Source organism: Streptomyces sp. HUAS TT7 (assembly GCF_051550175.1).
GTDB lineage: Bacteria > Actinomycetota > Actinomycetes > Streptomycetales > Streptomycetaceae > Streptomyces.
Map to the genome: position 1 here is coordinate 6520535 of NZ_CP196175.1, position 56174 is coordinate 6576708.

The 56174-nt window shown below is 70.6% G+C and carries 53 protein-coding genes (2 of these 53 running past the window's edge); 34 read left to right on the forward strand and 19 right to left on the reverse strand.

The window, feature by feature from the left end; translation table 11 throughout:
• Window positions 1-134, reverse strand: partial view of a carbohydrate kinase family protein gene (locus ACSHXC_RS29310; protein WP_438294447.1) — the beginning only. 757 nt of this gene lie to the left of the window's left edge; only the first 134 of its 891 coding nucleotides appear in the window; the start codon lies at window positions 132-134; the stop codon falls past the left edge of the window.
• A gap of 187 nt (window positions 135-321) precedes the next feature.
• Between ACSHXC_RS29310 and ACSHXC_RS29315 the strand changes: the two genes are divergently transcribed.
• Window positions 322-750 (forward strand): Rieske (2Fe-2S) protein, encoded by a 429-nt coding sequence (locus ACSHXC_RS29315; RefSeq protein WP_189961243.1) that lies wholly within the window; start codon window positions 322-324, stop codon window positions 748-750.
• Between the two features lie 20 nt (window positions 751-770).
• Here ACSHXC_RS29315 and ACSHXC_RS29320 read toward each other — a convergent pair whose 3' ends face one another.
• Window positions 771-1694: a hypothetical protein gene (locus ACSHXC_RS29320; RefSeq protein ID WP_438294448.1), complete on the reverse strand. Its 924-nt coding sequence runs from the start codon at window positions 1692-1694 to the stop codon at window positions 771-773.
• A gap of 238 nt (window positions 1695-1932) precedes the next feature.
• Between ACSHXC_RS29320 and ACSHXC_RS29325 the strand changes: the two genes are divergently transcribed.
• From ACSHXC_RS29325 to pgi, 14 genes are all read left to right on the forward strand, one after another.
• A complete protein-coding gene (locus ACSHXC_RS29325; RefSeq protein ID WP_385998925.1) occupies window positions 1933-2541 on the forward strand; it encodes a papain-like cysteine protease family protein in 609 nt (202 codons plus the stop codon).
• A 5-nt stretch (window positions 2542-2546) separates the two neighbouring features.
• Window positions 2547-3371: a hypothetical protein gene (locus ACSHXC_RS29330; protein WP_438296889.1), complete on the forward strand. Its 825-nt coding sequence runs from the start codon at window positions 2547-2549 to the stop codon at window positions 3369-3371.
• Window positions 3372-3484: 113 nt separating this feature from the next.
• Window positions 3485-5545 (forward strand): excinuclease ABC subunit UvrC, encoded by a 2061-nt coding sequence (gene uvrC / locus ACSHXC_RS29335; RefSeq protein ID WP_438294449.1) that lies wholly within the window; start codon window positions 3485-3487, stop codon window positions 5543-5545.
• A complete protein-coding gene (rapZ, locus tag ACSHXC_RS29340) occupies window positions 5542-6486 on the forward strand; it encodes an RNase adapter RapZ (RefSeq protein WP_438294450.1) in 945 nt (314 codons plus the stop codon). Before uvrC ends, rapZ begins: the two co-directional genes overlap by 4 nt.
• Window positions 6483-7505, forward strand: a complete 1023-nt coding sequence (locus ACSHXC_RS29345) for a gluconeogenesis factor YvcK family protein (protein WP_438294451.1) — start codon at window positions 6483-6485, stop codon at window positions 7503-7505. Before rapZ ends, ACSHXC_RS29345 begins: the two co-directional genes overlap by 4 nt.
• Window positions 7496-8485, forward strand: a complete 990-nt coding sequence (whiA, locus tag ACSHXC_RS29350) for a DNA-binding protein WhiA (RefSeq protein ID WP_053729332.1) — start codon at window positions 7496-7498, stop codon at window positions 8483-8485. Before ACSHXC_RS29345 ends, whiA begins: the two co-directional genes overlap by 10 nt.
• Window positions 8486-8650: 165 nt before the next feature.
• Window positions 8651-11599 (forward strand): M14 family zinc carboxypeptidase, encoded by a 2949-nt coding sequence (locus ACSHXC_RS29355; protein ID WP_438294452.1) that lies wholly within the window; start codon window positions 8651-8653, stop codon window positions 11597-11599.
• 210 nt (window positions 11600-11809) lie between these two features.
• Window positions 11810-12820 (forward strand): type I glyceraldehyde-3-phosphate dehydrogenase, encoded by a 1011-nt coding sequence (gap, locus tag ACSHXC_RS29360; protein WP_053729334.1) that lies wholly within the window; start codon window positions 11810-11812, stop codon window positions 12818-12820.
• Window positions 12821-12939: 119 nt separating this feature from the next.
• Window positions 12940-14151, forward strand: a complete 1212-nt coding sequence (locus tag ACSHXC_RS29365) for a phosphoglycerate kinase (RefSeq protein WP_438294453.1) — start codon at window positions 12940-12942, stop codon at window positions 14149-14151.
• Between the two features lie 6 nt (window positions 14152-14157).
• Window positions 14158-14934 (forward strand): triose-phosphate isomerase, encoded by a 777-nt coding sequence (gene tpiA, locus ACSHXC_RS29370; RefSeq protein WP_438294454.1) that lies wholly within the window; start codon window positions 14158-14160, stop codon window positions 14932-14934.
• Window positions 14935-15043: 109 nt separating this feature from the next.
• Window positions 15044-15277, forward strand: coding sequence for a preprotein translocase subunit SecG (gene secG / locus ACSHXC_RS29375; protein ID WP_189961251.1), 234 nt, complete (start codon window positions 15044-15046; stop codon window positions 15275-15277).
• 113 nt (window positions 15278-15390) lie between these two features.
• A complete protein-coding gene (locus ACSHXC_RS29380; RefSeq protein ID WP_003976875.1) occupies window positions 15391-15726 on the forward strand; it encodes an RNA polymerase-binding protein RbpA in 336 nt (111 codons plus the stop codon).
• Window positions 15727-15883: 157 nt separating this feature from the next.
• Window positions 15884-17107 (forward strand): MFS transporter, encoded by a 1224-nt coding sequence (locus ACSHXC_RS29385; protein WP_438294455.1) that lies wholly within the window; start codon window positions 15884-15886, stop codon window positions 17105-17107.
• A gap of 65 nt (window positions 17108-17172) precedes the next feature.
• Window positions 17173-18825 carry a glucose-6-phosphate isomerase gene (pgi, locus tag ACSHXC_RS29390; RefSeq protein WP_438296891.1) on the forward strand — a complete coding sequence of 551 codons (1653 nt, stop codon included), beginning with the start codon at window positions 17173-17175 and terminating at the stop codon, window positions 18823-18825.
• A gap of 91 nt (window positions 18826-18916) precedes the next feature.
• Here pgi and pgl read toward each other — a convergent pair whose 3' ends face one another.
• The 5 genes from pgl to tkt are packed head-to-tail and all read right to left on the reverse strand — an operon-like array spanning window position 18917 to window position 25501.
• Window positions 18917-19699 (reverse strand): 6-phosphogluconolactonase, encoded by a 783-nt coding sequence (gene pgl / locus ACSHXC_RS29395; protein ID WP_438294456.1) that lies wholly within the window; start codon window positions 19697-19699, stop codon window positions 18917-18919.
• Complete coding sequence (gene opcA / locus ACSHXC_RS29400) at window positions 19696-20736, reverse strand: glucose-6-phosphate dehydrogenase assembly protein OpcA (RefSeq protein ID WP_438294457.1); 1041 nt, start codon at window positions 20734-20736, stop codon at window positions 19696-19698. Before opcA ends, pgl begins: the two co-directional genes overlap by 4 nt.
• Entirely contained in the window at window positions 20733-22256 is a 1524-nt protein-coding gene (zwf, locus tag ACSHXC_RS29405) for a glucose-6-phosphate dehydrogenase (protein WP_438294458.1), read from the reverse strand. The genes opcA and zwf overlap by 4 nt, the downstream gene beginning before the upstream one ends.
• Before the next feature lie 3 nt (window positions 22257-22259).
• A complete protein-coding gene (gene tal, locus ACSHXC_RS29410) occupies window positions 22260-23378 on the reverse strand; it encodes a transaldolase (protein ID WP_438294459.1) in 1119 nt (372 codons plus the stop codon).
• Window positions 23379-23413: 35 nt separating this feature from the next.
• Entirely contained in the window at window positions 23414-25501 is a 2088-nt protein-coding gene (gene tkt, locus ACSHXC_RS29415; RefSeq protein ID WP_438294460.1) for a transketolase, read from the reverse strand.
• A gap of 307 nt (window positions 25502-25808) precedes the next feature.
• Here tkt and ACSHXC_RS29420 point away from each other — a divergent pair, with 307 nt between their 5' ends.
• The 3 genes from ACSHXC_RS29420 (at window position 25809) to ACSHXC_RS29430 (ending at window position 28347) form a co-directional block, all read left to right on the forward strand.
• Complete coding sequence (locus ACSHXC_RS29420) at window positions 25809-26762, forward strand: heme o synthase (protein WP_438294461.1); 954 nt, start codon at window positions 25809-25811, stop codon at window positions 26760-26762.
• A gap of 89 nt (window positions 26763-26851) precedes the next feature.
• Window positions 26852-27193, forward strand: coding sequence for a hypothetical protein (locus tag ACSHXC_RS29425; RefSeq protein WP_438294462.1), 342 nt, complete (start codon window positions 26852-26854; stop codon window positions 27191-27193).
• A gap of 65 nt (window positions 27194-27258) precedes the next feature.
• Window positions 27259-28347 carry an amidohydrolase gene (locus tag ACSHXC_RS29430; protein ID WP_438294463.1) on the forward strand — a complete coding sequence of 363 codons (1089 nt, stop codon included), beginning with the start codon at window positions 27259-27261 and terminating at the stop codon, window positions 28345-28347.
• Here ACSHXC_RS29430 and ACSHXC_RS29435 read toward each other — a convergent pair.
• The 3 genes from ACSHXC_RS29435 to ACSHXC_RS29445 all read right to left on the reverse strand — a co-directional run bounded on the left by ACSHXC_RS29435 (window position 28327) and on the right by ACSHXC_RS29445 (window position 31237).
• Window positions 28327-29331 carry a COX15/CtaA family protein gene (locus ACSHXC_RS29435; protein WP_438296892.1) on the reverse strand — a complete coding sequence of 335 codons (1005 nt, stop codon included), beginning with the start codon at window positions 29329-29331 and terminating at the stop codon, window positions 28327-28329. The genes ACSHXC_RS29430 and ACSHXC_RS29435 overlap by 21 nt on opposite strands.
• A gap of 63 nt (window positions 29332-29394) precedes the next feature.
• The gene (locus ACSHXC_RS29440; protein WP_438294464.1) at window positions 29395-30162 is read right to left on the reverse strand and encodes an ABC transporter permease; all 768 of its coding nucleotides are present in this window, start codon (window positions 30160-30162) and stop codon (window positions 29395-29397) included.
• A 94-nt stretch (window positions 30163-30256) separates the two neighbouring features.
• Window positions 30257-31237: an ABC transporter ATP-binding protein gene (locus ACSHXC_RS29445; RefSeq protein WP_438294465.1), complete on the reverse strand. Its 981-nt coding sequence runs from the start codon at window positions 31235-31237 to the stop codon at window positions 30257-30259.
• 111 nt (window positions 31238-31348) lie between these two features.
• Here ACSHXC_RS29445 and ACSHXC_RS29450 point away from each other — a divergent pair, with 111 nt between their 5' ends.
• Window positions 31349-32119: a formate/nitrite transporter family protein gene (locus ACSHXC_RS29450; RefSeq protein ID WP_438294466.1), complete on the forward strand. Its 771-nt coding sequence runs from the start codon at window positions 31349-31351 to the stop codon at window positions 32117-32119.
• Window positions 32120-32126: 7 nt separating this feature from the next.
• Here ACSHXC_RS29450 and ACSHXC_RS29455 read toward each other — a convergent pair whose 3' ends face one another.
• Entirely contained in the window at window positions 32127-32930 is an 804-nt protein-coding gene (locus ACSHXC_RS29455) for an aminoglycoside N(3)-acetyltransferase (RefSeq protein WP_438294467.1), read from the reverse strand.
• A 172-nt stretch (window positions 32931-33102) separates the two neighbouring features.
• Here ACSHXC_RS29455 and ACSHXC_RS29460 point away from each other — a divergent pair, with 172 nt between their 5' ends.
• The 9 genes from ACSHXC_RS29460 to ACSHXC_RS29500 all read left to right on the forward strand — a co-directional run bounded on the left by ACSHXC_RS29460 (window position 33103) and on the right by ACSHXC_RS29500 (window position 41326).
• Entirely contained in the window at window positions 33103-33855 is a 753-nt protein-coding gene (locus ACSHXC_RS29460) for a helix-turn-helix transcriptional regulator (protein ID WP_189961263.1), read from the forward strand.
• Window positions 33852-35273 carry a Fe-S cluster assembly protein SufB gene (gene sufB / locus ACSHXC_RS29465; RefSeq protein WP_438294468.1) on the forward strand — a complete coding sequence of 474 codons (1422 nt, stop codon included), beginning with the start codon at window positions 33852-33854 and terminating at the stop codon, window positions 35271-35273. Before ACSHXC_RS29460 ends, sufB begins: the two co-directional genes overlap by 4 nt.
• A 62-nt stretch (window positions 35274-35335) precedes the next feature.
• On the forward strand, window positions 35336-36517 hold the full coding sequence (gene sufD, locus ACSHXC_RS29470; protein WP_438294469.1) for a Fe-S cluster assembly protein SufD: 1182 nt from the start codon (window positions 35336-35338) through the stop codon (window positions 36515-36517).
• Window positions 36517-36834: a bifunctional 3-phenylpropionate/cinnamic acid dioxygenase ferredoxin subunit gene (locus ACSHXC_RS29475; RefSeq protein ID WP_114035884.1), complete on the forward strand. Its 318-nt coding sequence runs from the start codon at window positions 36517-36519 to the stop codon at window positions 36832-36834. Before sufD ends, ACSHXC_RS29475 begins: the two co-directional genes overlap by 1 nt.
• Before the next feature lie 7 nt (window positions 36835-36841).
• Window positions 36842-37606, forward strand: coding sequence for a Fe-S cluster assembly ATPase SufC (sufC, locus tag ACSHXC_RS29480; RefSeq protein WP_393834486.1), 765 nt, complete (start codon window positions 36842-36844; stop codon window positions 37604-37606).
• A complete protein-coding gene (locus ACSHXC_RS29485; RefSeq protein WP_438294470.1) occupies window positions 37603-38859 on the forward strand; it encodes a cysteine desulfurase in 1257 nt (418 codons plus the stop codon). The genes sufC and ACSHXC_RS29485 overlap by 4 nt, the downstream gene beginning before the upstream one ends.
• 12 nt (window positions 38860-38871) lie before the next feature.
• Window positions 38872-39336, forward strand: a complete 465-nt coding sequence (gene sufU, locus ACSHXC_RS29490) for a Fe-S cluster assembly sulfur transfer protein SufU (protein WP_385998907.1) — start codon at window positions 38872-38874, stop codon at window positions 39334-39336.
• Window positions 39333-39671, forward strand: coding sequence for a metal-sulfur cluster assembly factor (locus tag ACSHXC_RS29495; RefSeq protein WP_267053850.1), 339 nt, complete (start codon window positions 39333-39335; stop codon window positions 39669-39671). The genes sufU and ACSHXC_RS29495 overlap by 4 nt, the downstream gene beginning before the upstream one ends.
• Window positions 39672-40003: 332 nt before the next feature.
• Entirely contained in the window at window positions 40004-41326 is a 1323-nt protein-coding gene (locus tag ACSHXC_RS29500; protein ID WP_438294471.1) for a DUF3616 domain-containing protein, read from the forward strand.
• Between the two features lie 7 nt (window positions 41327-41333).
• Here ACSHXC_RS29500 and ACSHXC_RS29505 read toward each other — a convergent pair whose 3' ends face one another.
• The gene (locus ACSHXC_RS29505; protein WP_438294472.1) at window positions 41334-42362 is read right to left on the reverse strand and encodes a DUF7847 domain-containing protein; all 1029 of its coding nucleotides are present in this window, start codon (window positions 42360-42362) and stop codon (window positions 41334-41336) included.
• Window positions 42363-42585: 223 nt separating this feature from the next.
• Here ACSHXC_RS29505 and ACSHXC_RS29510 point away from each other — a divergent pair, with 223 nt between their 5' ends.
• Together ACSHXC_RS29510 and ACSHXC_RS29515 are read left to right on the forward strand one after the other, a co-directional pair.
• Window positions 42586-43125: a TetR/AcrR family transcriptional regulator gene (locus ACSHXC_RS29510; RefSeq protein WP_438294473.1), complete on the forward strand. Its 540-nt coding sequence runs from the start codon at window positions 42586-42588 to the stop codon at window positions 43123-43125.
• A 64-nt stretch (window positions 43126-43189) separates the two neighbouring features.
• Window positions 43190-43513, forward strand: a complete 324-nt coding sequence (locus ACSHXC_RS29515) for a DMT family transporter (RefSeq protein WP_344373168.1) — start codon at window positions 43190-43192, stop codon at window positions 43511-43513.
• A gap of 37 nt (window positions 43514-43550) precedes the next feature.
• On the opposite strand, the gene ACSHXC_RS29520 is transcribed toward ACSHXC_RS29515, so the two are convergent.
• Together ACSHXC_RS29520 and ACSHXC_RS29525 are read right to left on the reverse strand one after the other, a co-directional pair.
• Window positions 43551-44432 carry a winged helix-turn-helix transcriptional regulator gene (locus ACSHXC_RS29520; RefSeq protein ID WP_438294474.1) on the reverse strand — a complete coding sequence of 294 codons (882 nt, stop codon included), beginning with the start codon at window positions 44430-44432 and terminating at the stop codon, window positions 43551-43553.
• Between the two features lie 102 nt (window positions 44433-44534).
• Window positions 44535-44759 carry a hypothetical protein gene (locus tag ACSHXC_RS29525; protein ID WP_438294475.1) on the reverse strand — a complete coding sequence of 75 codons (225 nt, stop codon included), beginning with the start codon at window positions 44757-44759 and terminating at the stop codon, window positions 44535-44537.
• 138 nt (window positions 44760-44897) lie between these two features.
• On the opposite strand from ACSHXC_RS29525, the gene ACSHXC_RS29530 reads away from it, so the two are divergent.
• Both ACSHXC_RS29530 and dapD read left to right on the forward strand, forming a co-directional pair.
• Window positions 44898-45620: a GntR family transcriptional regulator gene (locus ACSHXC_RS29530; RefSeq protein ID WP_438294476.1), complete on the forward strand. Its 723-nt coding sequence runs from the start codon at window positions 44898-44900 to the stop codon at window positions 45618-45620.
• Window positions 45621-45807: 187 nt separating this feature from the next.
• On the forward strand, window positions 45808-46800 hold the full coding sequence (dapD, locus tag ACSHXC_RS29535; protein WP_438294477.1) for a 2,3,4,5-tetrahydropyridine-2,6-dicarboxylate N-succinyltransferase: 993 nt from the start codon (window positions 45808-45810) through the stop codon (window positions 46798-46800).
• Window positions 46801-47046: 246 nt separating this feature from the next.
• On the opposite strand, the gene dapA is transcribed toward dapD, so the two are convergent.
• The 3 genes from dapA to ACSHXC_RS29550 form a co-directional block, all read right to left on the reverse strand.
• Window positions 47047-47949 carry a 4-hydroxy-tetrahydrodipicolinate synthase gene (gene dapA, locus ACSHXC_RS29540; RefSeq protein WP_438294478.1) on the reverse strand — a complete coding sequence of 301 codons (903 nt, stop codon included), beginning with the start codon at window positions 47947-47949 and terminating at the stop codon, window positions 47047-47049.
• 88 nt (window positions 47950-48037) lie between these two features.
• Complete coding sequence (locus ACSHXC_RS29545) at window positions 48038-48451, reverse strand: PPOX class F420-dependent oxidoreductase (protein ID WP_438294479.1); 414 nt, start codon at window positions 48449-48451, stop codon at window positions 48038-48040.
• 154 nt (window positions 48452-48605) lie between these two features.
• The gene (locus ACSHXC_RS29550; RefSeq protein WP_438294480.1) at window positions 48606-50441 is read right to left on the reverse strand and encodes an endonuclease/exonuclease/phosphatase family protein; all 1836 of its coding nucleotides are present in this window, start codon (window positions 50439-50441) and stop codon (window positions 48606-48608) included.
• A gap of 332 nt (window positions 50442-50773) precedes the next feature.
• On the opposite strand from ACSHXC_RS29550, the gene ACSHXC_RS29555 reads away from it, so the two are divergent.
• Together ACSHXC_RS29555 and ACSHXC_RS29560 are read left to right on the forward strand one after the other, a co-directional pair.
• A complete protein-coding gene (locus ACSHXC_RS29555; RefSeq protein WP_438294481.1) occupies window positions 50774-52240 on the forward strand; it encodes a hypothetical protein in 1467 nt (488 codons plus the stop codon).
• Between the two features lie 321 nt (window positions 52241-52561).
• Window positions 52562-54139, forward strand: a complete 1578-nt coding sequence (locus ACSHXC_RS29560) for a TROVE domain-containing protein (protein WP_438294482.1) — start codon at window positions 52562-52564, stop codon at window positions 54137-54139.
• Between the two features lie 64 nt (window positions 54140-54203).
• Here the strand turns inward: ACSHXC_RS29560 and ACSHXC_RS29565 are convergent, their stop codons facing one another.
• Window positions 54204-54971, reverse strand: a complete 768-nt coding sequence (locus ACSHXC_RS29565) for an SDR family NAD(P)-dependent oxidoreductase (RefSeq protein ID WP_438294483.1) — start codon at window positions 54969-54971, stop codon at window positions 54204-54206.
• A gap of 90 nt (window positions 54972-55061) precedes the next feature.
• A protein-coding gene (locus ACSHXC_RS29570; protein WP_438294484.1) for a beta-ketoacyl-[acyl-carrier-protein] synthase family protein crosses the window boundary here: on the reverse strand, window positions 55062-56174 show its 3' portion. It continues 108 nt past the right edge of the window; only the last 1113 of its 1221 coding nucleotides appear in the window; its start codon lies beyond the right edge, outside the window; the stop codon is at window positions 55062-55064.

The window sequence follows — 56174 nt, forward strand, 5'->3', positions numbered from 1 at the left end:
CCCGCGCCGAGCCGGCCCAGGGCGACCGCGGTGTTGTACGGGCCGCCACCCGGGCGTGGAGCCAGCGGCCCCAGCGGATCCTCTGGGTGCTGCGGCACCAGGTCGATGAGGGACTCTCCGGCGACGACGATCACGGCCCAGAACGTAACCCATCCCGCCACCGCTCCGGCAGCCCCGGCGCAGGGCGGGTGATCTGCGCCGGTATCGTCGAATGCGCAACCGACCATGAGCGGTGCGCACGACCAGGAACAACGACCAAGAACAGTGATTCCGTCACGACCAGTGACCCAGTCACGACCAGTGATCAGTGTGGAGATACCCATGACCGGCCAGCCCGCCGCCCGTCGCACCGTGCTGAAAGGCGCCGCCCTCGCCGGGGCCGCGGGGGTCGGCGTGGCCGCCTGCTCCACCGACTCCAAGCTCGGCCACGCCGAGACGCCGACCCCGACCGCTCCCGAACCGCTCGGCTCGCCCGACGCGGTCCCGGTCGGCGGCGCCAAGCTCTACCGCGAGCAGCGGGTCATGGTGTCCTGCCCGGCGAAGGGCGAGTACCAGGCGTTCAGCGCCCAGTGCACGCACGCCGGCTGCCTCCTGGAGAAGATCGAGGACGGCCACGCGAACTGTCCCTGCCACGGCAGCCGCTTCAACGTGATGACCGGCAAGCCCGTCCAGGGCCCAGCCACCGTGCCGCTGCCCAAGGTGCCGGTCAAGCTCAAGGACGGCCAGCTGGTGGCCGGCCCCGACGCCTGAGCCGCAACGCCCCCGAGCGCTCACTCCCAGTCCCAGTCGATCCCCAGGATCCCCGGCCGCACCCCCTGCTCCACCAGGTGCACCGAGCGGTGCCGCCCGCTGAGGGTGAGGTCGCTGCGGCCGGAGCGGGTGGCGCCCGTGGAGGTCTGGGCGAAGCGGCGGCAGCGGGCCGGCAGGGCCTGCTCGTCGAACCGCACCTGGAGGACGTACTGGCCGCCCGCGAAGGCGAAGCCGCGTACGTACTCCCGGCTCGGCCCGCCCGTACCGTCCTCGAAGCCGTATCCGAACAGATGCGTCTCGCCGGCCCGCAGCCGGGTGTCGAAGAGCAGCTCGGCGACCAGGACCCCGCTGGCGGCGTCCCAGCGGACGCGGCCGGTGCGGCAGTTCTCGCCCGCGCGCACCTCGACCCGGGCCGGATCGCAGCCGGCGTCCCCGCGGTGGATGGCCAGATAGCGGTCGATGCCGTCGCGGTGGGCCCGTACGACGTGCTGCGAGTCGCGGCCGCACAGTTCCCGGGCCGCGCCGATGCGGATGCGCTCGTGGTGGCCGACGGTGTGCAGGCCGCCGTCCACCGGGGACTCCAGCTCGCCGATGAGCTGCTCCACCACCCCCGACGCCTCGACGAGCGAGCGGTAGGAGCGCCCGGCGGGCCGCTCGACGTCGGCCGCCGAGGTGTCGTCGAGGAGGCGCAGCAGGGAGTTCGCGGGCAGTCCGAGCACCTCTTCCAGGCCGCGCACCGCGCGCAGCGACTCGGGCCGCTGCGGCCGGCGCGCCCCCTGCTGCCAGTAGCTCAGGCTGGTCACGCCGACCTTGATGCCGCGCCCGGCGAGATGGTGCTGGACCCGCTGGAGCGGCAGGCCCCGGACGGACAGGGCGGCGCGCAGTGCCAGGTGGAACGGGCCGGTGTGCAGCACCTGCGCCAGATCGGCCTCGGTGTGGAGCATGGGGGACTCCTCAGTGAACGTTCACGGTGGGGGGTGGGCGCGAGGCTGCGTCAGGTCGGGGAAAACCTGGTGGCGGCAGGGGAGTTGTTCACACTCCGGCCACTTCGTTCACACCCGCGTCCCACCCCGCATTGAAGCGCGTTGACCTGTTCTCGACAACGTCCGATGCTCAACCACAAGCGTCCGGACGCGATCCTCCACCATCCCCAACCCCCCACCCCGCCATGGGAGGAACGCGATGCGCAGCAAGAAGAGACGGCTGTCCGCCCTCACCCTCGTGGTGGCGGCCCTGTTTGCCGCCCCCACGGCAACGGCCACCGCCGCCCCGCACAGTGACAAGCCGGTGCCCGCCGCAGCCGCCGCGGCGAGCTCCAAGAAGCTCAACATCACGATGCAGTCGCAGCAGAAGAACAACTGGTGCTGGGCCGGCAGCGGCAACACCATCGCCACCTGGTTCGGCCGCAACTACACCCAGAACCAGTTCTGCAACGCGGCCTTCGGCCGGGCGCAGGGCTACGACTGCCCCAACTGGCAGGCGGACCTGGGCAATGTGCAGAACGCCCTGGACTGGGCGGGCATCAACTCGGGCTCGTACGTGTCCGGTTGGCTGCGCTACTCGACCGTACAGACCGAGATCAACAACAACCGTCCGATCGAGACCCGCATCCAGTGGTCCAGCGGCGGCGGTCACATGCACGTCCTGTACGGCTACGACGACGCCAGCAGCTGGGTGTACTGGGGCGATCCCTGGCCCTCCAGCACCCGCTACAACTGGGCCTCGCACGCCTGGTACGTCGACAACAACTCCTTCTCCTGGACCCACTCGCTGTACCGGATCGGGGCGTGACGACGATGAAGTTGACCCGCCTCGCACCCGCCGCACTGGCCGCGGCCCTCATCGGTCTCGCGGCCCCGCACGCCTTCGCCGACCAGGCGCCGCTCGCCTCCGCCGAGTCGAAGGCCGCGGCCCACCGGGCCGCGTCCGCCCCCGCCACCCTCGACACGCTCTCCCGCTTCTTCGCGCGGGACGGCAAGGTGGCGCTGAAGGCCGCCGCCCCGCACATCGAGGGCGACGCGGTACCCGTCTACGCGCTCTCCCCGCAGTTCGTGGCGGGGAAGGCGGGCGCACCCGTCGCACAGCTGGAATACCTGGCCTCCACGGCCGTCTCCTCGGACGGCCAGAAGGCCTCGCTGTGGACGGTTCAGCAGGGCTCCGCCTGGACGGTGGTCAACATAGCCACCGGCGACGACGAGTCCCGTTACGCCGCGGCCGGGGCCGCGAAACTCCCCGGCGGCACCGTGTTCCAGGAGCCGCAGATCAACGCCTGGTACGTCGAGAAGGGCGACAAGGTGCTGCCGCTCGACGAGGACGCCGTCAAGGCGATCGGCGCGAACGGCACCACGCTCGCCGCCTACCAGAAGCGCGTCTCCAAGGCATACGGCGACAAGCTGCCGGGGTCGGCCTACGACAGGTCGGGCAAGGCCGGCGGCTATGCGGAGACGGCCGAGGAGACCAGGGCCCAGGCCGCCCAGGCCGCCCGGGCCGCGGCCGTCGCCGGGGGTGACACCCCCTTGGCCGCGGTGTCCGCCGTGGCCGGGGCGGGCGCGCTCCTCGCGCTCGGCCTCACCGGCACGGTGGCGCTGCGCAGGCGCCGCCGCCCGGCCGGGCAGGCGTAGCACCGGGACCGGTGCGGGGGCCGCCGCGACGGCGCGCCCCCGCACCGGTCCGTTCACCGCCCGACCCCATGGGAGAGGCCGGGTTGTCAGCCCCCGCCAGTAGGGTGGTGGGCATGGCAGACCCCTCCAGCTACCGCCCCAAGCCGGGACAGATCCCCGACTCGCCGGGGGTCTACAAATTCCGCGACGAACACCGCCGGGTGATCTACGTCGGGAAGGCGAAGTCCCTGCGCCAGCGCCTCGCCAACTACTTCCAGCCGTTGACGAGTCTGCACCCGCGCACGGCCACGATGGTCACCACGGCCGCCTCCGTGGAGTGGACCGTCGTCGCCACCGAAGTGGAGGCGCTGCAGCTCGAATACTCCTGGATCAAGGAGTTCGACCCCCGCTTCAACGTCAAGTACCGCGACGACAAGAGCTATCCGTACCTCGCGGTGACGCTGAACGAGGAGTTCCCGCGCGTCCAGGTCATGCGCGGCGCCAAGAAGAAGGGCGTGCGCTACTTCGGCCCGTACGGGCACGCCTGGGCGATCCGCGAGACCGTCGACCTGATGCTCCGCGTCTTCCCCGTGCGCACCTGCTCGGCGGGCGTGTTCAAGCGCTCGGCCCAGATCGGCCGGCCCTGTCTGCTCGGCTACATCGGCAAGTGCGCGGCCCCCTGCGTCGGCCGCGTCACCCCCGAGGAACACCGCGAACTGGCCGAGGACTTCTGCGACTTCATGGCCGGCCGTACGGGGACGTACCTGCGCCGCATCGAGCAGCAGATGATGGCCGCGGCCGAGGACATGGAGTACGAGCGGGCCGCCCGCCTTCGCGACGACATAGAGGCGCTTCGGAAGGCGCTGGAGAAGAACGCGGTCGTCTTCAACGACGCCACCGACGCCGACCTCATCGCGGTCGCCGAGGACGAGCTGGAGGCGGCGGTCCAGATCTTCCACGTACGCGGCGGCCGGGTCCGCGGCCAGCGCGGCTGGGTCACCGACAAGGTCGAGGCCGTCGACACCGCGGGCCTCGTCGAGCACGCGCTCCAGCAGCTGTACGGCGAGGAGACCGGCGACTCCGTGCCGAAGGAGGTCCTGGTCCCGGCGCTCCCCGAGGACGCGGAGGCGGTGAGCGGCTGGCTCGCGAGCCGGCGCGGCTCGGGCGTCTCGCTGCGCATCCCGCAGCGCGGCGACAAGAAGGACCTGATGGTGACGGTCGCGCGCAACGCCCAGCAGGCCCTCGCGCTGCACAAGACCAAGCGGGCCTCCGACCTGACGACCCGCTCGCGGGCCCTGGAGGAGATCGCCGCGGCCCTGGACCTCGACAGCGCGCCGCTGCGCATCGAGTGCTTCGACATCTCGCACCTCCAGGGCGACGACGTCGTGGCGTCCATGGTGGTCTTCGAGGACGGTCTGGCCCGCAAGAGCGAGTACCGGCGCTTCCAGATCAAGGGTCGTGTCGGAGACACGCAGATCTGGCACGGCGAGGGCCAGGACGACGTCCGGTCCATGCACGAGGTGATCAGCCGCCGCTTCAGGCGCTACCTGGCCGAGAAGGCGCGCACGGGGGAGTGGGTCGAGGAGGAGAGCCAGGAGAGCGGCGAGCTGCCGGGGCAGGTGTCCGGCCAGGTGTCCGGTGAGGTGTCCGCGCTCCAGGAGGAGGACGGCCGCCCCAAGCGGTTCGCCTACCCGCCGCAGCTCCTCGTCGTCGACGGCGGGCAGCCGCAGGTCGCCGCCGCCAAGCGGGCCCTTGACGAGCTGGGCATCGACGACATCGCGGTGTGCGGGCTCGCCAAGCGGCTCGAAGAGGTCTGGGTGCCCGAGGAGGACGACCCGGTGGTGCTGCCGCGTTCCAGTGAGGGGCTCTACCTCCTCCAGCGGGTGCGTGACGAGGCTCACCGGTTCGCCATCACCTATCAGAGGGCCAAACGGACGAAGCGCTTCAAGGCGGGCCCGCTGGATGCCGTGCCCGGCCTCGGCGACACCCGCAAGCAGGCTCTGATCAAGCATTTCGGCTCGGTGAAGAAGCTCCGGTCGGCGACAATCGACGAGATCTGCGAGGTCCCCGGCATAGGCCGCAAGACGGCCGAGACCCTGGCCGCGGCCCTCGCCGAAGCGGTTCCGGCCGCGCCCGCCGTGAACACGGCGACAGGAGAGATCATTGAAGAGGACGACGGGGGCAGCACGCCATGACTGAGCAGCACGAAGAAGACCGAGAAGCGGGAGTACACGTGAGTACGGGCACGACGATCGAGGCCGGCGGGGCCGATGCGCCCATCCCCGAGCTGGTGATCATCTCCGGTATGTCCGGCGCGGGGCGCAGCACCGCCGCCAAGTGCCTGGAGGACCTCGGCTGGTTCGTCGTCGACAACCTGCCGCCCGCGCTGATCCCCACCATGGTGGAGCTCGGCGCCCGCTCCCAGGGCAACGTGGCGCGCATCGCCGTCGTCGTCGACGTGCGCGGCCGGAGGTTCTTCGACAACCTCCGCGAGTCGCTCGCCGACCTCGACGCCAAGGAGGTCACCCGGCGGATCGTTTTCCTGGAGTCCTCCGACGACGCCCTGGTGCGCCGCTTCGAGTCGGTGCGCCGCCCGCACCCGCTGCAGGGCGACGGCCGGATCGTCGACGGCATCGCCGCCGAGCGCGACCTGCTGCGCGAGCTGCGCGGCGACGCCGACCTGGTGATCGACACCTCCAGCCTCAACGTCCACGAGCTGCGCGCCAAGATGGACGCCCAGTTCGCCGGCGACGAGGAGCCGGAGCTGCGCGCCACCGTCATGTCGTTCGGCTACAAGTACGGCCTGCCGGTCGACGCCGACCTGGTGGTCGACTGCCGCTTCCTGCCCAACCCGCACTGGGTGCCCGAGCTGCGTCCGTACACCGGTCTGAACGAGGAGGTGTCGGGCTACGTCTTCAACCAGCCCGGCGCCAAGGAGTTCCTCGACCAGTACAGCGAGCTGCTCCAGCTGATCGCGACGGGCTACCGCCGCGAGGGCAAGCGGTACGTGACGATCGCGGTCGGCTGCACCGGCGGCAAGCACCGCTCGGTCGCCATGTCCGAGAAGCTCGCCGCCCGCCTCGCCTCCGAGGGGATCGAGACCGTCGTCGTCCACCGGGACATGGGGCGCGAGTGAAGGTGTACCGTCGGCGCACCGCCGGACCGGTGCTGCGCACCGGCCGCAAGCGGGGCGCCCAGCCCAAGGTTGTCGCACTCGGCGGCGGCATGGGCCTGTCCGCCTCGCTCGCCGCGCTGCGCCGCATCACCGGCGACCTGACGGCCGTCGTCACCGTGGCCGACGACGGCGGCTCCAGCGGCCGCCTCCGCGACGAGCTGGGCGTGCTCCCGCCGGGCGACCTGCGCAAGGCGCTGGCGGCCCTGTGCGGCGACGACGACTGGGGCCAGACCTGGTCCCGCGTCATCCAGCACCGCTTCCAGTCCAAGGGCGACCTGCACGAGCACGCGGTGGGCAACCTGCTGATCGTCGCCCTGTGGGAGCAGCTCGGCGACCATGTGCAGGCGCTGGACCTGGTCGGCAAGCTGCTCGGCGCCCAGGGCCGGGTCCTGCCGATGTCGGCCGTCCCGCTGGAGCTGGAGGCCCTCGTACGGGGTCACGATCCGGGGCGTCCCGACGACGTGGACACCGTGCGCGGCCAGGCCACCGTGGCGCTCACGCCCGGCGAGGTGCTCTCCGTGCAGCTCGTCCCGCACGACCCGCCGGCCGTCCCCGAAGCGGTCGCCGCGGTGCTCGACGCGGACTGGGTGGTGCTCGGCCCGGGCTCCTGGTTCTCCTCCGTCATCCCGCATCTGATGGTGCCCGAACTGCTCGACGCGCTCACCGAGACCAAGGCCCGCAAGGTCCTTTCGCTGAACCTCGCGCCACAACCGGGTGAAACCGATGGCTTCTCTCCGCAGCGTCATTTGGAGGTTTTGGGACGACACGCCCCTAAACTCGCCTTCGACGTGGTGCTGGCCGACGAGGCCGCCGTGCCCGACCGGGGGAGCCTGACCGATGCCGCCAAACGGCTCGGAGCCGAGGTCGAGCTGGCGCCGGTGGCCAGGCCCGATGGTTCTCCGAAGCACGATCCGGAGCTGTTGGCCGCCGCGTACGACCGTATTTTCCGGATGCATGGAAGGATCGGCCCATGGCGATGACGCCGGCGGTGAAGGACGAAATTTCCCGGCTGCCCGTCACCCGGACCTGCTGCAGGAAGGCGGAGGTCTCGGCGATTCTTCGGTTCGCGGGCGGGCTGCACCTGGTGAGCGGCCGCATTGTGATCGAGGCGGAGCTGGACACCGCGATGGCGGCACGCCGGCTCAAGCGGGACATTCTGGAGATCTTCGGGCACAGCTCCGAGCTGATCGTGATGGCTCCGGGCGGCCTGCGCAGAGGCTCGCGCTTCGTCGTACGCGTCGTGGCGGGCGGCGACCAGCTGGCCCGCCAGACCGGGCTCGTCGACGGCCGCGGCCGTCCCATCCGCGGCCTGCCGCCCCAGGTGGTCTCGGGGGCCACCTGTGACGCCGAGGCCGCCTGGCGCGGCGCGTTCCTGGCGCACGGCTCGCTGACCGAGCCGGGCCGCTCCTCGTCCCTGGAGGTCACCTGCCCGGGCCCGGAGGCGGCCCTCGCCCTGGTCGGCGCCGCACGGCGGCTCCAGATCGCGGCCAAGGCCCGCGAGGTGCGAGGTGTGGACCGGGTGGTCGTCCGTGACGGCGACGCCATCGGCGCCCTGCTCACCCGCCTCGGCGCGCACGAGTCGGTGCTGGCCTGGGAGGAGCGCCGGATGCGCCGCGAGGTCCGCGCCACCGCCAACCGCCTGGCCAACTTCGACGACGCCAACCTGCGCCGTTCGGCCCGCGCGGCCGTCGCCGCAGGGGCCCGCGTCCAGCGCGCCCTGGAGATCCTCGGCGAGGAGGTCCCCGAGCACCTCGCGGCGGCCGGCCGGCTGCGCATGGAGCACAAGCAGGCCTCCCTGGAGGAGCTGGGCGCGCTCGCCGACCCGCCGCTGACCAAGGACGCGGTCGCGGGCCGGATCCGCCGCCTGCTCGCGATGGCCGACAAGCGGGCCCAGGACCTGGGGATCCCCGGGACCGAGTCCAACCTGAGCGAGGAGATGGCGGACGGCCTGGTCGGCTGATCCCGCGCCCGTTGCTCAACTCGCTTCACCCGGCGCCCACTTGGTGGGCGCCGGTTCCGTCTCCGGCCCGTACCGGTGCGAAGTTCCGCGGTATTGACATGATCATGAAGTGTCATGAGCCTGGCGTCTGTCCACTTTCGTGGCAGACAACTGCAAGGGGGGCTCATGAGACGCAGAGCGAGAGCGATCCTCGCCGCTGCATCACTGCTGACGGCCGGACTGGTGGCGGCACCCGTCGCCCAGGCCCGTCAGGGCGGAGCGGACGGCGAGGGCATCGTCGTCTGGAACGCCCAGGTCAGCCGCGCACAGCTGCCGCTGCTCCTGGAGGCCGGTGCCGACGCCCAGGAGCTGGGCGCCGAGCTGCCCGCCAAGGGCTCGGCCGGAGTCGAGCTGTACCTCACCAAGACCCAGGCCGCGGCGCTGAGCGGCAAGGGCGTGAAGCTCACCGAGCACAAGATCTCCGCCCAGGCCCAGAGCCGCCTCAAGGCCGCGGGGGACGGCGTGTTCCGGCCGTACAGCGGCAAGAACGGGCTGAAGCAGGAGATCCTCGACACCGGCAAGGCCAACCCGTCCCTCACCAAGGTCGAGTCGATCGGCAAGACCGTCAACGGCCAGGACATCCTCGCCGTGAAGCTCACCAAGGGCGCCAACAAGTCCAGGGACGGCTCCAGGCCCGCCACGCTGTACATGTCCAACCAGCACGCCCGCGAGTGGATCACCCCCGAGATGACCCGGCGGCTGATGCACTACTACCTCGACAACTACGGCAAGGACCCGCGGATCACCAAGATCGTGGACTCCACCGAGCTGTGGTTCGTGATCTCCGCCAACCCCGACGGCTACGACTTCACGTTCACGCCCGGCAACCGGCTGTGGCGCAAGAACCTGCGCGACAACAATGGCGACGGCAAGATCACGCCCGGCGACGGCGTCGACCCCAACCGCAACTTCCCCTACAAGTGGGGCTACGACAACGAGGGTTCGTCACCCGATCCGGCGAACGAGACCTATCGCGGCCCGAGCGCAGGCAGCGAGCCCGAGACCAAGGCGCTCGACTCCTTCGAGAAGCGGGTCCACTTCAACTACGCCATCAACTACCACTCCGCGGCCGAACTGCTGCTGTACGGAGTGGGCTGGCAGGTGGCCACGCCGACCCCCGACGACGTCATCTACAAGTCCCTCGCGGGCACCCCCGACAAGCCGGCCATCCCCGGCTACCTCTCCGAGGTCTCCTCCGCGCTGTACACCACCAACGGCGAGGCCGACGGCCACGCGGCGAACGTCAACGGCACGATGATGTTCACCCCCGAGATGTCGACGTGCACGACCGCCTCGAACGTGGACCCCAACGACGAGTGGAACGCGGCCGACTGCCCGTCCGACTTCAACTTCCCCGACAGTGAGAAGCTGATCCAGGGCGAGTTCGCGAAGAACATCCCCTTCGCGCTGTCGGTCGCCGAGACCACCGCCCACCCCGACAGGCCCTCCTCCTCGGTCGGCATCGACGCCCCCGACTTCACGCCGGACACCTTCGCCACCTCGTACACCCGTGACGACGACCAGGAAGTCGCCGTCACCGTACGCAAGTCGGTGCGCGACAAGACCCTCAACTACCGCATCAACGGCGGCCGTACGCACACCGAGGACCTGGAGCCCTGGAAGGGGGGCCAGGTCTACGGCGGGCACGACAACCTCCGCTTCGACCAGTACCGCGCCAAGGTCGAGGACGCGGACGCCGGTGACAAGGTCGAGGTGTGGTTCACCGGGCGGACCGCCGCGGGCAGCAGGACCGCCAGTGCGCCCTTCACGTACACCGTGGCCGACCGGCCCAAGACGGACACCCTGGTGCTCGCCGACGAGGGCGGCACCGCCCCGGCCAAGAACGCCGCGCTCTACACCAAGGCGCTCGCCGACAACGGCAAGAAGGCCGCGGTCTGGGACGTCGCCACCCAGGGCACCCCGAGCGCGCTCGGCGTGCTGAGCCATTTCAAGAACGTTGTCTGGTACACCGGCGGCGCCCAGCCGGCGGCCGCCACGATGTTCGCCGTACGCGACTTCGTCAACGAGGGAGGCAAGCTGGTCAACGCGGGTGAACAGGCGGGCGGCAGCGTCGACTTGGGCGGCGGCGCCCTGTCCGACGACTTCTCGCAGTACTACCTCGGCGCCTACAACAAGGCCGGCCTCAAGTCCCCGCCCGCCTTCGCCGGAACCGGACAACTCGCCGGAGCCAAGGCCTCACTGGCCGCAGCACCCGGCAGCCCGCTGACCGCGGCCGGTGCGTACACGGTCACCTCCGACACCCTGAAGCCGAGCCAGTTCCCGCAGTTCAAGAGCGAAGCCGCCGGTGACTACCCCGGGGTCCGCAGCCCGTTCGAGCCCGCCGAGGGGTCCTGGTTCGCCGCGGCCAAGCACCGGGACAACGCCTACATGCGGCTCGCCCGCACGGTCGACCTGACGGGCACGGCGGCCAGTGCGCGGCCGAGCCTGGACTTCCAGCTCAGCTACGACACCGAGCCCGGCTACGACCAGGTGATCGTCGAGGCCCACACGGTCGGCCAGGACGACTGGACGACCCTGCCGGACGCCAACGGGGGCAGCACCACCAGCGTGCCCAGCCAGTGCGAACAGGGCTTCCTGCTCCAGGAGCACCCCTTCCTCACGCACTACCTCACGCTCGGCTCGCCCGCCTGCAAGGCGAGTGGCAGCAGCGGCGCCTGGAACCGCTTCACCGGCTCGTCCAACGGCTGGCAGCAGGTCGCCGTCGACCTCAGCAAGTACGCGGGCAAGCAGGTCGAGGTCGCCGTCTCCTACGTCTCCGACCCGGGCACCGGAGGCCTCGGCGCCTTCGTCGACGACACCCGCCTCGTCGTAGGCGGCACCCCGCAGGGAGCCGAGGGCTTCGAGACCTCGCTCGGTCCCTGGAGCGTGCCGGGACCGCCGGCCGGCAGCCCCGGAAACAGCGGCGACTGGGCCCGCTCCCAGGCGCTCTTCCACTCCTCGGCCGCCGTCACCACCCGTAACACCGTCCTCCTCGGTTTCGGCCTGGAGAACGTGCCCGCGGCCGCCGACCGCAAGCAGGTCATGGGCAAGGCGCTCAGCGCACTGCACCGCTGACACCGCGTAGTGGGGCCGAAGGTCCCTTGAGGTCCGTACCCGCAGGTAGGTACGGGCCTCGGGCCCGCCCGGGCGGCATATCGGAACCATCCGGGCGCGCTCGATGTCACCAGGGCCGCCCCGGGGAGGTAGGGTCGTAACCGGTCGGGGACATCCCATACAACTCGCCGGCGTCGAGAAACCCGGCGTACCTAACGAGGAGATCGGTTCGTGACGATCCGCGTAGGCATCAACGGCTTTGGCCGCATCGGGCGCAACTACTTCCGCGCGCTCCTTGAGCAGGGTGCTGACATCGAGATCGTGGCTGTCAACGACCTCGGTGACACCGCGACCACTGCGCACCTGCTGAAGTACGACACCATTCTGGGTCGTCTCAAGGCCGAGGTCACCCACACCGCCGACACCATCACGGTCGACGGCCACACCATCAAGGTTCTCTCCGAGCGCAACCCGGCCGACATCCCCTGGGGTCAGCTGGGCGTCGACATCGTCATCGAGTCGACCGGCATCTTCACCAAGAAGGCCGACGCCGAGAAGCACATCGCGGGCGGCGCCAAGAAGGTCCTCATCTCGGCTCCGGCCAAGGACGAGGACATCACCATCGTGATGGGCGTCAACCAGGACAAGTACGAGCCGGCGAACCACCACGTCATCTCCAACGCCTCCTGCACCACCAACTGTGTGGCGCCGATGGCCAAGGTTCTCGACGAGAACTTCGGCATCGTCAAGGGCCTGATGACGACGGTCCACGCGTACACCAACGACCAGCGCATCCTGGACTTCCCGCACTCGGACCTGCGCCGTGCCCGCGCCGCCGCCGAGAACATCATCCCGACCACGACCGGTGCCGCCAAGGCCACCGCTCTGGTCCTCCCGCAGCTCAAGGGCAAGCTCGACGGCATCGCGATGCGCGTGCCGGTCCCGACCGGTTCGGCCACCGACCTCGTCGTGGAGCTGCAGCGCGAGGTCACCAAGGACGAGGTCAACGCCGCGTTCAAGAAGGCCGCCGACGACGGCGACCTGAAGGGCATCCTGTTCTACACCGAGGACCCGATCGTGTCCTCGGACATCGTGAGCGACCCGGCTTCCTGCACCTTCGACTCCTCCCTGACCATGGTCCAGGAAGGCAAGTCGGTGAAGATCCTGGGCTGGTACGACAACGAGTGGGGCTACTCCAACCGCCTCGTCGACCTGACCGTCTTCGTCGGCGGCCAGCTCTGACCTCGGTCCGGTAGGCACCTGATGTGAGCTACAGGGCTCGGGCAGCGCAACGACGCGCTGTACGGGCCCTGTCGCCTGTCCAGACCGTCCGTCACGTACCTCCCAAGGAGTCACCCTTTATGAAGACGATCGACGAACTTCTCGCCGAAGGGGTCGCCGGCAAGCGGGTATTCGTCCGCGCCGACCTCAACGTGCCGCTGGCAGAAGGCCTCATCACCGACGACGGCCGCATCCGCGCCGTGCTGCCCACCATCAAGGCGCTCGTCGCCGCCGACGCCAAGGTCGTCGTGGCCTCGCACCTGGGCCGCCCCAAGGGCGCCCCGGACCCCCAGTTCTCGCTGCTGCCCGCCGCCGAGCGGCTCGCCGAACTCCTGGGCGCCCCGGTCGCGTTCGCCCAGGACACCGTGGGCCCCGCCGCGCACGACGCGGTCAACGGGCTGCAGCCCGGCCAGGTCGCGGTCGTCGAGAACCTGCGTTTCAACGCCGGTGAGACGGCCAAGGACGACACCGAGCGCGGCGAGTTCGCCGATCAGCTCGCGGCCCTGGCCGATGTGTACGTCGGCGACGGCTTCGGGGCCGTGCACCGTAAGCACGCCTCCGTCTTCGACCTCCCGGCGCGCCTGCCGCACTACGCCGGCTACCTCATCGCCACCGAGGTCGGCGTCCTCAAGAAGCTGACCGAGGACGTCAAGCGCCCCTACACCGTCGTCCTCGGCGGCGCCAAGGTCTCCGACAAGCTCGCCGTCATCGACGAGCTGCTGGGCAAGGCCGACCGCCTGCTCATCGGCGGCGGCATGGCGTACACCTTCCTGAAGGCCAAGGGCTACGAGGTCGGCATCTCCCTCCTTCAGGAGGACCAGATCCCGGTCGTCCTGGAGTACATGAAGCGCGCCGAGAAGAACGGCGTCGAGCTCGTGCTGCCCGTCGACATCCTGGTCTCCAAGGACTTCCCCGACCTGAAGACCAAGGCCCCGGCCGACTTCGAGACCGTCGACGCGGACAGGATCCCCGCGGACAAGGAGGGCCTGGACATCGGCCCCAAGTCCCGTGAGCTGTTCGCCTCGAAGATCACCGACGCCGAGACCGTCTTCTGGAACGGCCCGGTCGGCGTCGCCGAGCACCCCGACTACGCCGGTGGCACCACCGCCATCGCACAGGCCCTGCTCGACAGCAAGGGCTTCACCGTGGTCGGCGGCGGCGACTCCGCCGCGGCCGTCCGCAACCTGGGCTTCGACGAGTCGAAGTTCGGCCACATCTCGACCGGTGGCGGCGCGAGCCTCGAATACCTCGAGGGCAAGACGCTTCCCGGCCTCGCCGCACTGGAGGACTGAACACCCGTGAGCACCCGTACCCCGCTGATGGCGGGCAACTGGAAGATGAACCTCAACCACCTCGAGGCCATCGCGCACGTCCAGAAGCTCGCCTTCGCGCTCGCCGACAAGGACTACGAGGCCGTCGAGGTCGCCGTCCTGCCGCCCTTCGTGGACCTGCGCTCCGTGCAGACCCTCGTCGACGGCGACAAGCTCAAGATCAAGTACGGCGCCCAGGACATCTCGGCGCAGGACTCCGGTGCCTACACCGGCGAGATCTCGGGCCCGATGCTGTCCAAGCTGAAGTGCACCTACGTCGCCGTGGGCCACTCCGAGCGCCGCCAGTACCACGCCGAGACCGACGAGATCTGCAACGCCAAGGTGAAGGCCGCCTACAAGCACGGCCTGACCCCGATCCTCTGCATCGGCGAGGGCCTGGACATCCGCAAGGCCGGCCAGCAGGTCCAGTACACGCTGGCCCAGCTCGACGGCGGCCTCAAGGACATTCCGGCCGAGCAGGCCGAGTCCATCGTGATCGCGTACGAGCCCGTGTGGGCGATCGGCACCGGCGAGGTCGCCACCCCCGAGGACGCCCAGGAAGTGTGCGGAGCGATCCGCGGGCGCCTGGCCGAGCTGTACTCGCAGGAGCTCGCCGACAAGGTGCGCATCCAGTACGGCGGCTCGGTGAAGTCCGGGAACGTCGCCGCGATCATGGCCCAGCCCGACGTCGACGGCGCCCTGGTCGGCGGTGCCGCACTGGACGCCGACGAGTTCGTCAAGATCGTCCGCTTCCGCGACCAGTAAGTATGCGGTAGCGCGGATCCGTCGTACCCTTGCGGGGGCCGGGACAGGGATTGTGGAATGTCCCCCCCGGCCCCCGTCGCCATATCAGTCCTAGGAAGTTGGTCCAGCCGTGATTGTCGGGTTCTCGATTGCCCTGATCGTCTTCAGCCTGCTGCTGATGCTGCTGGTGCTGATGCACAAGGGAAAGGGTGGCGGCCTCTCCGACATGTTCGGCGGTGGCATGCAGTCCTCCGTCGGCGGCTCCTCGGTCGCCGAGCGCAACCTTGACCGCATCACCATCGTGGTCGGTCTGTGCTGGTTCGCGTGCATTGTCGTACTTGGTCTGCTGATGAAGCTCAAGTAAGCCGTCGTCGTTCGGCGTTTCGGGGGTGGGGTGTAACTCCAATCACTGGACGCGCGTTGGGCCTTACGTAGACTGGGGCATCTTCGAGCACCATCACGCAGGGAGTTACGACCGTGGCAAGTGGCAACGCGATCCGGGGAAGCCGGGTCGGAGCGGGGCCGATGGGGGAGGCAGAGCGGGGCGAGTCCGCGCCGCGCCTCCGCATCTCCTTCTGGTGCTCGAACGGGCACGAGACGCAGCCGAGCTTCGCCAGTGACGCACAGGTTCCGGAGACGTGGGACTGCCCGCGCTGCGGATTCCCCGCAGGACAGGACCGGGACAACCCGCCGGACCCGCCGCGCACCGAGCCGTACAAGACGCACCTGGCGTACGTACGGGAACGGCGCAGCGACGCGGACGGCGAGGCGATCCTCGCCGAGGCGCTCGCCAAGCTCCGGGGCGAGATCTGACAGTTGAAGGGCCCACAGGGTGAACTCGGTTCATCCGGAGGGCCCTTCGGTGCATCCGGGCCCGGGTGCACCCGCCCCAACGGACGAAAGCGCAGGCCGGCGGCGATTGTCAGTGGTGCCCTCTACCTTGTGAAGCAGCCGATCACGAGGGGGAGTTGTGGCAGCAGCGCAGGCCGTGGAGGGCGCGTCGCCGACGAAACCGGCCTGGCGCGGGGGCTTCGGCAGGCTGTGGACGGCGGCCGTCGTCAGCCGTTTCGGTGATTCGCTGCGCACCGCCGCGCTGCCCCTGCTCGCCACCACCCTCACCACCGATCCGTTCCTCATCGCACTCGTCTCGGCCTGCGGCTATCTGCCGTGGCTGCTCTTCGGACTGCTCGGCGGGGCGATCGCCGACCGGGTGGACCAGCGCCGCGCCATGTGGGCCGTCGACCTGGTCCGGGGCGCCCTGGTCGCCGCCTTCGCCGTGGCCGTCGGCACCGGCCACGCCTCCATCGGCCTGCTGATGGCGCTCGCCTTCGCGCTCACCACCCTGGGGACCCTCTTCGACAACGCGGCGACCGCCCTGCTGCCCTCGCTCGTGCCCAGCGGCGCGCTGGGCAGCGCGAACGCCCGGGTGATGACCGGGCAGCAGATAGCGGGCGGCTTTCTGGCGGCCCCGCTGGTGCCGGCGCTGCTCGCGGTCTCGGTCGCCGCGCCGTACGGGGCGGACGCGGCCAGCTATGTACTCGCGGCGGCCCTCGTCGCCTCGCTGCGGTCCGCGGCCCCCGAGCGAGCGGCCGGGAAACCCGGGTCCACGCTCCGCGCGGAGATGGCCGAGGGGCTGCGGACGCTCCGGGCGGACCGGGCGCTGCGCGGTCTGTGCGCGGCCACCACCGTGTGCAACCTCGGCATGGGCGCCCTCATCGCGACGCTGGTCCTGCACATCACCGGCTGGCTGGGTGCCGGGCAGAGCGGCTATGCCGCGACCATCACCGCGTACGGGGCCGGAAGCGTGGCCGGAGGTCCGCTCGCGCAGCGGCTCGCACGAAGGCTCGGGCGGATACGGAGCGTGCTGGTCGCCGGGGCCGTCCAGGCCGGCTGTCTGGCGGCCGTGGGCACGGTCCGCGCGCTGTGGGTGACGGTCGCCGCCATGGCGCTGTTCGGGGTGATGGGCATGGTGTGGAACGTGAACCTGACGACGCTGATGCAGGAGCGCGCGCCGGAGGCGATGCTGGGACGGGTGAGTGCGGCGTTCCGCACCCTTGCCGTGGCGGGTGCCCCGCTGGGCGCGCTCGTGGGCGGTGCCGCGGCGGCGTCCTGGGGCCTCAACGCCCCGGCTCTGCTGGCCTCCGGCTTGTTCGTGGTCGCCGTCGCCGCGCTGATTCCTGCCCGTGCCGCCTGATCAATTAGGTTGGAGGGGCAGCGGGGCAGGTACGCAAGTACGAGAAGAATGGGCTGATGCCGGAGATGAACGCAGGAAGCCGTACCAGGCTCAACCAGATGCCCGAGTGGATCGCACTGGGCAAGCACCGGGAGCAGTTGGGCGACACCCATCTGCGGGAGCTGTTCGCCGCCGAGCCCGGCCGGGGCACCGCATACACCCTGCAGGTCGGCGATCTCTATCTCGACTATTCCAAGCACCTGGTGACCGACGAGACCCTCGCGCTCCTTCGCGAGCTGGCCGCGGCCGCCGATGTCACGGGGCTGCGGGACGCCATGTTCCGCGGCGAGAAGATCAACACGACCGAGGACCGCGCCGTCCTGCACACCGCACTGCGCGCCCCGCGCGACGCGGTCATCGAGGTGGACGGCGAGAACGTGGTGCCGGACGTGCACGACGTGCTCGACAAGATGGCCGCGTTCTCCGGGAAGATCCGCTCGGGCGAGTGGACCGGCCACACCGGCAAGCGCATCAAGAACGTCGTCAACATCGGTATCGGCGGCTCCGACCTCGGTCCGGCGATGGCGTACGAGGTCCTGCGGTCGTTCACCGACCGGGAGTTGACGGTCCGTTTCGTGTCCAACGTGGACGGCGCCGACCTCCACGAGGCCGTGCGCGACCTGGACGCCGCCGAGACGCTGTTCATCATCGCGTCCAAGACGTTCACCACCATCGAGACCATCACCAACGCCACCTCGGCGCGCAACTGGCTGCTCACCGAGCTGAAGGCCGATCAGGACGCCGTCGCCAAGCACTTCGTGGCGCTGTCGACCAACGCGGACAAGGTCGCCGAGTTCGGTATCGACACGGCCAACATGTTCGGGTTCTGGGACTGGGTCGGCGGCCGCTACTCCTTCGACTCGGCCATCGGGCTCTCGCTGATGATCGCCGTGGGGGCGGACCGGTTCCGCGAGATGCTGGACGGCTTCCACCTGGTCGACGAGCACTTCCGCACGGCACCCGCCGAGTCCAACGTGCCTTTGCTGCTCGGCCTGTTGGGCGTGTGGTACGGGGCGTTCTTCGACGCCCAGTCGCACGCGGTGCTGCCGTACTCGCACTACCTGTCCAAGTTCACCGCGTACCTCCAGCAGCTCGACATGGAGTCCAACGGCAAGTCCGTGGACCGCGACGGCAACCCCGTCGACTGGCAGACCGGGCCGGTCGTGTGGGGCACCCCGGGCACCAACGGGCAGCACGCGTACTACCAGTTGATCCACCAGGGTACGAAGGTGATCCCGGCCGACTTCATCGGCTTCGCCGAGCCGGTCGCCGACCTGCTGCCGGGCCTGGTCGCCCAGCACGACCTCCTGATGGCCAACTTCTTCGCCCAGACGCAGGCGCTGGCCTTCGGCAAGACGCCGGACGAGGTGCGCGCCGAGGGCGTGGCCGAGGAGCTGGTGCCGCACAAGACGTTTCCGGGCAACCACCCCACCACCACGATCCTCGCCAAGGAGCTGACCCCCTCGGTCCTCGGCCAGCTGATCGCGCTGTACGAGCACAAGGTGTTCGTGCAGGGCGCCATCTGGAACATCGACTCGTTCGACCAGTGGGGCGTCGAGCTCGGCAAGGTGCTCGCCAAGCGCGTCGAGCCCGCGCTGACCGAGGGCGCGGACGTGCCGGGCCTGGACGGGTCCAGCAAGGCGCTGGTCGCCAAGTACCGCTCGCTGCGCGGCCGTTGAGACCCTGAGGGCGCTCTGGGGGCCCCATGAACACTCCGGCCCGGTCCACCCCCGAAGGGGCGGCCGGGCCGGAGTGCTGAGGCGGGTGGCGTCAGGGGGACGCCGGGGGGTACAGCGACCGCGGCAGCTGGGACGCGGCAGCCGCGTCCAGGAGCCACAGGGTGCGGGTCCGGCCGTAGGCGCCGGCCGCCGGGGCCTGCACCTCGCCCGCGCCCGACAGGGCTATCGCCGCGGCCTGCGCCTTGTCCTCGCCGGCCGCGAGCAGCCAGACCTCACGCGCCGCCCGGATCGCCGGGAGGGTGAGCGAGATCCGGGTGGGCGGCGGCTTGGGGGCACCGTGCACCCCGACGACCGTCCGCTCGGTCTCCCGCACCGCGGGCAACTCCGGGAACAGGGACGCCACATGGGTGTCCGGGCCGACGCCCAGCATGAGCACGTCGAACGTCGGAACCGGCCCGTGGTCCTCGGGACCGGCGGCGTCCGCGAGCTCCGCCGCGTAGGCGGCAGCCGCGGCGTCCGCGTCCTGGCCGTACGCCCCGCCCGCGGCGGGCATCGCGTGCACCCGCTTCGGGTCGAGCGGCACCGCGCCGAGCAGCGCGGCACGCGCCTGCGTGTAGTTCCGCTCCGGGTCGTCCTCGGGCACGAAGCGCTCGTCGCCCCACCACAGGTCCAGGCGCGACCAGTCGATCGCGTCCCGGGCCGGCGAGGAGGCCAGCGCCGCGAGCAGCCCGTTGCCGTTGCGGCCGCCCGTGAGGACCACGGACGCCGAGCCGCGGGCGGCCTGGGCGTCCACGACCTTCGTGATCAGCCGGGCCGCGGCGGCCTGGGCCATCAGCTCCTTGTCGCGGTGGACGACGAGCTGAGGCGTACTCACTTGGCCGCTGCCTTCTTGGCCGGCGCCGCCTTCTTCGCGGGAGCGGGAGCCGGCTTGTCGGCCGACCCCTCCGCGTCCTGCCCGGCGGCCGGTACGGCCTTGGCCTCGGCGGACTCGCCGAGCCGGTCCACACCGAACTTCAGCGCGGACGCGTAGGTGTCGTCCGGGTCGAGGCGGCGCAGCTCCTCGGCGATGAGCTCGGAGGTCTCGCGGCGCTTGAGTGCCACCGCGCGGTCCGGCTGGCCCTGCATGGACAGCGTGGCCAGCGAGCCGTCCGCCCGGTCCAGGACGATCGGGCCGCCGTCCGTCTCCATGCGCACGGCGGTGAGGCCCGGGCCTGCCGACAGGGAGCGCTTGACCGGCACCTTCAGCCGGTCGGCGAGCCACATGCCGAGCAGTTCGCAGCTCGGGTTGAACTCCTCGCCCTCCACCTCGACGCCGGTCACCTTGCAGGCCACCTGGTCGAGGGCCGCGGCCAGCATCGAGCGCCACGGCGTGATGCGGGTCCACGACAGGTCGGTGTCGCCGGGGGTGTACGCCTCGGCGCGGGCGGTCAGCTCCTGGATGGGCTGCTCGGCCGCGTAGGTGTCGGTCACGCGGCGCTGTGCGAGCGCGCCCAGCGGGTCCTGCGCCGGGTCGACCGGCGCGTTCACCGGCCACCAGACGACGACCGGCGCGTCCGGCAGGAGCAGCGGCAGGACCACCGACTGGGCGTGGTTGAGCACCTCGCCGTACAGCCGCAGGACCACCGTCTCGCCGGTGCCCGCGTCCGCGCCGACCCGCACCTCGGCATCCAGGCGCGAGCTCGTGCGGTCGCGGGGCGAGCGCGAGACCCGCTTGATGACGACGAGGGTGCGCGAGGGGTGCTCGCGCGAGGCGTCGCTGGCGGCGCGCAGGGCGTCGTAGGCGTTCTCCTCGTCGGTGACGATGACGAGGGTGAGCACCATGCCGACGGCGGGCGTGCCGATGGCCCGGCGGCCCTGGACCAGCGCCTTGTTGATCTTGCTGGCCGTGGTGTCCGTAAGGTCGATCTTCATGGCCGACGCCAGCTCCGTCCGTCTCGTGCGAGCATTTCGTCCGCCTCGTCCGGACCCCACGTCCCCGAGGGGTACTGGGCGGGCTTGCCGTGCTTGTCCCAGTACTGCTCGATCGGGTCGAGGATCTTCCAGGACAGCTCGACCTCCTCCACGCGCGGGAAGAGGTTGGAGTCGCCCAACAGGACGTCCAGGATGAGGCGTTCGTAGGCCTCGGGGCTCGACTCAGTGAAGGACTCGCCGTACGCGAAGTCCATGGAGACGTCCCGGACCTCCATCGAGGTGCCCGGCACCTTGGAGCCGAAGCGCACGGTCACGCCCTCGTCCGGCTGCACCCGGATGACCAGGGCGTTCTGGCCCAGCTCCTCCGTGGCGGTGTGGTCGAAGGGGGAGTGCGGGGCGCGCTGGAAGACCACCGCGATCTCCGTGACGCGCCGGCCGAGCCGCTTGCCGGTGCGCAGGTAGAACGGGACGCCCGCCCAGCGGCGGTTGTCGATCTCCAGCTTGATCGCGGCGTAGGTGTCGGTCTTCGACTTGGGGTCGATGCCGTCTTCCTGGAGGTAGCCGACGGCCTTCTCGCCGCCCTGCCACCCGGCCGCGTACTGCGCGCGCACCGTGTCCTTGCCGAGGTCCTTGGGCAGCCGCACGGCGCCGAGCACCTTGGTCTTCTCGGCCGCGAGCGCGTCCGCGTCGAAGGAGGCGGGCTCCTCCATCGCGGTCAGCGCCATCAGCTGGAGCAGGTGGTTCTGGATGACGTCACGGGCCGCGCCGATGCCGTCGTAGTAGCCGGCCCGGCCGCCGATGCCGATGTCCTCGGCCATCGTGATCTGCACGTGGTCGACGTAGGAGCGGTTCCACAGCGGCTCGAACATGGTGTTCGCGAACCGCAGGGCCAGGATGTTCTGGACGGTCTCCTTGCCCAGGTAGTGGTCGATCCGGAAGACCTCGTTGGGCGGGAAGACCTCGTGCACGACCTGGTTGAGCTCCTTGGCGGAGACCAGGTCGTGGCCGAAGGGCTTCTCGATGACCGCGCGGCGCCAGGAGCCGTTCTTCTGGTCGGCGAGCCCGTGCTTCTTGAGCTGCTGGACGACCTGGGGGAAGAACTTCGGCGGCACCGACAGGTAGAAGGCGAAGTTGCCGCCCGTGCCCTGGGCCTTGTCGAGGTCCTGGATCGTCGCCTTCAGGGTCTCGAACGCGTTGTCGTCGTCGAAGTCGCCCTGGACGAAGCGCATCCCCTGGATGAGCTGCTGCCAGACCTCCTCGCGGAACGGCGTACGGGCGTGCGCCTTGACCGCGTCGTGGACCTCCTGCGCGAAGTCCTCGTCCTGCCACTCGCGGCGGGCGAAGCCGATCAGTGAAAAGCCCGGCGGAAGCAGACCCCGGTTGGCCAGGTCGTAGACGGCGGGCATCAACTTTTTACGGGACAAATCGCCCGTGACGCCGAAGATCACCAGACCCGACGGCCCCGCGATACGCGGGAGCCGTCGGTCTGCGGCGTCACGCAGCGGATTGCTGCTTGACAAGATTTACGCCTCCGAGGGTGCGAGGCGCTTGAGCTCCGCCTCGGTGGACTTGAGCAGGTCGTTCCAGGCGGCCTCGAACTTCTCGACGCCCTCGTCCTCAAGGAGCTGCACGACCTCGTCGTAGGAGATCCCCAGCTTCTCGACGGCGGCGAGCTCGGCGCGGGACTGCTCGTACGTGCCGGTCACCGTGTCGCCGGTGATCTGCCCGTGGTCGGCGGTCGCGTCGAGCGTGGCCTCCGGCATGGTGTTCACCGTGTTGGGCGCGACCAGGTCGTCCACGTACAGGGTGTCCTTGTACGCCTTGTCCTTGACGCCCGTCGAGGCCCACAGCGGGCGCTGCTTGTTGCCGTGCGCCTTGTCGAGCGCGGCCCAGCGGTCGGAGGAGAAGACCTCCTCGTACGCCTCGTAAGCGAGCCGCGCGTTGGCGAGCCCCGCCTTGCCGCGGGCGGCCTTGGCCTCGTCCGTGCCGAGCGCGTCGATCCGCTTGTCGATCTCGGTGTCCACGCGGGACACGAAGAAGGACGCCACGGAGTGGATCTTCGACAGGTCCAGGCCGCGCTCCTTGGCCTTCTCCAGGCCGGTCAGGTAGGCGTCCATGACCTCGCGGTAGCGCTCAAGGGAGAAGATCAGCGTGACGTTCACGCTGATGCCGAGGCCGATGGTCTCGGCGATCGCCGGCAGACCCGCCTTGGTGGCCGGGATCTTGATGAGCGTGTTCGGGCGGTCCACCAGCCAGGCCAGCTGCTTGGCTTCGGCCACCGTCGCCCTGGTGTTGTGCGCCAGGCGCGGGTCGACCTCGATGGAGACCCGGCCGTCCTGGCCCTCACTCGCGTCGAAGACCGGGCGCAGGATGTCGGCGGCGTCCCTCACGTCAGCCGTCGTGATCATGCGGATGGCTTCGTCGACGGTGACCTTGCGGGCGGCCAGGTCGGTGAGCTGCTGCTCGTAACCGTCGCCGCTGCTGATCGCCTTCTGGAAGATCGACGGGTTGGTCGTGACGCCCACCACGTGCGACTGGTCGATCAGCTCGGCCAGGTTGCCGGACGTGATCCGCTTGCGCGACAGGTCGTCGAGCCAGATCGCGACGCCTTCGTCGGAGAGGCGCTTGAGTGCGTCTGTCATGAGAATTGCATCTCCTACTAGTTCGTATACCGGCGTCAGCGCGCGGCGGCTTCGAGAGATTCCCGGGCTGCGGCGGCCACGTGCTCGGCAGTGAAGCCGAACTCCTGGAAGAGGACCTTGCCGTCGGCCGAAGCGCCGAAGTGCTCCAGCGAAACGATGCGGCCCGCATCCCCGACGTAGCGGTGCCAGGTCAGACCGATACCGGCCTCGACCGCGACCCGCGCCTTGACCGACGGCAGAAGGACGCTGTCCTTGTGCGCCTGGTCCTGCTCCTCGAACCACTCGACACACGGCATCGAGACCACCCGGGTCGGAATGCCGGCCGCCTGCAGCTGCTCGCGCGCGCCGACGGCGAGCTGGACCTCGGAGCCGGTGCCGATGAGCACGACCTGAGCGTCACCGCCTTCGGCGTCGAAGAGCACGTAACCGCCCTTGGCGGCATCCTCGTTGACCTCGTACGTCGGCACACCCTGGCGGGTGAGCACGAGGCCGTGCGGGGCCCCCTTGCCGAACACCTTGGTGTAGCGCTTAAGGATCTCGCGCCAGGCGATGGCGGTCTCGTTCGCGTCCGCGGGGCGGACCACGTTGAGGCCCGGGATCGCGCGCAGCGCGGCCAGGTGCTCGACCGGCTGGTGGGTCGGGCCGTCCTCGCCGAGGCCGATCGAGTCGTGCGTCCACACGTACGTCACCGGCAGGTGCATCAGCGCGGACAGGCGCACGGCGTTGCGCATGTAGTCGGAGAACACCAGGAAGGTGCCGCCGTAGATGCGGGTGTGGCCGTGCAGCGCAATGCCGTTCATCTCCGCGGCCATGGAGTGCTCGCGGATGCCGAAGTGCACGGTGCGGCCGTACGGGTCGGCCTCCGGCAGCGGGTTGCCGGCGGGCAGGAACGACGACGTCTTGTCGATGGTCGTGTTGTTCGAGCCGGCGAGGTCGGCGGAGCCGCCCCACAGCTCGGGCATGACCGCGCCGAGCGCCTGGAGGACCTTGCCCGAGGCGGCACGGGTGGCGACACCCTTGCCGGTCTCGAAGACCGGGAGGTGCGACTCCCAGCCCTCGGGCAGCTCGCCCGCGTTGATGCGGTCGAACTCGGCGGCGCGCTCCGGGTTGGCGGTGCGCCAGGCGGCGAACGACTTCTCCCACTCGGCCTTGGCCTCACGGCCGCGGTCCAGAGCCTCGCGGGTGTGCGCCAGGACCTCGTCGGCGACCTCGAAGGTCTTCTCCGGGTCGAAGCCGAGGACGCGCTTGGTGGCGGCCACCTCGTCGTCGCCGAGCGCCGAGCCGTGCGCGGCCTCGGTGTTCTGGGCGTGCGGTGCGGGCCAGGCGATGATCGAGCGCATCGCGATGAACGACGGCCTGTCGGTCACCGCCTTCGCGGCCTCGATCGCGTTGTACAGCGCCTCGGGGTCCAGGTCGCCGTCCGGCTTGGGCGCCACGCGCTGGACGTGCCAGCCGTACGCCTCGTACCGCTTGATCGTGTCCTCGGAGACGGCCGTCTCGGTGTCGCCCTCGATCGAGATGTGGTTGTCGTCCCACAAAAGGACCAGGTTGCCGAGCTTCTGGTGGCCGGCGAGCGAGGACGCCTCGGCGGAGATGCCCTCCTGGAGGCAGCCGTCACCGGCGATCGCGAACACGAAGTGGTCGAACGGGGAGGTGCCGGGGGCGGCCTCCGGGTCGAACAGGCCGCGCTCGTAGCGGGCGGCCATCGCCATGCCCACCGCGTTGGCGACACCCTGGCCCAGCGGGCCGGTGGTCGTCTCGACGCCGGTGGTGTGGCCGTACTCCGGGTGGCCGGGGGTCTTGGAACCCCAGGTACGGAACGCCTTGAGGTCATCCAGCTCCAGGCCGAAACCGGCCAGGTACAGCTGGACGTACAGGGTCAAGGACGAGTGGCCCGCGGACAGGACGAACCGGTCGCGGCCGACCCAGTCGGCGTCCGCCGGGTCGTGCCGCATCACCTTCTGGAAGAGGGTGTACGCGGCCGGGGACAGGCTCATCGCCGTACCTGGATGGCCGTTGCCGACCTTCTGTACAGCATCCGCGGCCAGTACGCGGCCGGTGTCTACGGCCCGCTGGTCCAGCTCGGTCCACTCGAGGTCTGTGGTGGTCGGCTTGGTGCTCACCCTGAGTCAGGGCTCCTCTCCACATGTCGAATCCCGGTGACTGAGGGCGCACCGGGCGCTGTCGAGCCTACCCCTGCCGGAACGCTCATTTTTTCGACTGACTGCACGTTGAGACAGACACCTCCAGGGTGCCGGGGAGCGGCGAAATCCGCCTCCCGGCGAACCACCCCCAACACGACCCCACCCCCGGGGATGGCGGCGTATGGGCAACGTCTAGAGTGGCGTGGTACGCGCAAGTCTTTACCGGGCCTTCACGTCCGGGAACGTCCGGAATCACCGGGGACTTGCTGGGAATTCTCTGTCAGGGGTGTGCGTGACGGCCGTCGAGTCCCGACCCGCAGGGGTCATCTTGACTCCCAGCCCGGGGGGCCATCGGCCATTCGGGGCCCGCGTCAAGGCCTTTGTGATGCTGACCAAGCCGCGGATCATCGAACTGCTCCTCATCACCACCATTCCGGTGATGTTCCTGGCCGAGCAGGGCATCCCTCCGCTGTGGCTGGTGTTCACCACCACCCTTGGCGGTTACCTCTCCGCGGGCGGCGCGAACGCGCTGAACATGTACATCGACCGCGACATCGACGCCCTGATGGACCGCACCTCGCAGCGCCCGCTGGTGACCGGCATGGTCTCGCCGCGCGAGTGCCTGGTCTTCGGCCTCTCGCTCGCCGTCGTCTCGACCCTGTGGTTCGGCCTCCTGGTCAACTGGCTCTCGGCGGCCCTGTCGCTCGGCGCACTGCTCTTCTACGTCGTCGTGTACACGATGATCCTCAAGCGCCGGACCTCGCAGAACATCGTGTGGGGCGGCATCGCGGGCTGCCTGCCCGTGCTCATCGGCTGGTCCTCGGTCACGAACTCCATGTCGTGGGCGCCGATCATCCTGTTCACCGTCATGTTCTTCTGGACGCCGCCGCACTACTACCCGCTGTCCATGAAGGTCAAGGAGGACTACGCGCGGGTCGGCGTGCCGATGCTGCCCGTGGTCGCCTCCAACAAGGTCGTGGCCCGCCACATCGTCCTCTACAGCTGGCTGATGGTCGCCGTCTCGCTGCTGCTCACCCCGCTCGGCTACACCGGCTGGTTCTACACCGCGGTGGCGCTGCTCTCCGGCGGCTGGTGGCTGTGGGAGGCGCACGCGCTCCAGCTCCGCGCCAAGTCCGAGGCGACGGGCGCCAAGCTGAAGGAAATGCGGCTCTTCCACTGGTCGATCACGTACGTGTCGCTGCTGTTCGTGGCCGTCGCGGTGGACCCGTTCCTGCGCTGACCGCATCGCTTACGTGCAAGAGGGGCCAGTGGCGCAAGCCACTGGCCCCTCTTGTCGCTCCCGGGGCTACCCGCTAGTAGCATCGCGGCATGGCAGACACCCAGGTTGACGAGAAGCAGGCCGCCAAGGCCGCACGGCGGGCGGACAAGCTGGCCCGGCAGATCGGCTCCTTCGCCAAGGAGCACGGCGGCGCCGAAGGCCAGATCGCCTACATCGGCCAGCGGGGCGCCCGCATCGTGCTCGTAGGCGAGGACGGCGGCTGGGGCGACCTCGTGGCGCCGAGCCACGCCGTCGCCAAGAGCGCGGTCGAGAAGTCCGGGATCACCGTCCACGAGGACTTCGACGGGGAGTTCGCGGCCAAGGTGAAGACCGGCCCGTACGAGTGGACCCGCATGGCCGGCATCCAGCTCGGCGGACCGAAGAACCGCTGAGCAACACCGATCCGGGGCTCACCCGTTAGGAGTGGTGGAAGCGCGTCCACCGCTGGGAGCCCCGGATGATCGACACCCCGACCCTGGTGGACCAGTACTGCCACGGAGTCCTGCGCACCGAGCTGGGCCTGGGCACTTTCGAGACGGCGCTCGGCCGCACCGGAGCCCTGCCCGCGCCCGGCACCACGTTCTTCGACACCCAGACCGGCTTCGCCGTACGCCGCTGGTGCCCCCCGCTGCTCGGCCTCGAACCGCACTGCCCCCCGGCCCGCTATCTGGCCCGCCGCCGTGAACTCGGCGTACTCGAATCGGGCAGACGCCTGCTGCGGGGCTCCGGGATCTCCACCTATCTGGTGGACACCGGGCTGCCCGGGGACCTCACCGGCCCGCGCGAGATCGCCGCGGCCGGCGCGGCCGACGCCCACGAGATCGTCCGTCTCGAACTCCTCGCCGAGCAGGTCGCCGACACCTCGGGCACCGTCGAGTCCTTCCTCGCCAACCTCGCCGAGGCCGTGCACACCTCGGCCGCCTCGGCCGTCGCCTTCGCCTCGGTGGCGGGCGTACGCGAAGGACTCGACCCGGAGCCGCCCGGGCCGGGGGAGGTGCGCGGGGCCGCCGGACGATGGCTGGCGGCCAGACGCAAACACGGGCGCCTCCAGGACCCGGTACTGCTGCGCCACCTGCTGTGGAGCGCGGTCGCGGCCGGGCGCCCGCTCCAGCTCCAGGTGGGCATGGCCGACCCGATGCTCCTCGCCGGATTCGCGTCCGCGACGGCCGGGCTCGGCACCGATCTGGTGCTGCTCCACGGCTATCCGTACCACCGCCAGACCGCCCATCTGGCCAGCGTCCACCCGCATGTGTACGCGGATGTCGGGCCCGCCCTGGTGCGGACGGGGGCGCGGGCGGCGGCCGTGCTCGCGGAGATCCTGGAGCTGGCCCCGTTCGGGAAGCTGCTCTACTCCAGCGGCGCGCGCGGGCTGCCCGAACTGCATGTGGTGGGCGCGCGGCTGTTCTCGGAGGCGCTCAGCCGGGTGCTTGGCGACTGGGTCGGCGACGGCGCGTGGTCACGCACGGACGCGCAGCGGGTCGCCGGGATGATCGCGGCGGGCAATGCCCGCCGCGTCTACGGACTGTCAGGCGTGGCTGAGCGCTGAGCCGGCCGGTGCCGGGACCTCGGCCGGGGCCTCGGGGCGCTCGCGCAGCGAGAGCAGGACGCGCAGCGCCGCGATCCACACCAGGCAGGAGCCGAGCATGTGCAGGCCGACCAGGATCTCGGGCGTCTTCAGGAAGTACTGGACGTAACCGATCACGCCCTGGCCCATGAGCACCAGGAACAGGTCACGGGCCCGGGCACGCGGCCCGGCCGGGGCGTCGACGGCCTTCAGGACGAACCAGAGGGCGACGGCCAGCGCCACCACGACCCAGGCGAGGTCCGCGTGCAGCTGCGTGATCATCGTCCAGTCGAGAGGGATGCGCGGCACGTCCTTGGAGTCGCCGGGGTGGCGCCCGGTGCCGGTCACGACCGTGCCGACCGCGATCAGCGCGGCCGAGGCGCCCACCAGGAGCCAGGTCAGCTGCACAACCGCCTTGCCCACCAGGGGCCTTGGCGCGCCGTCGCCCTCCTGGGTGCGCTGCCAGGTGACCACCGCGACCGCGATGAGCGCGCTGGAGAGCAGGAAGTGGGCGGCCACCGTGTACGGGTTGAGGCCGACCAGGACGACGATGCCGCCCAGGATCGCGTTGCCCATGACCACCCAGAACTGCACCCAGCCGAGCCGGGTCAGCGGGCGCCGCCAGGGCTTCGCCGAGCGGGCGGCGATGATCGCCCAGCCGACCGCGGCGCACAGCACGTACGTCAGCATCCGGTTGGTGAACTCGACGACGCCGCGGAAGCCCATCTCGCTGGTGACGGTCAGGCTGTCGCTGGTGCACTTGGGCCAGGTGGGGCAGCCGAGCCCGGAGCCGGTGAGCCGGACCGCGCCCCCGGTCACCACGATGGCGACGGACATGACGAGGGCGGCAAGGGCTGCGCGCCGCACGATCGTCGGCGAGGCGGTCCACCGCTGCGCGATGTAGAGGAGCGGATTGCGGGCCGCTGCGGTCACATCGGCTCGGGTCACTTTCGGCATGCGCCCTATCGTAGGCGCCCGTTTGTGCATGTTTTCACGAGGGGTGCCCGCCCGGCCGACCGAGCCCCGGGCCTACTCCCAACGGAAGAACTTCGCCGCCGCGCCCAGGCCCAGGACCGCCCACACCGCGAGGATCCCGAGGTCCCCCCACGGCATCGACGCGCCGTCCCTGAGAACGTCGCGCAGCCCGTCGGAGAGGGCCGAGATGGGCAGCAGGTTCAGCGCGGACTGCACGCCGCCGGGGAACTTGTCCATCGGCACGATCACCCCGCCGGCCACGAGCAGCAGGAGGAACACCAGGTTCGCCGCGGCCAGCGTCGCCTCGGCCTTCAGGGTGCCCGCCATCAGCAGCCCGAGCCCCGAGAACGCGGCGGTGCCGAGCACGAGCAGGAGCAGCACCGCGAGCGGGTTGCCGTGCGGGGACCAGCCGAGCGCGAAGGCGATCACGGTGAGCAGGACGACCTGGAGCACCTCGGTGACCAGGACGGCCAGCGTCTTCGACGTCATCAGCGCCCAGCGCGGCAGCGGAGAGGCGCCGAGCCGCTTGAGCACCCCGTACCGCCGTTCGAAGCCGGTCGCGATGGCCTGGCCCGTGAACGCGGTCGACATCACGGCGAGCGCGAGAATGCCCGGCGCGAGGAAGTCGACGGACTTGCCCTGCCCGGTGTCGATGATGTCGACGGTCGAGAACAGCACGAGCAGCAGGCTCGGGATGATCACGGTGAGCAGCAGCTGCTCGCCGTTGCGCAGCAGCATCCGCGTCTCCAGGGCGGCCTGCGCCCCGATCATCCGTCCCAGCGGAGCCGCTCCCGGCTTCGGTGCGTACGTACCGGCGCTCATGCGCGCAGCTCCTTACCGGTCGTTCCGAGGCGGTGTCTTCCCGGGGGGCAGCCCCCGGACCCCCGGCCGGGCGCGGTGTTGTTGTGATCCCGAGTCATGCGCGCAGCTCCTTGCCCGTGAGCTCCAGAAAGACGTCCTCAAGGGTGTGGCGCTCGACCGAGATGCCGTCGGGCATCACGCCGTGCTGGGCGCACCAGGAGGTGACGGTGGCGAGCAGCTGGGGGTCGATGGTGCCGGTGATGCGGTACGCGCCCGGGGTCAGCTCGGCGGCGGCCGTGCCGTCGGGCAGCGCCTTGAGGAGCGAGCCGAGGTCGAGGCCGGGGCGTCCGGTGAAGCGGAGCGTGTTCTCGGCGCCGCCCTTGCAGAGCTGCTCGGGGGAGCCCTGGGCGACGACCTTGCCGGCGTCGACGATGGCCACGTCGTCGGCGAGCGCTTCGGCCTCGTCCATGAAGTGCGTGGTCAGGACCACCGAGACGCCGTCGGCGCGCAGCTCGCGCACGAGGTCCCAGGTGGCGCGGCGGGCCTGCGGGTCCAGGCCCGCGGTCGGCTCGTCGAGGAAGACCAGTTCGGGGCGGCCGACGACGGCCATCGCGAGCGCGAGGCGCTGCTGCTGGCCGCCGGAGAGCCGGCGGTAGGCCGTACGGCCACAACTGCCAAGGCCCAGGCGCTCGATGAGGGCATCGACGTCCAGCGGATGCGCGTGCAGCCTGGCCATGTGGCGGAGCATCTCGTCGGCGCGGGCGCCGGAGTAGACGCCGCCGGACTGGAGCATCACACCGATCCGCGGCTTCAGCCGCTCGGCGTCGGCGACGGGGTCCAGGCCGAGGACGCGGACGGTGCCCGCGTCCGGTCGGCGGTAGCCCTCGCAGGTCTCGATGGTGGTGGTCTTGCCGGCGCCGTTGGGGCCGAGGACGGCGGTCACGGTGCCCGCGCCGACCGTGAGGTCGAGGCCGTCCACGGCGGTCTTGGGTCCGTACCGCTTGACCAGGCCTACAGCCTGGACGACGGGGTGCGACCCGCAGGGTCTCCTTGAGGGGCGGTGGCCGGGAGACGGGAGGGCGGGCTCGCTCTTCATGACCGGCAAGTCTAGGCGGGGCACAAGGTCCCTCCGGCGCGGGGGCCCGGGTCCTCGCAATGGTGACTTTTTCGGACGGTTGTGAGCGTTCGCGGACCGTAGCGTCGAGGGGTGACAACCCTTGCGGAGAACGTCGAAGAGATCACGGGACAGGCCGCCCACAAGGCGCACGACCTGGGGAATCCGCCGCGCTACTTCGTCTCCGCGATGCTGGCGGGCGCCTACATCGGGATCGGCGAGGTGCTGCTGCTCGTCGCGATCTCGCCGTTCGTCGCCGCGCACTCGGCGGCGACCCGGCTGCTCGAAGGGGCGGTCTTCCCGATCGCCCTGACGATCGTGATGTTCGCCGGGGCCCAGCTGTTCACGTCCAACGTGATGGTGATGCTGATGGGCGCCCTGTCGGGGCGTACGGGGCCGCGGGACCTGGTGGCGAGCTGGGGGTTCTCGCTCGCCGGGAACCTCGCCGGGGCGCTGGCCTTCGGCGCGATGGTGCACGCCTCGGGGGTCACCTCGTCCGGCCCGGCCCGCGCGATGCTCACCGAGATGCTGGACGCGAAGAACGCGCTGGACGGCGGGCAGCTGTTCTGGCGGGCGGTGCTCTGCAACATGCTGGTCTGCCTGGGCATCTGGATGTTCTCGCGGGCCAGGGGGGACGGAGCCAAGGTCTTCGTGCTGTGGCTGCCGGTCCTGGTGTTCGTGGCGGTGGGCTTCGAGCACTGCGTGGCCAACATGGCGCTGTTCGGCCTGGGCCTCTTCGAGGGGAGCGCGAGCGTCGGGGAGCTGCTGCGGAACCTGGCGTTCACCGTGCCGGGCAACATCGTCGGCGGCGGGCTGCTGGTGGCAGGGACGTACTGGTTCACCAGCGGATCCCGCCGGGCCTGATCGGGGCCTACTCCTCGCGCGGGCGGTGGATCGGCAGCCACCGCTCGGCGTAGGCGACCGCGTCCCGGACCGGGAACAGGCGGCAGGCGGCGGCGCCCACCGTGCCCCGCACCACCCCCTTGTCCCGCTCGAAGTCCGCGCCCAGTTCGTCGAAGCGCTCGCTGGTGATCGAGGTGTCCCGGACGGTCGTCCACTGCCGGCCCTGCGGGGTCATCGCGGCGAACGACACCTCCGTCAGCGGTCCCGGCACCCGGTATTCCGCGAGGTGGAAGGACGTACAGGAGTCGTATCCCGCGCCGAGTAGCAGGACCCGGGCGCCGGCGTCCTCCAAGCGGGCCAGCGGGCTGCGTTCGCCGAGCAGGCAGTCGAGGGCGTGGCCCCGGGTGATCCGCTCCGCGCCCGGGCCGATCGCCGCGAAGGAGGTCTGCGGATGGGCGCTGCGCAGGGCCCCGGGCCAGGTGCGGACGGCCTCCGGGATCACCCCGATGCCATAGCTCGGCGTGGTCGCCGGGGCGTAGGCGGGGATGGCCGCCCGGATGTCCGCCCACCACTCCTCGGGCACCGGTGGGTTCTCCCAGTGCGCGGGGTCGGAATTGTCGCCGGAGTGCGTGGGGACCACGAGCGTGCCCGTTTCGCCCAGTGCGTCAAGAAATGCCTGAACCACCGCGACCGCGCCTCCGCACACCCAGCCGAGCGACTTCAGGGAGGAGTGCACGAGAAGGGTCTCGCCGGGTCGCACACCCAGCGCGCGCAGGTCCTCGGCGAGTGAGCCGCGCGTACACAAAGGGCCGGTCACAGGGGGTGTGGGCATAGCACGGCAGTCTGCCGGAAGCCCCTTTTGGGGGCCACCGAATTCCCGGTGAAACGATCGATCAAAGATCGTTTCCGCAGGTCAGCTTAGGTATGCCTAAGTGATGCACTGCACCGGCCGGTGATCGGGACGTGGGTTGTCAGGCTCTGAGGAATTACGCAACAATGGCGTTGTGAAAAACATCGGCGAGGCTCCGCAGGAGGAACTCGCGACCGGTGAGCGGTCCACCCGCAACCGGGTCGCGCGATCCATCCTGGACCACGGGCCCTCGACCGCACAGGACCTCGCGAACCGCCTCGGCCTCACCCAGGCCGCCGTCCGCCGTCACCTCGACGCACTCGTCGCCGACGAGGTCGTCGCACCGCGCGAACAGCGCGTGTACGGGGCGCGGACCCGTGGCCGGCCGGCCAAGGTCTTCGCGCTCACCGACTGCGGCCGGGACGCCTTCGAGCAGTCCTACGACAAGCTCGCCGTGGACGCCCTGCACTGGATCGAGCAGTCGGCGGGCGGCGGCGCGGCCGGCGAGGAAGCCGTCGCGGCGTTCGCCCGGGCCCGCATCGAGGCTCAAGCGGGGGCGTACAGGGACGCGATCGAGGCCGTGCAGCCTGAAGAGCGCACCCAAGCCCTGGCCAAGGCCTTGAGCGCCGACGGGTACGCTGCTACGGCGCGCAGCGCGCCCCTTCCGCAGCGCGGTGAGCAGCTGTGCCAGCACCACTGCCCGGTCGCCCACGCCGCCGAGCGGTACCCGCAGCTGTGCGAGGCGGAGACGGAGTTCTTCTCCCGCCTCCTGGGAACGCACGTGCAGCGCCTGGCGACCATCGCCCACGGCGACGGCGTCTGCACCACGTTCATCCCGCACGGCGCGCCACCACAGACCACACATCAGCAAGCATCTGCAAGCACGGCCGGGAGGAACCCCGCATGACTCTCCCCACGGAGACTGCCCACCCTGAGCTCGAAGGCCTGGGCACGTACGAATACGGCTGGGCCGACTCCGACGCGGCCGGCGCCGCTGCCAAGCGCGGTCTCTCCGAGGCTGTCGTCCGCGACATCTCCGAGAAGAAGAACGAGCCGGAGTGGATGCTGAAGCTGCGCCTCAAGGGTCTGCGGCTCTTCGACAAGAAGCCCATGCCGAACTGGGGCTCCGACCTCTCCGGCATCGACTTCGACAACATCAAGTACTTCGTCCGGTCGACGGAGAAGCAGGCGGAGTCCTGGGAGGACCTGCCCGAGGACATCAAGAACACGTACGACAAGCTCGGCATCCCCGAGGCGGAGAAGCAGCGCCTCGTCGCGGGCGTCGCGGCCCAGTACGAGTCCGAGGTCGTCTACCACCAGATCCGTGAGGACCTGGAGGAGCAGGGCGTCATCTTCCTCGACACCGACACCGCCCTGAAGGAGCACCCGGAGCTCTTCCAGGAGTACTTCGGCACGGTCATCCCGGTCGGCGACAACAAGTTCGCGTCGCTGAACACCGCGGTGTGGTCGGGCGGATCGTTCATCTACGTGCCCAAGGGTGTCCACGTCGACATCCCGCTGCAGGCCTACTTCCGCATCAACACGGAGAACATGGGCCAGTTCGAGCGGACGCTGATCATCGTCGACGAGGACGCCTACGTCCACTACGTCGAGGGCTGCACCGCCCCGATCTACTCCTCGGACTCGCTGCACAGCGCCGTCGTCGAGATCATCGTCAAGAAGGGCGGCCGCTGCCGCTACACGACGATCCAGAACTGGTCGAACAACGTCTACAACCTGGTCACCAAGCGCGCCGTGGCGTACGAGGGCGCGACCATGGAGTGGATCGACGGCAACATCGGTTCCAAGGTCACCATGAAGTACCCGGCCGTCTACCTGATGGGCGAGCACGCCAAGGGCGAGACGCTCTCCATCGCCTTCGCGGGCGAGGGCCAGCACCAGGACGCCGGCTCCAAGATGGTCCACATGGCGCCGAACACCTCCTCCAACATCGTCTCCAAGTCGGTGGCGCGAGGCGGCGGCCGCACCTCCTACCGGGGCCTCGTCGAGATCGGCGAGGGCGCCCACGGCTCCAAGTCGAACGTGCTCTGCGACGCCCTCCTGGTCGACACGATCTCCCGCTCGGACACGTACCCCTACGTGGACGTCCGCGAGGACGACGTCTCCATGGGCCACGAGGCGACCGTCTCCAAGGTCTCCGAGGACCAGCTCTTCTACCTGATGAGCCGCGGTCTGACCGAGTTCGAGGCGATGGCGATGATCGTGCGCGGCTTCGTCGAGCCGATCGCCAAGGAGCTCCCCATGGAGTACGCCCTGGAGCTCAACCGGCTGATCGAGCTGCAGATGGAGGGCTCGGTCGGATAACGACCGTCCCCCGTCCGGCAGTTGAGCAGATTCTGATCTAGGAAGAGAGCACTACGACAGCCATGGCTGAGGCTCAGAACATCCCTGTGGGCTCCACCACCGCAGGCTCCATCGCGGTGGCCGCCGAGTCGACCGTCGCCACCCGCATGAGCGCCCCCCCGTCCTTCGACGTCGCGGACTTCCCGGTCCCGCACGGCCGTGAGGAGGAGTGGCGGTTCACGCCGCTGGAGCGGCTGCGCGGGCTGCACGACGGCACCGCGGTCGCCACCGGTGACGGTGTGAAGATCGTCGTCGAGGCCCCCGAGGGTGTCGTCGTCGAGACCGTCGGGCGCGACGACGCCCGGCTCGGCAAGGCCGGCACGCCCGTGGACCGCATCGCGGCCCAGGCGTACTCGTCCTTCGCCAAGGCCTCCGTCGTGACCGTCCCCAAGGAGACGGTGCTCACCGAGCCGATCCGGATCGCCGTGCACGGCGAGGGCGGCGTGGCCTACGGTCACCAGGTCGTCGAGCTCGGCGCGTTCGCCGAGGCCGTCGTGGTCATCGACCACACCGGCGACGCGGTGCTCGCCGCCAACGTCGACTACCTCCTCGGCGACGGCGCCAAGCTGACCGTGGTCTCCGTCCAGGACTGGGACGACAAGGCCGTCCACGTCGCCCAGCACAACGCGCTGATCGGCCGCGACGCCACCTTCAAGTCCTTCGTGGTCACCTTCGGCGGCGACCTCGTACGGCTGCACCCGCGGGTCGCCTACGCGGGCACCGGCGGCGAGGCCGAGCTCTTCGGCCTGTACTTCACCGACCAGGGCCAGCACCAGGAGCACCGCCTCCTGGTCGACCACAACACCCCGCACTGCAAGTCCAACGCCGTGTACAAGGGCGCCCTCCAGGGCGACGACGCGCACGCCGTGTGGATCGGCGACGTCCTCATCCAGGCCGCGGCCGAGGGCACGGACACGTACGAGATGAACCGCAACCTGGTTCTGACCGACGGCGCCCGCGTCGACTCGGTGCCGAACCTGGAGATCGAGACCGGCGAGATCGCCGGCGCCGGTCACGCGTCCGCCACCGGCCGCTTCGACGACGAGCAGCTCTTCTACCTGATGTCGCGCGGCATCCCGCCGACCGAGGCCCGCCGCCTGGTCGTGCGCGGCTTCTTCGCGGAGCTCGTCCAGCAGATCGGTCTGCCGGACGTCGAGGAGCGCCTGCTCGCCAAGATCGAGACGGAGCTGGAGGCTTCCGTCTGATGGCCTTCGTCAAAGCCTGCGCGCTGAGCGAGCTGGAGAGCGACACCCCCAAGCGGGTGGAGATCGACGGCACGCCGGTGTCCCTCGTCAAGACCGAGGGCGAGGTGTTCGCGATCAACGACATCTGCTCGCACGCGAACGTTTCCCTCTCCGAGGGCGAGGTGGAGGACTGCGCCATCGAGTGCTGGCTGCACGGCTCCAGCTTCGACCTCCGCACCGGCAAGCCGTCCGGCCTTCCCGCGACGCGCCCCGTCCCCGTATACCCCGTAAAGATCCAAGGGGACGATGTGCTCGTCTCCGTCACCCAGGAGTCCTGAGTTCCCCATGGCAACGCTTGAAATCCGCGACCTGCACGTCTCCGTCGAGGCCGAGAACGGCCCCCGCGAGATCCTCAAGGGCGTCGACCTGACCGTGAAGCAGGGCGAGACCCACGCCATCATGGGCCCCAACGGCTCCGGCAAGTCGACCCTGGCGTACTCGCTGGCCGGTCACCCCAAGTACACGATCACCAGCGGCACCGTCACCCTCGACGGCGAGGACGTCCTGGAGATGTCCGTCGACGAGCGCGCCCGCGCCGGCGTGTTCCTCGCCATGCAGTACCCGGTCGAGGTCCCCGGCGTCTCGGTCTCCAACTTCCTGCGCACGTCGGCGACGGCGATCCGCGGCGAGGCCCCCAAGCTGCGCACCTGGGTGAAGGAGGTCAAGTCCGCGATGGAGCAGCTCCAGATGGACCCGGCCTTCGCCGAGCGCAACGTCAACGAGGGCTTCTCCGGCGGTGAGAAGAAGCGCCACGAGATCCTCCAGCTGGAGCTCCTCAAGCCGAAGATCGCGATCCTCGACGAGACCGACTCCGGCCTCGACGTCGACGCGCTGCGCCAGGTCTCCGAGGGCATCAACCGCGTCCGTGAGAACGGCGAGGTCGGCACCCTCCTGGTGACGCACTACACGCGCATCCTGCGCTACATCAAGCCCGACTACGTCCACGTCTTCGCGGGCGGCCGCATCGTCGAGTCCGGCGGCGCCGAGCTCGCCGACAAGCTCGAGGCCGAGGGCTACGAGTCGTACACGAAGGGCGGCGCTTCCGAGTGACACAGCTGCCGGGCCTCCTCGACACCGAGGCGATCCGCAAGGACTTCCCCTTGCTGGACCGTGTGGTCCACGACGGGAAGAAGATCGTCTACCTCGACTCCGCGGCGACCTCGCAGAAGCCGCGCCAGGTGCTCGACGCGCTCAACGAGTACTACGAGCAGCACAACGCCAACGTCCACCGTGGCGTGTACCTGGTCGCCGAGGAGGCCACGGCGCTGTACGAGGGCGCCCGTGACAAGGTCGCCGCGTTCATCAACGCGCCGAGCCGCGACGAGGTCATCTTCACCAAGAACGCCTCGGAGTCGCTCAACCTCGTCGCCAACATGCTGGGCTGGGCCGACGAGCCCTACCGCGTGGACAGCGACACCGAGATCGTCATCACGGAGATGGAGCACCACTCCAACATCGTGCCGTGGCAGCTGCTCGCGCAGCGCACGGGCGCGAAGCTGAAGTGGTTCGGTCTGACCGACGACGGCCGGCTCGACCTGTCGAACATAGACGAGATCATCAACGAGAAGACGAAGATCGTCTCCTTCACGCTGGTTTCCAACCTGCTCGGCACCCAGAACCCGGTCGAGGCGATCGTCCGCCGTGCGCAGCAGGTCGGCGCGCTGGTCTGCATCGACGCCTCGCAGGCCGCCCCGCACATGCCGCTGGACGTGCAGGCGCTGCAGGCCGACTTCGTGGCCTTCACCGGCCACAAGATGTGCGGCCCGACCGGCATCGGCGTCCTGTGGGGCCGCCAGGAGCTCCTTGAGGACCTGCCCCCCTTCCTCGGGGGCGGCGAGATGATCGAGACGGTCTCGATGCACTCCTCCACCTACGCTCCGGCGCCGCACAAGTTCGAGGCGGGCACGCCCCCGATCGCGCAGGCCGTGGGCCTGGGCGCGGCGGTGGACTACCTGTCGGCGATCGGCATGGACAAGATCGCCGCGCACGAGCACGCGATCACGGAGTACGCGGTCAAGCGCCTCCTGGAGGTGCCCGACCTGCGGATCATCGGCCCCACCACGGCCGAGGACCGCGGCGCCGCGATCTCCTTCACGCTCGGCGACATCCACCCGCACGACGTGGGCCAGGTCCTCGACGAGCAGGGCATCGCCGTCCGCGTGGGCCACCACTGCGCGCGCCCGGTGTGCCTGCGCTACGGAATTCCTGCGACCACGCGAGCGTCTTTCTATCTGTACTCCACGCCCGCCGAGGTCGACGCCCTGGTGGACGGCCTGGAGCACGTACGAAACTTCTTCGGCTAGGGGTTAACCGACGTGAAGCTGGATTCGATGTACCAGGACGTCATCCTGGACCACTACAAGCACCCGCACGGCCGGGGCTTGCGGGACGGTGACGCCGAGGTGCACCACGTGAACCCGACGTGCGGCGACGAGATCACCCTCCGGGTGAAGTACGAGGGTTCGCGCATCGAGGACGTCTCGTACGAGGGCCAGGGCTGCTCCATCAGCCAGGCCAGCGCCTCGGTCCTCAACGACCTGCTGGTCGGCAAGGACCTGGCCGAGGCGCAGAAGATCCAGGAGACCTTCCTGGAGCTGATGCAGTCCAAGGGCCAGCTGGAGCCCGACGACGCGATGGAGGAGGTCCTGGAGGACGCGGTGGCCTTCGCCGGCGTCTCCAAGTACCCCGCCCGCGTGAAGTGTGCTCTGCTGAGCTGGATGGCGTGGAAGGACGCGACGGCCCAGGCTCTGGGCGAGCTCGCCGAAAGGAAGACGGCATGACCGAGAACGCGGAGGCGGCGATCAAGCCGGCGACCGAAGAAGAGATCCGCGAGGCCCTGTACGACGTCGTCGACCCCGAGCTGGGCATCGACGTCGTCAACCTCGGCCTCATCTACGGCATCCACATCGACGACTCCAACGTCGTCACGCTGGACATGACCCTGACGTCGGCGGCCTGCCCGCTGACCGATGTGATCGAGGACCAGGCGAAGTCCGCGACCGACGGCATCGCCAACGAGCTGAAGATCAACTGGGTCTGGATGCCGCCGTGGGGCCCGGACAAGATCACGGACGACGGCCGCGAGCAGCTGCGCGCGCTGGGCTTCAACGTCTGAGCCCCGCTGTCCCGCTTGCAGGAGAGGCCCCCGGAACCGATGGTTCCGGGGGCCTCTTCGCGTTACGGGGCCTTGGCCGGCGGCGCATCGTCGTGACGGGGAGGGGCGGCTGCCTCCCGAGGGCAACGAGTTCTGTGTGCTGCGGCCCATACGGACCCTGATCGGCTGACGTTCGCCTGCCGTACCGATTTCGTACGCCTCCCATTGGCGGGGTGACCGGAACCTACTCGACGACACCCCGCCGACGAGAGGCCAGCCCCGTGCCGCATCACCCATCGCTCCGCCGTGCCAGGACCCTTGCCGCCGCGTCCGGAGTGCTTACGCTGGCCGTCATGGGACCCAACTCCCCTGCGCACGCGGCGAGTTACGGCACGCCGACCATCGGGCTCTCGGCCTCCTACCTGTCGGGGGCCGTCGGCGCCACGGGCGACCCGGTGGTCACGGTCACCGTCGGGCAGAGCGGGGCCGACGCCTCGGCGCTCACCGTGGCCGCCTCCGCCAGCAGCAAGAGTTCGGTGGCCGGGACCGGAGACGTCTCCGTCGGCGGGAGCGGTGCCAGTCGGCGGCTGTCCGTGGCCGCGCACGGGCGTGGTTACACCGACCTCACCATCAAGGTCACCGGGCTCGGCGGGAAGACCGCCACCAAGACGCTGCACTACGCCGCCTCGGCCACCGTGCAGAATGCCGCCGACACCCGCTACTTCACCGGGTCCAGTGACGCCTCCGCCGCCGTGGACGTGGGCGGCGGGTATGTGGTCGTCGCCGACGACGAGTCCAACACGCTGCGGATGTACGACCGTTCGGCCTCCGGGGCGCCCGTGAAGACCTGGGACTTCAGCTCCCGGCTCGGGGTGTCCAAGGAGATCGACATCGAGGGCGCCGCCCGCGTCGGCAACACGATCTACTGGACCGGCTCGCTGGGCAACAACAAGGACGGCGAGTACAAGGCCGACCGGAACACCGTGTTCACCACCACCGTCACCGGCTCGGGCGCGAGCACCCAGCTCACGCTCGGCGGCTCGTACAAGAAGCTGCGGGACGACCTCGTGGCCTGGGACCACGCGAATGGCGACCGGTACGGGTTCACGGCCGCGACCGCCGCCGGCCAGGTGCCCAAGCAGATCGACGGGTTCAACGTGGAGGGCCTGGAGTTTGCGCCCGGCTCCACGAGCACCGCGTACATCGGGTTCCGGGCGCCGCTCGTGCCGCCGAAGACCGGCGGCAAGGCGCTGATCGTGCCGGTCACCAACTTCGACAAGGTGGTCGGCAGCGGGGCCAAGGCCGTCATGGGCACGCCCATCGAGCTCGATCTCGGCGGGCTCAGCATCCGCGACATCCGCAAGAACGCGGCCGACCAGTACCTGATCGTCGCCGGGTCCTGGGCCGCGGACGACAACTCCGACCCGTACGCGGTCTACTCGTGGGACGGCGTCGCCGGGCACGCCCCCGTCAAGCGGGCCGACCTGCCGACTGGCGACCCGGGCGGCTGGGAGGCCGTGGTGGACGTGCCGGACCTGAACCAGGCGGGCGCGCGGGCCCAGTTCATCACCGACGACGGCTCCGCCGACCTCTACGGCGACGGCACCGAGGCCAAGGACCTCACCCACCCCGAGTGGAAGAAGTCCCGGGCCACGTGGTTCACCGTGACCGGCTGACCCGGCGCTACCAGGTGCCCATCGGCGGGGCCGGCGCCGATGGGACACCGGCCGCGTCGGCCAGCGCGGGGGCCAGGCTCTCGCGGCGGATGCGCTGGTCGATGTAGAGCAGGCCGGCGGCGAGCTGCGGCAGGGTGGTCGAAAGGAACTGGCTGATCACCGTGCCGATCAGGTAGAGCACCGCGATGACGACGACGGCCATGATCTTGGGGCCGACCGCGTCGCCGCTCGCCAGGGCCAGCGGCATGGCCGCGAAGATCCCGCCGTAGGTGAACGGCAGCTGGACGAAGTAGCCGATCATCCCGCTGATCATGCCGATGAGCAGCACGATGCCGAACGTCCGCCACCAGGCGTCCTTCACCAGGCGGGCCGAGCGGCGCAACGCCTCGACGGGCCGCTGGTTCTCCAGGACCGCGGCCGCCGGCGCGAAGGCGAAGCGCACCCACAGCCAGATGCCGACCGGGGTCAGGCCGAGGAAGACCAGCAGGAACACGATCGTCAGAGCGACCGGCGCCGCGTCGTGGCGGGACGTCGACAGGATCGTCACCAGCATCAGCGCCAGGAACACGACCAGCGCGCCCATCATGGCCAGCCACTGGAGCGCCAGCGCGCCGAGCACGGCCGGGAACCGGGACCAGGCCTTGCGCCACGTCGGGCCGAACGTGGTGCGCCTTCCGAGCACCGCGTCCTGGAGCACGGCCGGGACGGCCGCGTACACCAGCGCCATCGAGACGAGCCACATCGCCATCGAGACGAGGAACACGACGACCCCGGCGATCACCACCGGCTGCACGTCGGCGCGTACCGGGTCCACACCGTAGGGCTGGTCGAAGACGGGGTCGAGGTGGGCGTGCACGGCGGCCACCGCGATCGCGACCGTGCCGCCGACGACCAGCGCGGCGATCCCGTACGCGACGAGGGCCACGCCGAAGAGCTGCTTCCAGTGGCGGCCCAGGGCCGAGAACGCCCCGCCGAGTATGTCGCCGACCGTCAGCGGCCTGAGCGGAATCACACCCGGCTTCGGCGGCGGTGGCATCCAGCCACCGCCCCATCCCGGGCCCCACCCGGGCGGCGGTCCTGGAGGCCCGCCCTGGGCACCCGGGCCCCACCCCATGTCCTGCGTCACGGCAACCTCGCACTTCCCGTACGTTTCCGCACGTCCCGTCCCCTGATCGATCAGCTTTACGGTAGCCCGCACGGCCCCCGGGTACGGTCGGGGGCATGCTCTGTGACCAGGCCGGAACAACCGGAGGCCGCTGATGGCCCGCCGCTACGACCCCGACCGGCGCCGGCGCATCATCGACGCGGCGATCAGGGTCGTCGCCGAGCGCGGCATCGCGGGGCTCAGCCACCGCACGGTCGCCGCCGAGGCCGATGTGCCGCTGGGCTCGACCACGTACCACTTCAGGACACTCGACGAGCTGCTCGTCGCGGCCCTGCGCCAGGCCAACGAGGGCTTCGCGACGGCGGTGCGCGACTGTGTGCGGCTGGAGGACCCCGACGCGGATCTGGCCGTCGAACTGGCCCGGTTGATGGGCGAGTGGCTGACCGGGGACCGGGCCCGCGCCGAGCTGGAGTACGAGCTCTACCTCGCGGCCCTGCGCCGCCCCGCGCTTCGCCCGGTCGCCGCCGAGTGGACCGACTCGGTCGCCGAACTGCTCGCCCGGCACACCGACCCGGTCACCGCGCGCGGACTCGTCGCCGTGATGGACGGCATCTGCCTGCAGTCCCTGCTCACCGGCGGCGCGTACGACGAGGGGTACGCGCGGGACCTGCTCGGCAGGCTGCTGGGGAGGTGAGGCGGGGCCCGTCGTGGACTTTCGTTATGTACGGGCGTACGCATCCACGGATATCCTTGTCCGCATGCCCTACGTCCTGCTCGCCTGCGCCATCGGCTCGGAGATCGCCGCGACTTCCGCGCTGAAGTACAGCGAGGGATTCACCCGGCTCTGGCCTTCGCTGATCACCGGCGCCGGCTACCTGCTCGCCTTCTTCCTGCTGTCGCTGACGCTGCGGTCCATGTCGGTGGGCACCGCGTACGCGATCTGGTCAGGCGTGGGCACGGCCGTCATCGCCGCCGTCGGCATGGTGTTCATGGGGGAGGCGATGACCGCCGCCAAGATCGCCGGGATCGCCCTCATCATCGGCGGAGTGGTGCTGCTCAACCTGGGCGGCGCGGCGCACTGAACGCCGGGTCCAGGCGGGGGACCGCCGAGGTGCGAGTTCAGGCACCCGCCCGGAGCACCGCCGACAGCGCGGCCCGCACGCTCGCCTCGATGTCGGTGATCGGATAGATCGCCTCGATCACCGTACGGTCCCGGTCGACCACCAGCGTCAGCCGCTTGAGCCGGCTCACCCCCGCCGTGCGGAACGTCGGCAGGCGCAGCGCCGCCGTCAGGTCGAGCCCGGCGTCCGAGAGCAGCGGGAAGCGCAGGGCCTCCTTGTCGGCGAACGCCCGCTGCTCGTCCGGGCGTTGGGTGGAGACGCCGTGCACGGTGGCGCCCGCCGCGGTGAACCCGGCCAGCTGGTCGCGGAAGGTGCAGGACTCCAGGGTGCAGCCGCGCGCGCCGGGAATCCCGGCCCAGCCGGGCGGGTACGACTCGGCGCGGGCGTAGGCGCCGGGGAAGCAGTAGAGCACCGTGTACGGCGTGGAAGCCGCGACGGGATCCCTCAACTCTCCGTCGAAATCGGTCAGTTGGAGCTCGGGAACGCGGGTGCCGACCAGCTCCCGCACTCGCTCGGTCTCGCCTGACGTCTCCGTCGAGGTGGCCATCGTCTCTCCTTCTCCCAGCACCCAGGTGTCTCCCCAGTCCTGGAGTGCGATCAGTACGGGCAGCAGGGCGCGGCCGCGCGGGGTGAGCCGGTACTCGTGGCGCACCGGGCGCTCCTGGTACGGCTCGCGCACCAGGACCCCGCACTCCACGAGCAGCTTCAGGCGTTCGGCGAGGACCTTGCGGGACATGCCGAGCTCCCGCTGGAGCGCGTCGAACCGGTGCACCCCGCGTGCCGTGTCGCGCACGATCAGCAGGGTCCACCAGTCGCCCACCACGTCCAGGGCCTGGGCGATGGCGCAGTGTTCGTCGTCGAGTCGGGTGCGTTGAGGCATGCGCCCATCCTTTCGCGATGCCGGCAGGCCAACCGACCCCCGTCCGGTTGACCTGCCGGGATCATGTTGCCATAGTCCGTTCCTTTAAGGAACTTACATGGCTTACGGGACCGGGGGGAGCGGGATCTCCGTGCCGTGCTCCTGGCGCATGTGCCGCCTGATCTTCACCCGGGCGTCGACCTCGGCCGACTGGTTGCGGTCCTGTACCGCCTGGCGGAGCTGGGCGTTGAGGGCGGAGCAGGGGGCGCACCCTTCTGTGCACTGGATCGGCGCCACGGCGGGCGGCATGGAGTAGTGGCCGTTCCCCGGCGGTTGGCTCGCGAACATGGTGTTGCTCCCCTCGTCCCCCCGAATCGTCTGTGTACTAGTTCAGTCTTCGGAGTGTTAGAAGCACTCCACAAGGGTGGTCAGTGCACTAGTGTGCCGAGCGTCCGAAGTGCTCAACTCCCGTGAGGAGAACGGCAGATGCCCGGAGAGAAGACGTTCACGAAGATCGCCGACCACTTCCGCGAACGGATCATGTCCGGGGAGCTCGAACCCGGGGCCAGGCTTCCGACCAACCGCGAGATCGCCGGCAGCTGGCAGACCGCTGCGGCCACGGTGTCGCGTGCGCTGCAAGCGCTCCAGGTGGAGGGGTACATCAGGACCACCCCGCGCGGGACGTTCGTGGAGGACGACCCGGTGTGGACCCTGACGCCGAAGGACCGGCTGGAGCGCGTCCGGCGGGTCAAGAGCTTCCTCGCCGAGGGCGAGACATCGCGCGTGACCGCCGCCGAACTGATCAAACCGCCGCTGTACGTCGCGGACATCCTGGACCTTGAGGCCGGGGACCAGGCCGTGCGCCGGGAGTGGCTCGCCGGACGCGGCAAGACTCGCACCGTATTCGCCGTGACCTGGTACCCGGCACCGTTCGCCGCCCTGGTGCCGGATCTGCTCAACACCTCGCCCGGCCGGAACCACGGGCTCACGGCCAGGATCCTGGAGGTCACGGGGCGCACGATCACGCACGCCCGGGACGACATGCACGCCCGTGAGGCCGACGCCCGTGAGGCAAGCGCCCTGGCCCTGCCGGTGGGAGCACCGGTGCTGGCCGGCGCTCACCGCTGGTCCGACGCCGAGGGGATCATCGAGTACGGGGAGTGGTGCCTGCCGCCGCGCTTCACGATCGGCTACGAGTACACACCCTGACCGGGGTGGCGCTGGGCGTGCGAGCTTCCCGCAATCGCGATGGCGGTATGTCGCAGATCAGCGGCCCGCCTGTACGCGGGGCCGTACCGGGCGCGCGGCCGGCCCGGTGCGCCGGCCGGGGCGGACACGGGACCGGCACTTGAGACCGGTTCGCCCCGGCGGGCCGCGGCCGGTTAGGTTTTGGGTCATGACCGACACGACTACTGCTACGACCGGCGCCGCGGCCGCCGGCCTCGCCACCATCGCCGCCGACGGCACCATCCTGGACACCTGGTTCCCCGCCCCCGAGCTCGTGACCGTCGCCGAGCCCGGCCCCGCCGGAACCGAGCGCCTCTCCGCCGAGCGCGCCGCCGAACTCCTCGGCGCGGGTGCGCTCAAGGCTGTCGGCGCCGACGAGCGCCGCGGGGTCGAGGTCGTCGCCGTCCGCACGGTCATCGCCTCCCTCGACGACAAGCCCCTGGACGCGCACGACGCCTACCTGCGCCTGCACCTCCTCTCGCACCGCCTCGTCAAGCCGCACGGCCAGAATCTGGACGGCGTCTTCGGCCTCCTCGCGAACGTGGCCTGGACCTCGCTCGGCCCGGTCGCGGTGGACGAGGTCGAGACGGTACGTCTGAACGCCCGTGCCGAGGGGCTGCACCTTCAGGTGACCTCCATCGACAAGTTCCCCCGCATGACGGACTACGTCGCTCCGAAGGGCGTACGCATCGCCGACGCCGACCGGGTACGCCTCGGCGCCCACCTCGCCGAGGGCACCACGGTCATGCACGAGGGCTTCGTGAACTTCAACGCGGGCACGCTCGGCACGTCCATGGTCGAGGGCCGCATCTCCGCCGGCGTCGTCGTCGGCGACGGCTCCGACATCGGCGGCGGCGCCTCCACCATGGGCACGCTGTCCGGCGGCGGCAACGTCCGCATCGTCATCGGCGAGCGGTGCCTGGTCGGCGCCGAGGCGGGCGTGGGGATCGCGCTGGGCGACGAGTGCGTCGTCGAGGCGGGCCTTTACGTCACGGCCGGTACGCGGGTGACGATGCCGGACGGGCAGATCGTCAAGGCGCGGGAGCTGTCCGGGGCGTCCAACATCCTGTTCCGCCGGAACTCGGTGACGGGGGCGGTCGAGGCTCGGCCGAACAATGCGGTGTGGGGCGGGCTGAACGAGGTCCTGCACGCCCACAACTAGCCGGGGTCGTCCGGTGGGCCGGGGTCACCGGGGCTCTGCCCCGGACCCCGGGCGGGGGCTCTGCCCCCTGCACCCCCGTTCGCGCTCGAACGGCGCTCGTCCTCAAGTTCCCCCAAGGCCTTAAGGGCCAGGGGGGACCCCCATGACGGGCTGGGATGTCCGCGCGGGCCAGCATCGATCCTGCTAGGGGCGCGGGGAACTGTGCAAGTGGCCTGCCCGGCCCGGCACGTGGGGCAGGGGCGGGGGTCACCCCGCGTTCAAGCGGGCCCGCGCCGCCCGCAGGCGAGCCACCTCCTCCGGTCCCGCCGCCTGCAAGGGCGCCCGGACCGGATATCCCAGCAGCGCCTTCGCTGTCACCGCGCCCGGCAGGCCCGACGCCATCATCAACTCCGTCAGGGGGATGGTCAGTTGGTTGAGGCGGGCCGCCTCCGCAGGTGCGCCCGCGTCGTACGCATCGAGCGCCGCCCTCAGCTCGCGCGGCGCCACGTTCGCCACCGTGCTCACATGGCCCGCCCCGCCCACCGCGTACAGCGGAAGGTTCAGCTCCTCCGAGCCCGAGTAGTACGCCAGCGACGTACGGCCGATGACCTTCGTCGAGCCGAGCAGGTCATACGCGCAGTCCTTCACCGCCACGATCCGCTCGTGCTCCGCGAGCCGCAGCATCGTGGCGACCTCGATCCGCGTGCCCGTGCGGCCCGGGATGTCGTACAGCATCACCGGCAGTGTGGTGGCGTCGGCCACCGTACGGAAGTGGGCCTCCACGGCGGCCTGCGGGGGGCGGCTGTAATACGGGGTCACCACCAACAGGCCGTCTGCGCCCGCCCGTTCGGCCGCGCGGGCCAGTGCGACGGTGTGCGCGGTCGACGCGCTGCCCACCCCCGTCACGACCGCCGCCCGGTCGCCGACCGCCTCCACCACCGCCCGTACGAGCGCGGTCTTCTCCTCGTCGGAGGTCGTCGGCGACTCCCCGGTCGTGCCGTTCAGGACCAGGCCGTCGCACCCGTTGTCGACCAGGTGCGCGGCCAGCTTCTGCGCGGCCGGGAGGTCCAGCTCGTACGACTCCGTGAACGGCGTGACCATGGCGCACAGCGCGCGCCCGAAGGGGCGAGGAGGGCGGAGCGGGCTCGATGGGGTCGAAGTCGTCGTCATAAGGGCAGTTTTGCCCGGCCGGGAGTTAACGTCTACTTAGAGTTTTTGGCGGGTGACTGTAGTGCTGCTGAATTGATGTCCCGGCCCGTCACTGCGAAGTGGTGCGCTCCGGCCGTACGACCAGGACGACCCGGTGCTCGGCGTCGCCCACCGGCGCCTCGTACTCCAGCCCGTACCGCTTGGCCAGGACGTCGAAGAACGCGCCCGTCGGGTCCGGCTCGACGCGCTCGACCGTGCCCCGGACCTCCAGATAGCGGTAGGGCTGGTCGGGGTCGTTGACCGAGACGGAGACCTTGGGGTCGGCGGTGACGTTCTTGCACTTGCGGCGCGTGGTGGTCGTGGTGAAGCGCAGGAACTCGCCGTCCCACTCCTGCCAGACGGGGTTGACGTGCGGGGTGCCGTTCGGGCCCTTGGTGGCGAGGTGCACGAAGAGGGGGCGGGTCAGCAGATCGGACGAGGGGCGCACGACACTGGCCACCGCCGACGAGCGGGCGGTGGCCATCGAGCGCCGCATCGAGCGTGAATTCACAGCCGAGGAGCGGGAGTTGCTCCGTTCGCTGCTCGGCCGGGCCGTCGCCGCGATCCGGGGCGACGGAGCCGAGTGAGCCGGGGCCGGCCGGGGTGACGTACCGCCTCCCCGGCCGGCCCGGCGGCCGCTACGGGTGGAAGCGGATGATCTGAGGGTCGTGGTCGCTGGTCTGGTTCGCGAACTCCGCGTTGATGTGCACGCTGTCGTAGTCGAAGCCCCGGATGGCGGGGCTGGTCAGGACCTGGTCCAGGACCTGGGTGTTGCCCTGGTAGACGTAGGAGTAACGCTCCTTCTTCGGCAGCGTCCGGTAGGCCGAGCGCAGCGCGCCGCCGTCCTCCAGGGCCTTGGTCGTGCCCGAGAAGTCGAAGTCGTTGAAGTCGCCGATCGCCAGGACGTCCGCGTGCTTGTCGGCCGCGAGCAGCTGCTTCACGAAGGCGTTGACGGCGCGGGCCTGCTGGAGCCGCTTGGCCTCCGAGGAACGCGGCACCGGCTGGTGCTGCGACACCAGGCTCTCGTCGCCGCCCTTCGACGCGAAGTGGTTCGCGATCACGAACACCGTCTTGCCCTTGAAGACGAACTCGCCTGCCAGCGGCTTGCGGCTGTCCGTCCACGCCGGGTTGGCCGGGTCGATCCGGCCGGGGGACAGGGTGAGCGCCGGGTGGCCCTTGGTGCCGGTGACGCCGACGGCGGTCTTGTAGTCGCCGCCGGGACGGTCGGTGAAGGAGATCCGCGCCGGGTTGAAGAGGAAGCCCTGGCGGATGTTGCCGCCGGGCTCGCCGCCGTCCTTGTTGTTCTCGGGGTCGATCGAGCGCCACTGGTAGGCGGGGCCGCCCGCCGCGACGATCGCGTCCGTGAACTTCTTCACGGTCGCCGAGGCGTCCACCGTGCCGTCGTTCTTCGCGCCGTTGTCGTCCTGGATCTCCTCCAGGGCCACGATGTCCGGCGAGGCCAGGTGGGTGACGACGCCCTGCGCCAGCGCGTCGAACTTCGACTGCGGGTCGCCCGGGTCCAGGTTCTCCACGTTGTACGTGGCCACCGCCAGCTCGCCCGTGCGCTGCTTGCGGGTGACCTCGCGCTTGAGACCGTTGTCCTTGACCGTGCCGAGCGTGCGCGCGGTGATGGTGTAGCCGCCGAACTGGCTGAAGTCCAGGGGGCCTTCGGTGGTCCCGGTCAGGGTGTCGCCCACGTTCGCGGTGGGGAAGGCCTGCTGTGCGGTCGGGATCAGGCTCTGGATCTGGAGGCAGCCGGTGTTCTGGTCGTTGTACGAGGAGTAGAGCGAGCCGCCGCGGGCGGTCCGGTTCTCCTGCGGCTTCACCGTGACCCACAGCTCGGAGTGCGGGTCGGTGGCGCCGACCACCCGCGAGGTGCCGATGCGGACGTTCATGCCCTCCAGGGACTCGTAGTAGTCCGTGGCGTACTTCTTCGGCTGGAGGGTCAGGCCGTTGACGCTGTTGCCGGCCGCCGGGTCGCCGTTCGGCGTGTAGCGGTCGGGCACCGAACGGGCCGTGATGACGACCGGCGCGGGCACGGCGTTGCCCGAGGAGACGACCGTGACGGTCGGCTTGGAGAGCTGGGTCAGCGACTGGTTGCCCGAGGCGAGGCCGCCGGGCACGTACTCGGTGACAGTGGCGGAGACGTCCACGGCGTCGCCCACCGCGACGGTCGGGTTCGAGCCGGTGAAGACGAAGATGCCCTCGCTGGTGGCGGGGTTCTTGTCGGGCGCCGTGTCCTGGAACCAGAAGCCCTTGGAGGAGCCGTAGGCGCGTACGCCGGTGACGACGCCGGTCACGCCCGTGACCTGCTGGCCCGCGAGCGGGGATATCCGGGTGGTGCCCTGGATGTCATGGATCTTCGCCTGCACGGGGGCGGCGGGGGCCGCCTGCGAGGTGGCGGCGCAGACCAGGCCGGCGGCGAGTGCGGTGGCGACCACGGCGGACACGGCGGCGGTTCTGGGAACGGGCATTCAGGTGCTCCGGAGGTGATGAGGGAAGGAGATGAGAGAGAAGGCGCGTGCGGCGGTGCGGTTCTACGCGCGTCAATCTCTTGTCTGGGGTGGGGAGTTGTCAAGAGTTCTCGGGTGGATCAAAACCGACGGGTACATGAACCCCCGGGGACGGGGTGCGGCTGCCGCCGGCGGCGCGCCGGGGCGGAGCCGGGAGCGGCGGGGGCGGGCGCCGGGTGCGCACCACCGGCGCAGCGAAACCCGGCGAAATGCGTCTACGCTGGTGCCGCTCAACCATCGCTGACCCAGCGCGACCAGAGCGCCCAGACCGTACGGCCGAGGAGTACCCCCAGATGTCCGGAGACCGCCCCACCCTGCCGCCGGTACGGCTGAACTCCGAGGCGGAGCTGGCCCGGGACGCGTTGTCCGCCCCGCTGCTCGCCCGCGCCGTGCGGCTCGCCCGCTGGGCCGGGCCCGACACCCGGGTCGGCGCGGGCGGCGAACTCGTCGAGGAGCAGCTGCCCGCGGCCGCCGCCGAACTCGGCCTGGGCGACGACCAGGACGGCCCGGCGTACGCGAGCGAGGCCTGGCGGGTCGCGGTCGACACCGGCCTCGTCGACATCGAGGACGCCCCCGAGACGCCGAACTCCGCGGGCGAGGAGGACGAGGACGCCGAGGGCACCGCCTCCGCCGGCGACAACCTCTCCGTGCTCACCTCAGGCTCGCCGCACGACGTGCTCGCCGTCTGGCTCGACGCCTTCGACGTGGTCTTCGCGGATGCGACCGCACCGATGATCGACGACTTCGCCGACCTGGTCGGCGAGAACGGCGAGATCGACTTCGACCGCCTCGAATGGGACCCCGAGGAGGAGGCCGACTTCCTGGAGGGCGTCCTCGGCAACCTGTACCTGCTCACCGTCAGCGAGGGCGGCACCCCCGAAGGGCCGGTGCCGCTGCCCGCGCTCGCCGCCTCGATGATCGTCCCCGACGACATGGGCGAGCCCACCGACGACATCCTGGAGCAGGTCTCCGACGCGATGATGCGCCTCGACGACCAGTTCCGGCTCCTGGAGCCGATCGGCCTGGTCGAGTACGAGCCCGTCGACGAGGCCCTGATGGCCGAGGTCGGCGACGAGCCCGCCCCGCCGGTCGACGACGAGGACGTCTCCCGCTACGGAATGGTCCGCCTCACCCCGCTCGGCCTGTACGGCGTGCGCGCCCGGATGCTGGAGGCCGGCGTGGACGCCCCGGCCGTCGGCGACCTGGCCGACAAGGGCGCCGATGCGCTGCTCGACGGCATCGCCTTCTTCCCGGAGCTCTCGGCCCGCGCCGAGACCGAGCAGTGGCTCGCACGGCGCGAACCGGCCCAAGCGGCAGGGGAGTTGCTCGCCGCGGCCCGGGGCGGCGACGAGGGCGGCCCGCTGCGCCGGCTGCACTGCCAGCAGGCACTCGCCCTGACCGGCGCCTTGGCCGAACCCGCCGTGCGCGAGGTGCTGCCCGACCCCGAACTGGGCGGCCTCGCCAGGGTCTGGCTCGCCGAGCGCGGCGCCCCCGACGTGCCGCCGCCGTCCGAGGCGATGATCTTCTGGCTGGCCATCGACACCATCGCCGCGCAGCTCGCGGTGGAGGGCGACCTGGAGGAGCTCCAGGAACTCGTGGAGGGCCTGGTCGGCCAGCACAGCGGGTTCTTCGACGCGGCCTGGCGGGTGGAGCACTCCGCGACCGCCGACGTCCTGGAGGCGATGGGCCGCCTCCACCCGGACAAGTCCACGGCGAAGGAGGCCCGCAAGGCGGCCTTCAAGGCCCGCTCCCGCGCCTGACGCCTCATCACACTCCGATCGCCCGGGGGCCGCACGGCCTCCGGGCGGTCGGAGTGTCCGACACTCCGCCACTTCTCCAACTGCGTCTGACGGGCGGCCAGTTGAAGCCCTGAGCTCCTGCCGGGCCACGTACCCCCGCGAAAATACTTGGCGCGCCGTCCGGCCTCCCGCCTAAGGTCGAACTCGTCCGGATGCGCAGGCGGGACCTGCTTCCGAGGCACCCACACTCATCAGTTCGTGCACCTCCCGGTGCGCAGGCCACGGCTACTTCCTCCAACAAAATCCGCCGTCGCCGAATTCGATCTCGGGAGGCCATTCACCATGGCTCGGTTCAACCTGCGCGCCACCAAGGCGCGTACCACGTCGCCCGTGGCGTCCACCGGCGCCATCGCTCTCACCCACGAGGGTGCCCCCGGCCACCTGCGGGACGCCCGGTCCGAGCTCTTCCTGCTCGCGGTCGCCAACTTCGTCTCCCAGCAGACCTTCTACGAGACCGGCGAGGCCCGCGACGGCCGGTTCGCGGCGCTCGTGCGCCGGCTCGCCGTCGAGGACCCCGAGTGGACCGCGGGCCTGCTCGGCTGGCTGCGCGGCGAGGGCGGGATGCGTACCGCCTCGGTCGTCGGCGCCGCCGAGTACGTCAAGGCGCGCCTCGACGCGGGCGCCGCGGGAGGCCCGTCGAACCGGCAGGTCGTCGCCTCGGTGCTGCTCCGCCCGGACGAGCCCGGCGAACTGCTCGGTTACTGGACCTCGATGTACGGCCGGAACGTGCCCAAGCCCGTGAAGCGCGGGATCGCCGATGCCGTACGCCGCCTCTACAGCGGGAAGTCGCTGCTCAAGTACGACACCGCGTCCAAGGGGTACCGCTTCGGCGACATCCTCAACCTGGTGCACGCGGCGCCCGACCCGGCCAAGCCCTGGCAGGGCGAGCTGTTCCGGTACGCGCTCGACCGCCGCCACCACCCCGACACCGCGGTGCCGCCGGCCGGCGACCGGGTGCTGAGCGCGCACCGCGAGCTGATGGAGCTGCCGGTCCAGGAGCGCCGGGCGGTCGTGCTCGCGCCGGACGGCGCCGAGCGGCTTGCCGGGGCGGGCCTGACCTGGGAGGCGCTCGCGGGCTGGCTGCAGGGGCCGATGGACAAGGAGGCCTGGGAGGCGGTCATCCCGTCGATGGGCCCGATGGCCCTGGTCCGCAACCTGCGCAACTTCGACGAGGCGGGCGTCTCGGACGAGGTGGCAGCCTCGGTCGCCGCGAAGATATCGGACCCCGAAGTCGTCGCGAAGTCCCGGCAGTTCCCGTTCCGCTACCTGGCCGCGTACCAGCACGCGCCGTCGCTGCGCTGGTCGTATCCGCTGGAGAAGGCGCTTGGCCACTCGCTGGCCAACGTGCCCGCGCTCGGCGGGCGCACCCTGATCCTGGTCGACCGTTCGGGCTCGATGTGGTCGCCGCTCTCGGACCGCTCCCGGCTCAACCGGGCGGACGCGGCCGCTATCTTCGGTACGGCGCTCGCGCTGCGGGCCGCCGACGCCGACCTCGTGGAGTTCGGCACCGACAGCGCGCGGGTGAAGTACAGGGCGGGGGAGTCCGTCCTGAAGATCCTGGAGCGCTTCGGCGACCTGGGCGGCACCAACACCGCCGAGGCGGTCCGGAAGCACTACCGCCGCCACGACCGGGTGCTGATCGTGACGGACGAGCAGGCCTCGTACCACTACGGCGGCGACCCGACGGCGCTGGTCCCGGCGGACGTGCCGGTCTACACCTGGAACCTCGCGGGGTACCGGGTGGGGCACGGCCCGTCCGGTACGGACAACCGCCATGTGTTCGCGGGCCTGACGGACGCGGCGTTCCGCATGGTGCCGCTGCACGAAGCGGGCCGCTCGGCCGACTGGCCGTGGCTGTAAGGCTGATGCCGGTGTCCCCCTGATCTGTTGACCAGGGGGCACCGGGCTGCATGCGGCCCCAGGCTCAAGTCCGCAGGTGTGACGCCCCGTTGAGGTCGAGCACCGCGCCCGAGGACCACTGGGCGAGCGGCGAGGCGAGCCAGCGCACCGCCTCCGCGATCTCCTCGGCACAGGCGACCCGTCCGAACGGCGACTGCGCCCGGATCGCCTCGCCCTCCGCCCCGCTCAGCCGCCCCGCGACGCGCTCCGTCTCGAAGAACCCGGGCGCGACCGAGGCGACCCCGATTCCGTACGGGGCCAGCGACACCGCGAGCGACTGGCCGAGCGCGTGCACCGCCGCCTTGGTCGCCCCGTAGGCGGGGTGGTCGGGTTCGCCGCGGAAGGCGCCGCGCGAGCCGATGTTCACGATCCGCCCGCCGGTGCCCTGCTCGATCATCCGGGACGCCGCGAGATGGCTGAGGTTGGCGGTGGCGAGGAGGTTCACGCTCACGTGCCGCTGCCACAGCTCGGCCCACTCCTCGTACGGGGTCTCGGCGAGCGGATGGCGGAGGTTCACGGCCGCGTTGTTCACCAGGACGTCGATGCCGCCGAGCGCGTCGGCCGCGGCATCGGCGACGCGCCGCGCCCCGGCGGGGTCGGTGAGATCGCCGCCGACCAGCGCGTGCCCCGACCCCTTCAGCGAGTCGAGGGTCTCGCGGGCCTCCTCCTCCCGGGACCCGAAGTGCACGGCCACGCGGTCACCCTGGGCCGCGAACGCCTGGGCGACGGCGCGGCCGAGTCCGCGGGAGGCCCCGCTGACGAGTACGCGGCGGTCGGTGGCCGGCAGATTCATGAACTCTCCCCGGGTCGAAGGCGGTTGCCCTGCCGTTTATACGCGGCGGCCGCTTGCCGGCGTCCCGCAGGGGCCCCGCCGGCCGGGAGGTCAGGAGGCCCGGCCGAGCACCAGGCTCACGTTGTGCCCGCCGAACCCGAAGGAGTTGGCGAGCGCCGCGTCCCAGGAGCCCGTACGGCTCTCGCCCGCGACCACGTCGAGCGTCACCGCCGGGTCGAGGTTGTCCAGGTTGCGGGTCGCGGGCACGGTGCCGTCGCGCAGCGCGAGCAGCGCCGCGATCGCTCCCACCGCGCCGGAGGCGCCCAGCATGTGGCCGGTCATCGACTTGGTGGCAGTGACCACCGGGTGCGTGCCGATGGCCTTGGCCACCGCCTCCGCCTCCGCGAGGTCGCCCGACGGGGTGGAGGTGGCGTGGGCGTGCACCACGCCGATGTCGGCGGGGCTCAACCGGGCGTCCCGCAGCGCCGATTCGATCGCCCGGACCTGACCGGCCACGTCCGAGGCCGTGATGTGGTCCGCGCTGGACGTGACGGCCGCCCCGGCCACCGACCCGTACACCCGCGCTCCCCGGGCCCGCGCGAACTCGGCCCGCTCCAGAACGACTATCCCCGCGCCCTCGCCCATCACGAAGCCGCTGCGGTCCCTGTCGAACGGCCGGGACACCGACGCCGGATCCGCGTCCTCGGTCGACAGCGCCTTCATCTGCGCGAACGCGGCGATCGTGAACGGGTGCAGACAGGCCTCGGTGCCGCCGGCCACCACCACATCGGCCCGCCCCGCGCGGATCAGATCCAGGCCCATCGCGATCGCTTCGGCGCCCGACGCACAGGCGCTCACCGGCGTGCGGGCGCCGCCCTGCGCGCCGAGTTCCATGGACACCCAGGCGGCGGGCCCGTTCGGCATGAGCATCGGCACGGCGTACGGGGAGAGCTTCCGGGCCCCGCTCTGCTCGAACGTGTCGTCCTGGCCCAGGGTGGTCAGTACGCCCCCGGTGCCGGTGCCGATCACCACGGCGAGCCGCTCCGGTGCGACCTCGGGGGTGCCCGCGTCCTGCCAGGCCTCACGGGAGCTGATCATCGCGAGTTGTTCACAACGGTCAAGCTTGCGCGCCTCGACCCGGGCGAGCAGCGAGAAGGGGTCCACGGACAGCGCGGCGGCCACCCGCACCGGCAGGCCGTCCGCCCACTCCTCCTCGATCAGTCC

Excerpts from the sequence above, each read along its gene's own strand:
- ACSHXC_RS29440 (WP_438294464.1), bottom strand. The coding sequence starts at position 30,162 with ATGAGCGCCGGTACGTACGCACCGAAGCCGGGAGCGGCTCCGCTGGGA.
- dapA (WP_438294478.1), bottom strand. The coding sequence starts at position 47,949 with ATGACGACGACTTCGACCCCATCGAGCCCGCTCCGCCCTCCTCGCCCC.
- ACSHXC_RS29330 (WP_438296889.1), top strand. The coding sequence starts at position 2,547 with ATGAAGTTGACCCGCCTCGCACCCGCCGCACTGGCCGCGGCCCTCATC.
- ACSHXC_RS29430 (WP_438294463.1), top strand. The coding sequence starts at position 27,259 with ATGATCGACACCCCGACCCTGGTGGACCAGTACTGCCACGGAGTCCTG.
- ACSHXC_RS29515 (WP_344373168.1), top strand. The coding sequence starts at position 43,190 with ATGCCCTACGTCCTGCTCGCCTGCGCCATCGGCTCGGAGATCGCCGCG.
- ACSHXC_RS29560 (WP_438294482.1), top strand. The coding sequence starts at position 52,562 with ATGGCTCGGTTCAACCTGCGCGCCACCAAGGCGCGTACCACGTCGCCC.
- ACSHXC_RS29550 (WP_438294480.1), bottom strand. The coding sequence starts at position 50,441 with ATGCCCGTTCCCAGAACCGCCGCCGTGTCCGCCGTGGTCGCCACCGCA.
- ACSHXC_RS29525 (WP_438294475.1), bottom strand. The coding sequence starts at position 44,759 with ATGTTCGCGAGCCAACCGCCGGGGAACGGCCACTACTCCATGCCGCCC.
- ACSHXC_RS29320 (WP_438294448.1), bottom strand. The coding sequence starts at position 1,694 with ATGCTCCACACCGAGGCCGATCTGGCGCAGGTGCTGCACACCGGCCCG.
- ACSHXC_RS29565 (WP_438294483.1), bottom strand. The coding sequence starts at position 54,971 with ATGAATCTGCCGGCCACCGACCGCCGCGTACTCGTCAGCGGGGCCTCC.
- ACSHXC_RS29425 (WP_438294462.1), top strand. The coding sequence starts at position 26,852 with ATGGCAGACACCCAGGTTGACGAGAAGCAGGCCGCCAAGGCCGCACGG.
- sufD (WP_438294469.1), top strand. The coding sequence starts at position 35,336 with ATGGCTGAGGCTCAGAACATCCCTGTGGGCTCCACCACCGCAGGCTCC.
- ACSHXC_RS29510 (WP_438294473.1), top strand. The coding sequence starts at position 42,586 with ATGGCCCGCCGCTACGACCCCGACCGGCGCCGGCGCATCATCGACGCG.
- ACSHXC_RS29475 (WP_114035884.1), top strand. The coding sequence starts at position 36,517 with ATGGCCTTCGTCAAAGCCTGCGCGCTGAGCGAGCTGGAGAGCGACACC.
- ACSHXC_RS29555 (WP_438294481.1), top strand. The coding sequence starts at position 50,774 with ATGTCCGGAGACCGCCCCACCCTGCCGCCGGTACGGCTGAACTCCGAG.
- ACSHXC_RS29445 (WP_438294465.1), bottom strand. The coding sequence starts at position 31,237 with ATGAAGAGCGAGCCCGCCCTCCCGTCTCCCGGCCACCGCCCCTCAAGG.
- uvrC (WP_438294449.1), top strand. The coding sequence starts at position 3,485 with ATGGCAGACCCCTCCAGCTACCGCCCCAAGCCGGGACAGATCCCCGAC.
- sufB (WP_438294468.1), top strand. The coding sequence starts at position 33,852 with ATGACTCTCCCCACGGAGACTGCCCACCCTGAGCTCGAAGGCCTGGGC.
- ACSHXC_RS29530 (WP_438294476.1), top strand. The coding sequence starts at position 44,898 with ATGCCCGGAGAGAAGACGTTCACGAAGATCGCCGACCACTTCCGCGAA.
- ACSHXC_RS29315 (WP_189961243.1), top strand. The coding sequence starts at position 322 with ATGACCGGCCAGCCCGCCGCCCGTCGCACCGTGCTGAAAGGCGCCGCC.
- rapZ (WP_438294450.1), top strand. The coding sequence starts at position 5,542 with ATGACTGAGCAGCACGAAGAAGACCGAGAAGCGGGAGTACACGTGAGT.
- ACSHXC_RS29520 (WP_438294474.1), bottom strand. The coding sequence starts at position 44,432 with ATGCCTCAACGCACCCGACTCGACGACGAACACTGCGCCATCGCCCAG.
- ACSHXC_RS29355 (WP_438294452.1), top strand. The coding sequence starts at position 8,651 with ATGAGACGCAGAGCGAGAGCGATCCTCGCCGCTGCATCACTGCTGACG.
- whiA (WP_053729332.1), top strand. The coding sequence starts at position 7,496 with ATGGCGATGACGCCGGCGGTGAAGGACGAAATTTCCCGGCTGCCCGTC.
- opcA (WP_438294457.1), bottom strand. The coding sequence starts at position 20,736 with ATGAAGATCGACCTTACGGACACCACGGCCAGCAAGATCAACAAGGCG.
- pgi (WP_438296891.1), top strand. The coding sequence starts at position 17,173 with ATGAACGCAGGAAGCCGTACCAGGCTCAACCAGATGCCCGAGTGGATC.
- dapD (WP_438294477.1), top strand. The coding sequence starts at position 45,808 with ATGACCGACACGACTACTGCTACGACCGGCGCCGCGGCCGCCGGCCTC.
- ACSHXC_RS29365 (WP_438294453.1), top strand. The coding sequence starts at position 12,940 with ATGAAGACGATCGACGAACTTCTCGCCGAAGGGGTCGCCGGCAAGCGG.
- ACSHXC_RS29325 (WP_385998925.1), top strand. The coding sequence starts at position 1,933 with ATGCGCAGCAAGAAGAGACGGCTGTCCGCCCTCACCCTCGTGGTGGCG.
- tal (WP_438294459.1), bottom strand. The coding sequence starts at position 23,378 with ATGACAGACGCACTCAAGCGCCTCTCCGACGAAGGCGTCGCGATCTGG.
- ACSHXC_RS29495 (WP_267053850.1), top strand. The coding sequence starts at position 39,333 with ATGACCGAGAACGCGGAGGCGGCGATCAAGCCGGCGACCGAAGAAGAG.
- ACSHXC_RS29545 (WP_438294479.1), bottom strand. The coding sequence starts at position 48,451 with ATGGCCACCGCCCGCTCGTCGGCGGTGGCCAGTGTCGTGCGCCCCTCG.
- ACSHXC_RS29505 (WP_438294472.1), bottom strand. The coding sequence starts at position 42,362 with ATGCCACCGCCGCCGAAGCCGGGTGTGATTCCGCTCAGGCCGCTGACG.
- ACSHXC_RS29455 (WP_438294467.1), bottom strand. The coding sequence starts at position 32,930 with ATGCCCACACCCCCTGTGACCGGCCCTTTGTGTACGCGCGGCTCACTC.
- ACSHXC_RS29500 (WP_438294471.1), top strand. The coding sequence starts at position 40,004 with ATGGGACCCAACTCCCCTGCGCACGCGGCGAGTTACGGCACGCCGACC.
- sufC (WP_393834486.1), top strand. The coding sequence starts at position 36,842 with ATGGCAACGCTTGAAATCCGCGACCTGCACGTCTCCGTCGAGGCCGAG.